Below are 53,426 nucleotides of genomic sequence, written 5' to 3' on the forward strand. Positions count from 1 at the left end.
CGGGTGGAAAAGTAGGACACCGCCGAACACAACATAAAGCCCTGTGCCCCCCAAGAAATTGGGGGGCACAGGCATTTATGCATTCGGGCGTATTTACGCGCATCTGCGGGCTTGCGCACCGCGGGAGAATTGTCTGCCGAAAATGGACCGCGCCGTCCGACTGGACGGGCATCGCCGGCGCCGGCAGACGGACCGAACTGCTGTTGCTGGATACGTCGCGAGGCGATACCTTTAAGCGTTGGCTGAGAAACGTTCCAGGAGGACCTGCGTGCGCGTTAATACTTGTCTGCCGCTTGTCGCGACCCTCGCTGCGGCCAGCGTATTCGCCGGCGCACCGGTGGTGGCGCCGACCGCCGGCGCCCAGTCCACCGCGGTTTCGCTGACCGGCAACGGCACAGCCCTCGGCGACGGCATCGCCTACATCATGGGCGGCACCGGCATGCCGCAGCCGTCGGACCGCTACCTCGACGCGGTGGACACCCTGTACCTGCAACCGCACGGGTTCGGGGGCGAGCTGGTCTCGCTGTGGACGCCGGAGAACGTCAGCTCCACCTCCCAGGCGGTCGGCGGCCAGATTCTCTACAACGCGGTGATGGGCCAGATCAACGGCGGCGAGGTCGACGCCGACAACCCGGTGGTGGTGTTCGGGTACTCGCAGAGCGCATCCATCTCGGTAGCCCTGATGGAAAGGCTCGCCGAGGAGGGCGTGTCCAACGACCTGGTGCGGTTCGTGCTGATCGGCGCGCCGGGAACCAGCGGTGTTCCCACGGATCTGTATTCCACCGACGTCTACAACTACGAATACGACCCGGTGTCCTTCCGCCCGACGTATTTCAACCCGCTGGCGGACCTGAACTCGGCGCTGGGCTTCATCTACGGGCATTCGGTGTTGTTGAGCGCCACACCCGAGCAGGTTGCCTCGGCAATCGAACTTCCGACCTCGGACCCGGATTCGCTGGCCAGCATCTACATGATCACCTCAGATCTGCTGCCGGTGCTGGCCCCGCTGCAGTTGATCCCGTTCATCGGCCAACCGCTGTATGAGCTCTGGGAGCCGGTCACCCGGATCCTGGTGAACCTCGGCTACGGCAACATCGAGCACGGCTGGCCGCCCGGCGATGTCGATGCGGCAGCGGGATCGGGACTGTTCCCCAATGTCGACCTCGGTGAACTGGTCACCGCGCTGGGCAACGGGGTGCAGCAGGGCATCAGCAACGCCATCGCGACGCTGCTGGACCCGGACAACTACCAGATCATCCCGTTGATCGAACACCCGTCGCTGGCCGGACTCATCCAAGAGGGCTACATCGTGGGCGCCATCGACACGCCCACCCCGACCCTGAGCGAAGCGCTGACCGGTCTGGTCGAGTTCTTCCAGGGCTTCACCGACACGACCGAATACCCCATGCCGGATTAGCCTGTTCGCCACCGAGGCGCAGCGGCCGCAGCGGTGCGATCAGTCGAACAGCGTGGCGTGGGTGTGCCGTCGCTCCAGATCCAACAGGATCCTTTTCCGGTCGATGCCGCCGCCGTATCCGGTCAGGCTGCCGGTGCTGCCGATGACACGGTGGCACGGGACGATGATCGAGAGCGGATTGCGGCCATTGGCCAACCCCACGGCGCGCGACGCGGTGGGGGCCCCGATCTGCAGGGCCAACTGGCCGTAGGAGCGGGTCTGGCCGTACGGGATGGTCAGCAGGGCGGTCCAGACGCGGCGCTGAAACTCGGTGCCGACCATCTCATAGTCCAGGTCGAACTGCGTGCGCTCGCCGGCGAAGTATGCACTGAGCTGCTCAACGGCGGCGGCGAACGCGCTGTCGTCGCGGACCCAGTCCAGCCGGTTGGGCGCGTGCGCGTGATCGAGCATCAGCACATGGCGCAGTGTGCCGCCGCGCCCTGCCAGCGTCAGCGGGCCCAGCGGGCTGTCGATGATGCGGTAGGTGCTCATGCGATCTCCTTCGCGGCCGGCGGCCAGACGTTCACGGCATGATCCAGGCTGGCCCATAGGTGCTGGGTGGCATAGGCGCGCCAGGGCCGCCAGCGTGCACTGTGCCCGATCAGGGCCTGCGGACTCTCCGGCAGGCCGTGGTGGCGCGCAGCCGCCTGCACCCCGAGGTCGGTGGCGGGAAATGCATCCGGGTCGCCGAGTGCCCGCATGGCGATCACCTCGGCGGTCCACGCCCCGATTCCCGGCAACGTCAGCAGATCGTGGCGGGCGCGCTGCCAGTCGCAGCCCGCACTCAGGCTCAGCGTGCCGTCGGCCAGTTGGGTGACCAAGGCCAGCAGCGCCCGCCGACGGGAGCGGGGGAGGCCCAGCCGCTCCGGGTCCAGTTCGGCGAGGCGCTGCGCCGACGGAAAGACGTGGGTCAGTCCACCGTCGGGATCGTCGACGAGCTCGCCGTGCGCCACCACCAGCCGATGGGCGTGGGTGCGTGCCGCCGTGGTCGAGACCTGCTGACCGAGCACCGCGCGCACCGCGAGCTCGGCTTCATCGACGGTCCGCGGGATGCGCTGGCCCGGTGCCTTGGCCACCAGGGGCGCCAGATCGGGGTCGGTCGTCAGGATGTCGACAACGGCCTGCGGGTCGGCGTCGAGGTCCAGCAACCGTCGGCAGCGGGTGATCGCGGCCGTCAGATCCCGGAAGTCGTCGAGCGCCAGCCGGCATAGGACGTGGTCGCTGCCGGGCCGCAGGCTGGCGACGGCGTTGCCGTGCGGCAACCGCAGGGTGCGCCGGTAGGCCCCGTCGCGCACCTCCTCGCAGCCGGGAATCGCACAGGCCGCCAGGTGCGCGAACACTCCCGCGTAGGCGAACGGGGTGCGTACCGGCAGTCGTAGCGACAGCACCCCGGGTCCGGGTGCCTCGCGGCGGCCGTGGGCGGACGAACGTGCCGCGGCGTTGCTGCGCAGCACCGACGGCGTGGTGGCGCACACGGCGCGGATGGTGTCGTTGAACTGCCGGATGCTGGCGAAACCCGCGGCGAAGGCGACGTCGCCGAACGGCAGGTCGGTGGTTTCGATCAGGATGCGGGCGGTCTGGGCGCGCTGCGCCCGGGCCAGCGCCAGGGGCCCGGCGCCCACCTCCGTCTGCAACAGCCGCTGCAGCTGGCGAGCGGAGTAACCGAGGCGACCGGCAAGCCCGCCGACGCCCTCCCGGTCGATCGTGCCGTCGGCGATCAACCGCATGGCCCGCCCCACGACGTCGCCGCGAACGTTCCATTCCGGCGATCCCGGCGCCGCGTCCGGCCGGCAGCGCTTGCAGGCGCGAAAACCGGCCCGCTGGGCCGCGGCGGCGGTGGGGTAGAACCGCACATTCCGGGACAGCGGTCGCCGCGCCGGACAGCTGGGCCGGCAGTAGATCCCGGTGGAGCGCACCGCGGTGACGAACCAGCCGTCGAAGCGGGCGTCTTTGGACTTCACAGCGCGGTAGCAGCGGTCGAAGTCGTCGTGCACAGTTCAACCATGACACGTGGCCGGCGCCCGCACGAGCGGGAAAACGACACGGCAGTGTCGGGCCGGGGTGCGTCCGTGCGGGCTAGCATCGGTGGGTGGCGGCACTGGTACAGCGGTACGTGGACGGGATTCTCGCCGAGCATGCCGGGGTGAACCACGGGGACCTGGCGAGCTACATTCCCGAACTCGCGCAGGTCGATCCCACCAGGTTCGGGCTGGCGTTGTCCTCCTCCGACGGCTACGTCTACGAATCCGGCGACGCCGGGACGCCATTCACCATGCAGTCGATCTCCAAACCGTTCACCTACGCCCTGGCCCTCGATCAGCTCGGCCACGCCGCCGTCGACGCCAGGATCGGTGTGGAACCGTCCGGTGAGGGCTTCAACAAGATCAGTGTCGATCAGGTCACCAACGTGCCTAAGAACCCGATGATCAACGCCGGCGCGATCGTGGCGTGCTCGCTGATCCCCGGCAAGACCGTCGCCGACCGTTTCGCCCTGATCCGGGAGTTCTTCAGCGCATGCGCCGGACGCAACCTGGACTTCGACGACGCCGTCTACGCCTCCGAGCGGGCCAGTGGGAGCCGCAATCGCGGGATCGCTTATCTGCTGGACAGTTTCGGCGCCCTGGGCTCGGACCCCGATGATGCCCTGGACCTCTACATCCGCCAGTGTTCGCTGAAAGTCACCAGCACGGACCTGGCCCGGATGGCGGCGACGCTGGCGCGTGGCGGCCTCAACCCGCTGACGGGGCGCCAGGTCACCGGTGCGGCGGTGGTGCGCCGCACCCTGTCGGTCATGGTCACCTGCGGCATGTACGACGCGGCGGGCGAGTGGGTCAGCGCAGTCGGCATGCCGGCCAAGAGCGGGGTGGCGGGCGGCATCGTGGCGGTGCTGCCCGGCCAGCTCGGCATCGGCGTCTATTCGCCGCGGATCGATGCCAAGGGCAACAGCGTTCGGGGGATGCTGGTGTGCCGTAGCCTTTCTCGCCAGCTCGGCCTGCACTTTCTGACCGTGAGCAGCGACGCGCATGCCGCCATCCGCGGAGTGTATTCACCGCGCCCGGGAATCCGGGTCTACGAGGTGCACGGCGATCTGTTGTTCGCCGGCGCCGAGCAGGTGGCCCGCACCGCGACCCGCGAGTGCGCCGAGTTCGACGTCGCGATCCTGGATGTCTCGCGGCTGCATGCGATCAGCGAACCCTCGCGGGCACTGCTTGCGGGACTGGCCGAGGAGCTGCGGGCGCTGGGCAAGCAGGGCCTGCTGGTCGATCCGTCCGGTTCGGTGACGCCCGACCCGGCGGCTTACTCCGGGCTGGTGTTCGCCTCGGTGGAGGAGGCGCTGGCCGAGACGGCGCAGTGGGAGAAACCGGTTCCCGGTTAGAGCGGGTTGGCCAGCACGGTGGGCGCTTCGTAGCCGCGCAGCACGATCGATTCGCCCAGCACCCAGTGGGCCTGCTCGCTGATGCTGGCCGCGAGAACGGTCTTCGCGGAGGACAGAAGTGGCACCGGATAGGTCTTGGCCAACTCGCAGAGCCGGGCGGCCTCGTTGACCGGTTCGCCGATCACGGTGTACTCGAAACGCTCCTTGGCTCCGACGTTGCCGGCGACCACCTGGCCGGCCGCCACACCGATTCCGGCCCGTATCTCGGGCACCTCGTCGGCCAGCCGGTACAGAATTCCCCGCGCCGCGGCCAATGCCTCGTCCTCGGGTTGCTCGAGGTGGTTCGGTGCGCCGAAGATCGCCAGCGTCGCGTCACCCTCGAACTTGTTGATCAGCCCGTGGTGGCGGTCGACCTCGTCGACCACCACCGCGAAAAAGCGGTTCAGCAATGTGACCACCTCAGTGGCGCGGCAGGCGGTCACAATCTGGGTCGAACCGACGATGTCGACGAAAAGCACTGCGACATGGCGTTCTTCGCCGCCCAGTTGGATCTGGTCGCGCTCCGCGGCCGCGGCGACGTCGCGCCCGACGTGGCGGCCGAACAGGTCGCGCACCCGTTCACGCTCGCGCAATCCGTGCACCATCGCATTGAAGCCGCTCTGCAGTTCGCCGAGTTCGGTTCCGTCGAACACCACCAGGTCGCCTTGCAGGTCGCCCCTTTCGACGCGCCGCAGCGCCGCGCGCACCACCCGCACCGGAGTGGCGGTGAGCCAGGCCAGGATCAGCATCAGCAGGAAGCCGAATGTGAGGGTGGCCACCGAGGCGATCAGCACGGCGACGCCCAACTGCTCCAAGGTCAGATTCTTGAGCACCACGGCAAAAAGTGCCGCCAGGGCGATGCCCAGGATCGGAACGCCCGAGGTGAGCAGCCAGACCATCATGGTTCGGCCCATGATCCCCGACACCATGCGCCGCGGGGGAGGGCCGGCGGCCAGGGCCTGGGCGGCCACCGGCCGCAACGCGAATTCGGTGAACAGATAGCTGGCGGTGGACACCAGCGAGCCGCAGACGCACAGCGAGAACCCGATGATGGGGATGAAGATCTTGTCTGACATCCCGTAGAGCACGGTGAACAACACCGTCGCCACACCCCACAGACCCAGCACGACCTGTGCCACCCTAAACGGCGTGAGGAAGGCGTTGCGTTCGTCCTCGGGAGTCGGCGGCTGTTCCTCGATGGCCCAGCGCAGCTTCTTGATGGTGCGCCGGGTGACCCCGAAGGTCCCGCCGATCAACGCGGTGACCACATAGGCCGGCACCAACCCGTAGGTCAGCCAGCCCGGGGCGTCGCTGAACACGCTGGGCACCGGAAAAGCCACTGTCACCAGGAGAATTTCCACCGCGACACCGGTCAGATTCGTCCCCACCACCACGATGGTCAAGATGAACTGAATGCGAATGCGGCGCAGGTATTGACTTTCCGACACCCGGCCCAGCAGCCACGATCCGTACTCGGGTGTCTCGGGCAGCCGACCGCTCTGACGGGTGAGCAACTCCAGCACTCGACCCAGCCGTTGCGCGATCGTCTTCGGCGGCTTCATCGTGGCGTAAGAATAGTTGCTCGGCTGGGCCTTTAAGGTGGTTCGGATGCGACTCGTGATCGCCCAGTGCACCGTCGACTACGTCGGCCGCCTCACCGCACACCTGCCATCCGCCCGGCGACTGCTGCTGCTCAAGGCCGACGGGTCGGTCAGCGTGCACGCCGACGACCGTGCCTATAAGCCGCTGAACTGGATGAGCCCACCATGCCGGCTCACCGAGGAGACCGACGGGCAGTGCCCGGTCTGGGTGGTCGCGAACAAGACCGGTGACCAGCTGCGGATCACCATCGAGGAGATCGAGCACGACTCCAGCCACGAACTGGGCGTGGACCCCGGCCTGGTGAAGGACGGCGTCGAGGCGCAGTTGCAGGCGTTGCTGGCAGAACATGTCGAGCTGCTCGGCGAGGGCTACTCCCTGGTGCGGCGCGAGTACATGACCGCGATCGGCCCGGTGGACCTGCTGTGCCGCGACGAGAACGGACGGGCGGTCGCCGTGGAGATCAAGCGCCGCGGCGAGATCGACGGAGTCGAACAGCTCACCCGGTACCTGGAACTGCTCAACCGCGACAGCCTGCTGGCCCCGGTCAGCGGGGTGTTCGCCGCCCAGCAGATCAAGCCGCAGGCGCGCACGCTGGCCACCGACCGCGGCATCCGCTGCCTGACACTGGATTACGACGCCATGCGCGGCCTGGACAGCGACGAGTACCGGCTGTTTTGACGGCTCGCCGGAATAGTCCGGCCCGGCCCGACGTTGGAGCCCACCGTGGCATTAGACGATCTCTTCCAGCCGCTGACCGTGCGCTCGCTGACGGTGCCCAACCGGTTCGCGATGGCCCCGATGACCCGCCAGGCCTCGCCGGAGGGCGTCCCGGGCGCCGACGTGGCCGAGTACTACCGGCGGCGGGCTGCTGGCGGTGTCGGGCTGATCATCACCGAGGGCATACGGCTCCCCGATCCCGCTGCGGGCTACCCCGCCAGCGTGCCGACGCTGGCGGGCGACGACGTGCTCGCCGGATGGGCGCGAGTGATCGAGCAAGTGCACGCCCAAGGCGCCACGATCGCGGCGCAGCTGTGGCACCAGGGCGTCGAGCGCCGCGATGACGACGGTGTGCAACCGGTCGGCCCGTCGGGCGTCAACGGGCTCGGCCAGCCCCGCGGCCGCGCGCTGGGGACCGACGAACTCGCCGGTATCGCCCAGCTGTACGCAACCAGTGCCGCCACCGCACGCGACCTCGGCTTCGATGCGGTCGAGATCCACGGCGCCCACGGCTATCTGCTGGATCAATTCCTGTGGGAGTGCACCAATCGGCGCACCGACGGCTACGGCGGCTCGCCGGCGGCCCGGACGCGCTTTCCGGCCGAAGTGGTCGCGGCAATCCGCGCGGCGGTGGGCCCGGACTATCCGATCATCTACCGCTTCTCCCAGTGGAAGGGAACCGATTACGCGGCGTCGATTGCCGCGCGCCCAGCCGAGCTCCAGGAGCTGCTCATGCCCTTGGTCGCCGCCGGCGTCGACGTCCTGCATCCCTCGACCCGGCGACACTACGAACCCGGGTTCCCCGAACACGACCCCCACATGAGCCTGGCCGGCTGGACCAGGAAGCTCACCGGAAAACCGGTGATCGCGGTGGGATCGGTGGGACTGGAGACGCAGTTCCGCGCGGAGAAGCGCGGCCAGGTGATCGCGCCGGCTCCCATCGACCGGGTGGTCGAACAGTTCGAGGCCGGCGAGTTCGATGTGGTGGCGATCGGACGAGCCCTGCTGACCGAACCGAACTGGGTGAACATGCTGCGCGACGGCCAGCTGGGCGGGTTCGCCGGCTACGACGCCGCAGCCGCCCTCTCAGCACTGGCCTGAGGGCGGGCGCCTGGTCCTAGGCTGGTGGTCATGGCTCGTCGTCGCGGATCGTCGCGTGCGCAACCGCTTCCGGCGTTGCGCATGCCACCGCGCATCCAGACCGGGCCGGACGGGTACGACTACGTGGTCCAGTCCATCGCCGGCGCCCGGGCGGTCAAGGTCTATCGATGCCCGGGATGTGACCACGAGATCCGTTGCGGTGTCGCGCATGTGGTGACATGGCGGGCCGACTCAACAGATTCCGCCGGCGAGGATCGCCGGCATTGGCATACGCCGTGCTGGGCGAACCGGGACAACCGGCGCCCGACCCGCAAGTGGTCTTAAGGCGTCAGTGCGACGCCGGGGCCTCGCCCGCCGGCTCGACCAGCTCGACCAGCACGCCGCCGGCGTCCTTGGGGTGGATGAAGTTGATGCGCGAGTTCGACGTGCCGCGCCGCGGGACCTCATAGAGCAGGCGAACGCCCTGCTCGCGGAGCCGCTCGGAGAGGGCGTCGATGTCGCTGGTGCGGTAGGCCAGCTGCTGCAGGCCGGGGCCGCGCTTGTCCAGGAATTTCGCGATGGTCGACGACTCGTCGATGGGGGCCATCAGCTGAATCTGCGCGCTGCCGACCGGGGCGCCGCGCACCGTCAGCATCGCCTCGACGATGCCCTGCTCCTCGTTGACCTCTTCGTGCAGCACGATCATGCCGAGCTTGTCGTGGTACCACTTCTTGGCAGCTTCGAGGTCCGGGACCGCGATACCGACGTGGTCGACAGCGGTCACCAGGGCCGAGGCCAGGGCGGGGCGTACCTCGCAGGAGTCAGCGACGGATTCGGTCGTCATAACGCAACGGTAACCTGGGCGGAAACATCGTGCTGAGCCGACCGGAAGATCGGCCCCACAAGACCTGCCCGGGAGGTAGTAATGACGACATCGGTGATCGTTGCTGGGGCTCGGACCCCCATCGGCCGCTTGATGGGTTCGTTGAAGGATTTCTCCGCCAGTGACCTCGGTGCCGTTGCCATCGCCGGGGCGCTGGAGAAGGCTCAGGTCCCGCCGTCGCTGGTGGAATACGTCATCATGGGCCAGGTTCTCACCGCCGGGGCGGGGCAGATGCCGGCCCGGCAGGCGGCGGTGGCCGCCGGCATCGGCTGGGACGTGCCGACGCTGACCATCAACAAGATGTGCCTGTCGGGAATCAACGCCATCGCCATGGCCGACCAGCTGATCCGCGCCGGCGAATTCGACGTGGTGGTGGCCGGCGGCCAGGAGTCGATGAGCAAGGCCCCGCACCTGCTGCTCGACAGCCGGTCGGGCTACAAGTACGGCGACGTGACGGTGCGCGACCACCTCGCCTACGACGGCCTGCATGACGTCTTCACCGACCAGCCGATGGGCGCTCTGACCGAGCAGCGCAACGACGTGGACAAGTTCACCCGTGCCGAGCAGGACGAGTTCGCCGCCGAATCGCACCGCAAGGCCGCCGCGGCCTGGAAAGACGGCGTGTTCGAAGACGAGGTGGTGCCGGTGAAGATCCCGCAGCGCAAGGGCGATCCGCTGGAGTTCACCGAAGACGAGGGCATCCGCGCCAACACCACCGCCGAGTCGCTCGCCGGGCTCAAGCCGGCGTTCCGTCCCGACGGCACCATCACCGCCGGTTCGTCGTCGCAGATCTCCGACGGCGCCGCCGCGGTGGTGGTGATGAGCAAAGCCAAGGCGCAGGAACTGGGCCTGGAGTGGCTGTGTGAGATCGGGGCGCACGGTGTGGTCGCCGGGCCGGACTCGACCCTGCAGTCGCAGCCGGCCAACGCCATCAAGAAGGCCATCGCCCGGGAGGGCATCTCGGTCGACCAGCTCGACGTGGTGGAGATCAACGAGGCGTTCGCTGCGGTGTCGCTGGCCTCGACCCGCGAGCTGGGCGTGGACCCCGCCGTGGTCAATGTGCACGGTGGTGCGATCGCCGTGGGACACCCGATCGGCATGTCGGGGGCACGCATCACCCTGCACGCCGCCCTGGAGCTCAAGCGGCGCGGTTCGGGCTACGCGGTGGCCGCGCTGTGCGGCGCCGGCGGCCAGGGGGACGCGCTGATCCTGCGCGCCGGGTAGCGGCTGTCCTGCGCTTCGGTGTTGCTGGGGCGAGGGCAGTGCCCCGCTCGCCCGTCTCGTGTGATTTTCGTCATAGCGGGGCGGGAGGGCGGGAAAACGGCCCTCGGCGGTGTCGCCCGGGCGGCGTGACAGACTTGACGGCGTGACGCGTCCTCGACCCCCGATCGGTCCGGCCCTGGCCGGAGCAGTGGACCTGTCCGGCCTCAAGAAGCCGGCCCAATCCGGCGGTGCCGCCGGCGGCACCGCCGCCGCCCCGCCGGGCGCCACCGAGATCACCGAGGCCAACTTCGAAGACGAGGTGCTGGTCCGGTCCAACCAGGTGCCGGTGGTGGTGTTGCTGTGGTCGCCGCGCAGCGAGGCCTGCATCCAGCTGGCCGACACGCTGGCCGCGCTGGCGCAGGCCGACAACGCCGGCGGTCCGGCCAAGTGGTCGCTGGCCACCGTCAACGTCGACGTCGCCCCCCGGGTGGCGCAGGTGTTCGGCGTGGACGCGGTGCCCACGGTGGTGGCCCTGGCCGCCGGCCAGCCGATCACCAGTTTCCAGGGCCCCCAGCCTCCCGACCAGCTGCGCCGCTGGGTGGACTCGCTGGTGTCGGCCACCGCTGGCAAGCTTGCCGGCGACGCCGAGCAGCCCGAGCAGGTGGATCCGAAGCTGGCGCAGGCCCGCGACCACCTCGACGCCGGCGACTTCTCCGCCGCGCGAGCCGCCTACCAGGATCTGCTGGATGCCGACCCCAACCACACCGAGGCCAAGGGTGCGCTGCGCCAGCTCGCCTTCCTGGAGCGGGCGACCAGCCGGCAGCCCGATGCGCCGGCCCGCGCCGACGCCGACCCCGACGACATCGAGGCCGCTTTCGCCGCCGCCGATGTGCAGATCCTCAACCAGGACGTCACCGCGGCCTTCGACCGGTTGATCGCCCTGGTGCGACGTACCTCCGGTGACGAGCGCGCCCAGGTCCGGACCCGTTTGGTGGAGCTGTTCGAGCTGTTCGACCCGGCCGACCCCGAGGTCATCGCCGGACGGCGCAACCTGGCCAACGCCCTGTACTGACACCGGTTGCCCGGCGGACTACTCCGGCGCGAGCCAGACCGCCGATAAGGCCGGCAGGACCAGCACCGCCGAGGCGGGCCGGCCGTGCCACGGGCTGGCGGTGGCCTCGACGCCGCCCAGGTTGCCCTGGCCCGAGCCGCGGTAGCCGGCCGCATCGGTGTTGAGCACCTCGCGCCAGCGCCCCGACTGCGGCAGTCCCAGGTGGTAGTCGGTGTGGGCGACGCCGGCGAAGTTGAACACGCAGGCCAGCACCGAGCCGTCGGTGCCGTAGCGCAGGAAGCTCAGCACGTTGTTGGCCGAGTCGTTGGCGTCGATCCACGAGTAGCCGCGGGGGTCGGCGTCCTGGGTCCACAGGGCGGGCAGGGCCCGGTAGTGGGCGTTGAGGTCACCGACCAGACGCAGGATGCCGGGGGAGTAGCCGTCGGGCTCGACGGCGGGGTCGAGCTGAAACCAGTCGACGCCGCGTTCGTTGCACCACTCGCTGCGCTGACCGAACTCCTGGCCCATGAACAGCAACTGCTTGCCCGGGTGGGCCCACTGGTAGGCCAACAGGGCCCGCAGGCCCGCGGCTTTGTGGTGGTCGTCGCCCGGCATCCTCGACCACAACGTGCCCTTGCCGTGCACCACCTCGTCATGGCTGATGGGCAACACGTAGTTCTCGCTGAACGCGTAGAGCATCGAGAACGTCATGTTGTGGTGGTGGTAGCTGCGGTGCACCGGATCATGGCCCAGATAGGCCAGGGTGTCGTGCATCCAGCCCATGTTCCATTTCATCGAAAAGCCGAGGCCGCCGAGGCCGGTGTCTCGGGTGACCCCGGGCCAGGAGGTGGACTCCTCGGCGATGGTCACAATGCCCGGCGCGACCCGGTGGGTGGTCGCGTTGAGCTCCTGCAGGAACTGCACCGCCTCCAGGTTCTCCCGGCCCCCGTGGATGTTGGGGGTCCACCCGTCGTGCGGCCGTGAGTAGTCGAGGTAGAGCATCGATGCGACGGCGTCCACCCGTAGCCCGTCCACGTGGAACTCGGTCAGCCAGTACAGGGCGTTGGCGACCAGGAAGTTGCGCACCTCCGGGCGGCCGAAGTCGAACACGTAGGTGCCCCAGTCGAGTTGTTCACCGCGGCGGGGATCGGAGTGCTCATACAGGGGGGTCCCGTCGAACCGGCCCAGAGCCCAGTCGTCTTTGGGGAAGTGTGCCGGCACCCAGTCCACGATCACGCCGATGCCGGCACCGTGCAGCGCGTCGACCAGCGCCCGGAAGTCGTCGGGGGAGCCGAAGCGGGCCGTCGGGGCGTAGTACGACGTCACCTGATAGCCCCAGGACCCGCCGAAGGGGTGTTCGGCCACGGGCAGCAGTTCCACATGCGTGAAGCCCCGGTGCGCGACGTACTCGGTCAGTTCCACCGCGAGCTGGCGGTAGCTCAGACCGGGCCGCCAGGAGCCCAGGTGGACCTCGTAGGTGCTCATCGGTTCGTTCACCGGGTCACGCCTGGCGCGTTGCGCCATCCACTCGGTGTCGTTCCAGGTGTAGTCGCTCGAGGTCACCACCGAGGCGGTGCGCGGCGGCACCTCGGTGGCGAAGGCAAAGGGGTCGGCGCGCTCGGTGACCGCGCCGTCGGCTCCGTGCACGCGGAACTTGTAGAGACCGTCGACGGGGAAGTCCGGCCAGAACAGCTCCCAGACACCGGAGAACCCCAACGACCGCAGCGGCGCGTCGTCCCCGGACCACCCGTTGAAGTCGCCGATCAGACTCACGCCGGTGGCGTTGGGGGCCCACACCGCGAAGGACACGCCGGATACCTCGCCGTCCGGTGTGGTGAAGGTGCGCCGATGCGCGCCCATCACCTCCCAGAGGCGTTCATGGCGCCCCTCGGCGAACAGGTACAGGTCCAGTTCCCCCAGGGTCGGGGCAAACCGGTAGCCGTCGGCGACGGCGCACACACCTGTCGGTTCGGCGAACTTCGCGGATTCGGGGTAGTGCACCTCCAGCCGGTAATCGGCCAGACCGGTGCACGGCAGGGCCGCCGCGAACAGCCCGGATCCGAGATCACGCATGACGAATCGCTGCCCGCCGGCGATCACCACCACCCGGTGTGCCCGCGGACGCAGGGTCCGGATAATCGTGTTCCTGCCAACCTCGTGTGCACCCAGAATGGCGTGCGGATCGTGGTGTTCACCGGCAAGCAGCCGCGCCAGCTCGGCAGCCGGGGGCGCCAGATGTCGGGTGGTGGCGGCCATCAACGGCGCAGCAGTTCGGTGCGGCTGCCGGCGTTGATCGCCGGCATCGTCACGATGTGGGCGACCGCGCGCGCCGGGTCCAGCCGCACGTAGTTGTCCTGACCCCAGTTGTAGTCCTCTCCGCTGATCTGGTCGCGCACCCAGAACCGCTGGTAGTCCGGCATTCCCAGCGCCCACATATCCAGGTGCAGGGTCGCCTCCTCGGCGCTGAACGGGTTCAGGGTGACGACCACCAGCACGGTGTCGCCGGTGGCCGGGTCGAACTTGCTGTAGGCCAGCAGCGCGTCGTTGTCCACATGGTGGAAGCGGATGGTGCGCAGCTGGTCCAACGCCGGGTGCAGCCGGCGAATCTCGTTGAGCCGGGCGATGAACGGCTCCAGCGAACGGCCCGCCGCCAGGGCGCCGGCGAAGTCGCGGGGCCGGAGTTCGTACTTTTCGGAGTCGAGATACTCCTCGCTGCCTTCGTGCAGTGCGCGGTCTTCGAACAACTCGAAGCCGGAGTACACGCCCCAGGCGGGGCTCAGCGTCGCGGCCAGCACCGCGCGGATCGCGAACATTCCCGGACCGCCGTGCTGCAGGCTGGCGTGCAGGATGTCGGGGGTGTTGACGAACAGGTTCGGCCGGCGGAAGTCGGCGAATTCCGCGATCTCCATCCCGAACTCGGTGATCTCGGATTTGGTCGTGCGCCAGGTGAAGTAGGTGTAGGACTGGGTGAAGCCCAGCTTGGCCAAGCCGTACTGGCGGGCCGGTGGGGTGAACGCCTCGGACAGGAACAGGACGTCCGGGTCGATGTTCTTGACGGCGGCGATCAGCCAGAGCCAGAAATCGGGTGGCTTGGTGTGCGGGTTGTCCACCCGAAAGATCTTGACGCCGTGCTCCATCCAGAACTGCACCACCCGCAGCACCTCGGCATACAGACCGGCCGGATCGTTGTCGAAGTTCAGCGGATAGATGTCCTGGTACTTCTTCGGCGGGTTCTCGGCGTAGGCGATGGTCCCGTCGGGCAGTTCGGTGAACCACTCCCGGTGCTCGGTGGCCCAGGGGTGATCCGGTGCGCATTGCAGCGCCAGGTCGAGTGCGACTTCCAGATTCAGCCGCTGTGCTGCGGCGACGAACGCGTCGAAATCGTCGATGTCACCCAGCTGCGGATGCACCGCGTCGTGGCCGCCCTCGGCGCTGCCGATGGCCCACGGCGAGCCGACGTCGCCGGGTTCGGCGGTCGCGGAGTTGTTGCGGCCCTTGCGATGGACCCGGCCGATGGGATGGACCGGAGGCAGGTACACCACGTCGAACCCCATCTCGGCGATCCGGGGCAGGGCCGCCGCCGCGGTGGCGAATGTGCCGTGAACCGGTCGGCCGTGGGAATCCCAGCCGCCGGTGGAGCGGGGGAACATCTCGTACCACGCACCGCTGCGGGCCTGCGGCCGGTCCACCCACACCTGGTGCTCGGCGCTGGGGGTGACCAGCTCCCGCAGCGGGTGGTGGGCCAGCAGCTCGTCCAGATCTGCCGACAGCGCCGGGGCGGCTCTGCTCAGCGGATCACCCGGCGCGCGCAGTGCCGCGGCGGCCGCCAGCACAGGTTTGCGCAGGGCCGCCGGAACGCCGGTCGCGGCCCGGTCCAGCAGCTCGGCGCCGATCACCAGGTCATTGGCCAGCTCGGCCGCCCCCTGGCCGGCGTCCAGTTTGGCCGTCACCGCCTCGCGCCAGCTCTGCAGCGGATTGCCCCAGCCTTCGACCCGGAACGCCCACAGGCCGACGGCGTCGGGGCAGAACGCACCGTGGAACACATAGGCGTCGAAGCCGGTGTGCATGGGCAGGCGCAGCGCGGAGCCGGGCGACGCGGCGGACGCGACGTCCCCGGGCAGCGGATAGCGCCGCCCCAGGAAGCGCACCACCAATGTCGCCGCGACGGCTTCATGGCCTTCTCGCCAGACCGTGGCTTTGACCGGCACGGTCTCTCCGACCACGGCCTTGGCCGGATAGCGGCCGCACGAGACGACCGGTGCGACATCGTCGACCTCGACTCGGCCAGCCACCGCACTCCGTTCGTCGTCATTCGCCGTCGGGCATACTCCGCCCACGGTAGCCGCCGCCCGGGGGCCCGGCATCACGCAACATGTTCGCAACCGAATTGTCAGATCTAGGGGGCAGTCCCAGATTCGTGTCGCCGGTAGTGTGGTCAACCGTGAAGGCCCTCCGCCGGTTCACCGTTCGCGCCCACCTGCCCGAGAGGCTGCTGGCGCTTGAGCAGCTGTCGATGAACCTGCGCTGGTCCTGGGAGCAACCCACCCAGGAGCTGTTCGCCGCCATCGATCCCGAACTGTGGGACGGGTGCGGGCGTGACCCGGTGGCGCTGCTGGGCGCGGTGAGTCCGGGGCGCCTGGAGGCGCTGGCCGGCGATCACGGATTCACCTCCCGGCTCGACGCGCTGTCTGCCGACCTCACCGCGTACCTGACGAAGCCGCGCTGGTACCAGCACCGCCAGGACGACGGCGCCGCGCTGCCGACGGCGATCGCCTACTTCTCCATGGAGTTCGGCGTTGCCGAGGCGCTGCCGAACTACTCGGGCGGGCTGGGAATCCTGGCCGGCGACCACCTGAAGTCGGCATCGGATCTGGGTGTGCCGTTGATCGCGGTCGGGCTCTACTACCGCTCCGGCTATTTCCGCCAGGCGCTGACCGCCGACGGCTGGCAGCGGGAGACCTATCCCGCGCTGGACCCGCAGGGACTGCCGTTGCGGCTGCTGGTCGAGGCCGACGGCACACCGGTGCTGATCGGGGTGGCCCTGCCCGGTGCCGGCCGGCTACGGGCCAGGGTGTGGGTGGCCCAGGTCGGCCGAGTGCCGTTGTTGCTGCTGGATTCCGATATCGGGGAGAACCCGCACCAGCTGCGGGGCATCACCGATCGGTTGTACGGCGGCGACCAGGAGCACCGGATCCGCCAGGAGATCCTGGCCGGGGTCGGCGGGGTGCGGGCGATCCGGGAGTTCACCCGGCTGCAGGGCACGCCCGCCCCCGAGGTGTTCCACATGAACGAGGGCCATGCCGGCTTCCTGGGCGTGGAGCGCATCCGCGAGCTGATCGCCGAGCAGGGCCTGGATTTCGACACCGCTCTGGCCGTGGTGCGCTCGGCGACGGTGTTCACCACCCACACACCGGTTCCGGCCGGCATCGACCGGTTCCCCACGGAGATGGTGCGCCGCTACTTCGACGACGGCGGTCAGGCTCTGGTCCCTGGGGTGCCCACCGAGCGGGTCATGGAACTGGGCGTCGAACACGATCCGGACACGTTCAACATGGCCCATATGGGCCTGCGCCTGGCGCAGCGGGCCAACGGTGTCTCCCGGCTGCACGGCCGGGTGAGCCGGACCATGTTCAATGACCTGTGGCCGGGTTTCGACGCCGACGAGGTGCCGATCGGCTCGATCACCAACGGGGTGCACGCGCCGAGTTGGGCGGCGCCGCCGTGGCTGCAGCTGAGCCGCGACGTGGGCGCCGCCGACTCCAGCGCCTCGCCCGCGGCGTGGCAGCGCATTGCGCAGGTCGACCCGGTGGCGTTGTGGGCGATCCGCTCGCAACTGCGCGCCCTGCTGGTCGACGAAGTCCGGTTGCGGCTGTTGCAGTCCGGGCTGCAGCGCGGCTCCTCGGAGGCCGAACTGGGCTGGATCGCCACGGCGTTCGACCCCGACGTGCTGACCATCGGGTTCGCCCGCCGGGTGCCGACCTACAAGCGGTTGACGCTGATGTTGCGCGATCCGGAGCGGTTGGAGCGCCTGCTGCTCGACGAGCAGCACCCGGTCCAGTTGATCGTCGCCGGTAAATCCCATCCGGCCGACGAAGGCGGCAAGGCGCTGATTCAGCAGGTGGTGCGGTTCGCCGACCGGCCGGAGGTGCGGCACCGGATCGCCTTTTTGCCCGACTACGACATGTCGATGGCCCGGCGGCTGTACTCCGGATGTGATGTCTGGCTGAACAATCCGCTGCGGCCGCTGGAGGCCTGCGGCACCTCGGGGATGAAGAGCGCGCTCAACGGCGGCCTGAACCTGTCGATCCGGGACGGCTGGTGGGACGAGTGGTTCGACGGGGAGAACGGCTGGGCGATCCCCACCGCCGACGGTGTCGCCGACGAGAATCGTCGGGACGATCTGGAAGCCGCGGCGCTCTACGACCTGCTGGCCACCTCGGTGGTGCCCAAGTTCTACGACCGCGATGAGCGTGGCGTGCCGCCGCGCTGGATCGAGATGGTGCACCACACCCTGCAGACGCTGGGCCCCAAGGTGTTGGCAACGCGCATGGTGCACGACTATGTGGAGCAGTGTTATGCGCCGGCGGCGCTGTCGTTGCGGCGCACCTGCGAGCCGATTGACGGCGTGCCCTACGGTGCGGCACGTCAACTGGCCGACTACCGGCGCCGGGTGGAGGCGGCCTGGCCGCACATCGAGATCACCGACGTCGACAGCACCGGCTTACCCGATGCGCCCTGGCTCGGTTCGGAATTGACACTGACGGCCTCGGTGCGCCTGGCCGGCCTGCGGCCCGACGAGGTGGTGGTGCAGGCGGTGCTGGGCCGGGTGGATTCCGGTGACACCCTGCTGGATCCGGTCAAAGTGGCGATGTCGCACTCGCATACCGACGCCGACGGAACCGAGGTGTTCTCCACCACCAGTCGGCTGCCGGTGGCCGGGTCGGTGGGCTACACCGTACGGGTGCTGCCCAGCCATCCGCTGCTGTCCGGCGATGCCGAGCTGGGGCTGGTCACGCTGGCCTGAGGGAGGGGCGGCGGCATTCTCCGCGAGCAGACGCGAAAGCCCCCAAAAGCGAGTGTTCTAGGGGGCTTTGACGTCTGCTCGCCATGGTGAGATTAGGGGAAGCGGGCCAAGCAGTGATCGAAATCGCCGAGCACCCCGGTGCGGTAGGCGTCGATACGGGAGAAACCGGCCGGTACCGACTCGCCGTTGACGTCGCCGGCCGCCAGCCCGTTGGTCAACAGCCCGGCGACCGCTTCGTCGAGATCGCCCGCGGTCAACGCGATCCGGCCCCCGTTGGAGGTGGTGACGCCCTGGGACAGCAGGGTGGTGGCCACTCCCGTGAGGCACGCGGTGCGCAGCGCGGCGGCGGCATTGTCGAGCACCAGCCCGCCGTGTTCGATCTGAACCCGCTGCAGGTAGCGCGAGATCAGCACCGAATAGGCGGTGTTGTCGCCGGACAGCGTCGCCAGCTTCTGGTCATTGCTGGGGGTGCCCATGGCCTGCAGCGCCGGCAGGTCGATCGAGATGGTGTTGCTCGCCGGACAGTACGAGGCCGGCTGGCTCGGGCGGGCATCGGGGCACAACGATGCGTCCGCGGCGTCGAAGGTCAGCTTGGGCGGCTGGGCCGGCGTGAAGGCGATGTTCATCGCGTCGAGGACCAGTCGCACCGAGTCCTCGCTGACCGGTACTTCACCGGTTTCGTTCTGTTGCAGCTGAACAGGCAGTTCGCCGCGCCGCTGCTCGATCTCCTTGGCGTCGATGCCCGCACACGATCCGGCGCCGTCGGTGAACCCGAACTGGAAGGCCGAGATCCGCTCGAAAGCCGAGCCGTGCTCGTTGTTGCCGATCGTCTCGCCGGGATTCAGCAACGGATCGCGCAGTGCCAGCATCGCGGCCAACACGCTGTTGAGCCCGTCGCCGGTGCTCAGCGTGAAGCGGGGGGAGTCGCCCTGGGCCACCCAGCGCAGATAGACCCCGGCCAGGCAATCGGCCTGCTGCTCTGCCACCAGGGTGGGGGTCTGGCGCCGTTTGGTGATCCCGGCCGTGCGGGCGATCGCGTGGCCGTACTCGTGGGCCAGCACCATGGTGATGGCCATGTCGCCATAGGCGCTGCGCAGCGCGGGCAGCAGCAGCCGGCGGTCCCAGCCGATGGTGTTGTCCAGGTAGCAGTAGGCGGCGTTGACCAGCAGGAAAGTCCGGTTACCGCAGAACTTTCCGCGGGGTTGGCTGGGATCCCATGACTTGAGCTCGTTGGCGGGCCGGAAATCGCCGTCGAAGGTGTTGGGGTAGGTGGTGGTCCAGAAAGTCTCGAGGTCGCTGACCGACTGGGCGGCCAGCGAATCGATGCGGCCGCCGTCGGTGCCCTGGACCTCCCGGGTGGGCGGTGGGGCGTCGGGGCGCAGACCGGTGGGGCCGTCGACTGCCTGCAGTCCCCCCACCCGGAACGGGTCGGCGAAGATCGACACCGGTGTCCCGTCGATCATCCGGGCGCAGCCGCTCAGCAGCAGGACCATCGTGCAGGCGGTGACGAGAACCCGGCGGTTCAGCGAGCCTCGACGACGGAGAGGCGAAGCTGGGGCCGGCGCATAGTCACAGCGGTTCAGCGAGCCTCGACGACGGAGAGGCGAAACTGGGGCCGCCGCATCATCACGGTGCCGTCGGGGGGCTTGGCGCATGGGGTATCACGATAGTGCGCTTAATCGCCGCGCAGCCGCTGCAGCGCCAGTCGCACCTTGCCGGCGTCGGTGGTGGCCCAGAACGGCGGCAGCGAGGCTCGCAGGTATCCGGCGTAGCGGGCGGTGGCCATCCGGGAGTCCAGCACCGCCACCACGCCGCGGTCGTCGATCCCGCGCAGCAGCCGGCCGGCGCCCTGGGCCAGCAGCAGTGCGGCGTGGTTGGCGGCCACCGCCATGAAACCGTTGCCGCCGTGCGCGGTGATCGCGCGCTGGCGGGCTGTCAGCAGTGGGTCATCGGGTCGCGGGAACGGGATGCGGTCGATGAGCACCAGCGACAGCGACGGTCCGGGCACGTCGACGCCCTGCCACAGTGACAGCGTGCCGAACAGCGACGTCTCGGCATCCTCGGCGAACTGTTCGACCAGCGCGCCGGTGGTGTCGTCGCCCTGGCACAGCACCGGGGTGTCCAGCCGCTCGCGCATGGCCTCGGCAGCGGCCCGCGCCGCCCGCATCGAGGAGAACAATCCCAGGGTCCGGCCGCCGGCCGCGGTGATCAGCGCGGTGATCTCCTCCAGCTGTTGGTCGGTTCCGGTGCCGTCGCGCCCGGGTGGCGGCAGATGGGCGGCGACGTAGAGGATGCCCGCCTTGGCGTGGTCGAACGGGGAGCCCACATCCAGGCCGCGCCAGCGCGCCGCCTGAGCCTCGGCGCCGCGCCGCAGACCCCAGTCCCCGGCCATCGCGTCGAAGGAGCCCCCGACCGTCAGCGTCGCCGAGGTCAGCACCGTCGTCGCCCGGGCGAACAACCGCTCACGCAGCAGGCCCGCCACCGACAGCGGCGCGACCCGCAACACCGCGCGCACCGAGCCGCGGTTGTCCTCATGGCTGAGCCAGACCACGTCGTAGCGGTCGGGGATGGCCGGCTCGAACGAGGTCAGGATCCGGGCCGCGGTATCGGAGATCTCGGTCAATGCCGCGACGGATTCCTTGCGTGCGGCGGCGGCCTTGGGGTCGGCGGGGGCGGTGTCGATAGCCGCGCGGGCCGCACCGGCCGCATCCCGCAGCGCGGCCAGATAGGTGGCCAGCTCGTCGTCGAGATGATCCATCCGCCCGGGTGTGGCGTCGTGGATCGCCGAGCCGAACGTCAGCGACGCGGCGTCGAGGCGCTGGACCAGTTCGGGGGAGACCAGCCGCGCCACCCGGCGCACGGCGACGCTGAGCAGGGTGGCGCTGAGCTCGGCGGTGGCCACCGACGTCACCCGGTCGGCGAGTTCGTGTGCCTCGTCGATCACCAGGAGGTGGTGCTCGGGCAGCACGGTGTTCTCCGAGACGGCGTCGATGGCCAACAGCGCGTGGTTGGTGACGACGACGTCGGCCTGTGCGGCCACCGCCCGGGCCCGCTCGGCGAAGCAGTCGGTGCCGTATTGGCAGCGCACCGCACCGACGCACTCGCGCGCCGAGACGCTGACCTGCGACCAGGACCGTTCCGGTACACCGGGTTTGAGGTCGTCGCGGTCACCGGTGTCGGTGTCTTCGGCCCACGCGGTCAGTCGTTGCACGTCGCGGCCCAGGGCACTGGCCGCGAAGGGATCGAACAGTTCGGCCTGTGGACCCTCGTCCTGCTCATCGGCTGCGCCGGTATGGATTTTGTTCAGGCACAGGTAATTCCGTCGGCCTTTGAGCAGCGCGAAGGTGGGCCGCCGGGGCAACACCTTCTCCAGGGCGCCGGCCAGTCGCGGCAGGTCCCGATCGACGAGCTGGCGCTGCAGCGCGATGGTCGCGGTCGACACCACGACCGGGCTTTCGTCGGCCAGGGCCCGGGCGATCGCCGGAACCAGGTAGGCCAGCGATTTGCCGGTGCCGGTGCCGGCCTGGACAGCCAGGTGCTCGCCGGTCTCGAAGGCGCGCGCCACCGCCTCGGCCATCTGAACCTGGCCCTGGCGTTCACTGCCGCCGAGTGCGGCCACCGCGGCGGCGAGCAGCTCGGGTACGGACGGGTCAGCCATGGTGTGCACACGGTAGCCCGCGGCCGATCGGCATGCGCAACGCCTCAGGCGCACTACCCTGAGGGTCATGAGCGGCCAATTGCCGGGCGGCGCGGTGCACCAACTTCCCGCAGACCTGCGGGAGGGCCTGCTGGAGTGCCCCGCCGCGGTGACCGCCTGGCTCGACATCACCCCCTTGGCGCGCAACGAGTTCATCTGCTGGGTCGAAGACGCCAAGCAGCAGGCGACCCGGGAGCACCGCATCCGCCGCACCCGGGAGGAACTCGAGGAAGGCAAGCGGCGTCCGTGCTGCTGGCCCGGGTGCAAGCATCGGGAGCGCAACGGCAGGTAGCACCGCCGGTGCTCAGCCGTCGCCGGACACCACCCGCGTCGGGATGGCCGGCTCACCACGGCCGAGCTTCAGGCCCTCCCACGGCAGGCTGTGCAGCCCGGAGACCACGCGCTCGCGCGCCGCGGCCAGCGCCGCCGGACCGGTCTCGGCCACCACCTCGCCGCGGCGGAGCAGCGGAACCGTCAAACCCCGGGCCGGTGCATCCGCGGCGGGCGGGCGCCCGGCCGGGTAGACGACCTCCTCGACGGCGGTGCCGTTGCGCGCCAGGCGCATCGCGTGTTTGCATCCGCCCTGCGACTGCTTACCGGCACTGAGTTTGCCCACGGGTCTGCCGTCGACCTCGACCAGTTTGTAGACGAACCCGGCGGTCGGCACGCCCGAACCGGTCACCAGGGCGGTGCCGACGCCGTAGCTGTCCACCGGCGCGGCCCGCAGCGCCGCGATGGCGTACTCGTCGAGGTCGCCGGAGACGACGATCTTGGTTGCGGTGGCGCCCAATCGGTCCAGCTGGTCGCGCACCCGGTGGGCCAGCACCGCCAGCTCTCCGGAGTCGATCCGTACCGCACCGAGGTCCGGTCCGGCCGCCGCCACGGCGTTGGCGACCCCGGTGGCGACGTCATAGGTGTCCACCAGCAGTGTGGTGCCGACGCCCTGCACGGCCACCTGGGACCGGAACGCTTCAAGCTCGCCGTCGGCTCCGGTGTGCAGCAGGGTGAAGGCGTGGGCGCTGGTGCCCAGCACCGGCAACCCGAAGCGGCGGTGCGCCTCCAGATTGGAGGTCCCGGCGAAACCCGCCAGGTAGGCGGCGCGTGCCGCGGCCACGGCGGCCTGCTCGTGGGTGCGACGCGAACCCATCTCGATCAGCGGCCGCCCGGCGGCGGCGTGCACCATGCGGGCCGCCGCCGAGGCGATCGCGGTGTCGTGGTTGAAGATCGACAGGGCCAGTGTCTCCAGCACGACGCACTCGGCGAAACTGCCCTGCACGGTGAGCACCGGCGAGCCGGCGAAGTGCAGCTCACCTTCGGGATAGCCGTCGATGTCGCCGCGGAAGCGGAAATCGGCCAGGAACTGCAGCGTCGGGGGATCCAGGAACTCCGAGAGCAGGTGCAGCGCGGCATCGTCGAAAGAGAAGTCCAGCACAGCCTGCACAAACCGGTCGGTGCCGGCAACCACCCCGTAGCGACGCGTCTCGGGCAGCCGGCGGGTGAACATCTCGAAGGCGGCCCGCCGGGTGGCGGTGCCGTCGCGCAGCGCCGCGGCGAGCATGGTCAGCTCGTACTTGTCGGTGAGCAGCCCGCTGCACCGGGCCGAGGAGTCCACCTGCCAACCGTATCGACTGGACCGCACCCCGGCTCGGCTCGGTATCCTGACCGGTATGGCCACGTCAGCACCGACGTCTGCCCCGGTGAAACCACAGGGCACCGGGGAGCGGCGCGCCGACCCGGTCGAGGGGACGGCGTCCCCGTGGGTGACCATCGTCTGGGACGACCCGGTCAACCTGATGACGTATGTGACCTACATCTTCCAAAAGCTGTTCGGTTACAGCGAGCAGCATGCGACCAAGCTGATGTTGCAGGTGCACAACGAGGGCAAGGCCGTCGTGTCGGCCGGCAGCCGGGAGTCGATGGAGGTCGACGTGTCCAAACTGCATGCCGCCGGGTTGTGGGCGACCATGCAGCAGGACCGCTGAGACTCGATCGGAAGGGAACCGGGACGTCACCGTGCGAAATTGGAAGCGGGTCGAAACCGCCGACGGGCCCCGCTTCCGTTCTGCGCTGGCCCTGCACGAGGCCGGGCTGCTGCGCAACCTGATCGGCTCGGTTCTGGGCATGCTCGAGGCACGGGAGTCCGGCTCCCCGCCAGACGAACTCGAGCAGATCACCGGGATGCGAACCGGCAACACCCGCCCACCGGCAGACGACACCACGCGCCGGCTGCTGCCGGACTTCTACCGCCCGCAAGGCCCCGGGCAGGACCCCGCGGTCGACGCCGACAGCCTGAACGCGGCGCTGCGCAGCCTGCACGAGCCGCAGATCATCGACGCCAAACGCGCGGCGGCACAACAGGTGCTGGACACCATTCCCGAACAGGGCGGCCGTTTGGAGTTGACCGAAGACCAGGCGAACGCATGGATCGCCGCCGTCAACGACGTGCGGCTCGCGCTGGGCACGGTGCTCAAGATCGGGCCCGACGGCCCCGAGCAGTTGCCTGCCGGCGACGTGGCGGCCGCGCAGCTCAACGTCTACCAGTGGCTCACGGTGCTGCAAGAATTCCTGGTAGTCGCACTGATGGGAAGGCCCAGACGATGACGCGCATGGGTTCGATCACCGATGTCGCCGGCATCCGGGTGGGCCACCACCAGCGGATCGATGACGATGCGACGCTCGGAAGCGGCTGGGCCACCGGTGTCACCGTGGTCCTGGCGCCGCCCGGAACCGTTGGCGCGGTCGACGGCCGGGGTGGGGCACCCGGTACCCGCGAGACCGATTTGCTGGACCCGGCCAACAGTGTGCGCTGGGTGGATGCCGTCGTGCTCTCCGGGGGCAGCGCCTACGGGCTGGCAGCCGCTGACGGCGTGATGACCTGGCTGGAAGAACAGGGCCGTGGCGTGGCGCTGGACGGCGGTGTGGTGCCGATCGTGCCGGCCGCGGTCATCTTCGACCTCCCGGTCGGCGGCTGGGATCGGCGTCCCACCGCGGAGTTCGGCTACGCCGCCGTGGCGGCGGCCGCCGGCCCCGAGGGCGCTCTGCCGGCGGTGGGCAGTGTCGGCGCCGGAGCCGGTGCGCGTGCCGGGGTCTTCAAAGGTGGTGTGGGGACCGCCTCGACGACGCTGGAGCTCGGCGACCGGGTGGTCACCGTGGGCGCGATCGTGGTGGTGAACCCCACCGGTGAAGTCATCGACGCGACCACCGGGCTGCCCTGGTCGGCGCTGCTCATCGAGGAGTTCGGGCTGACGGCGCCGCCGTCCGAGCAGCTGGCGATCCTGGCGGGTCTGGAGCCCAAATCCCTGACGCTCAACACCACCATCGCCGTGGTGGCCACCGATGCCGCGCTGAGTCCGGCCGGTTGCCGCCGGATGGCCGTCGCCGCTCAAGACGGGCTGGCCCGCACCATCCGGCCCTCGCACACCCCGGTGGACGGGGACACCGTGTTCGCGCTGTCGACCGGGACCGTGGAGGTGGCGCCGCTGCCGGGGACGCCGGCCGCCCTGTCTCCGGAGACCGGACTGATCACCGAGGTCGGCGCCGCCGCGGCGGACTGTCTGGCCCGAGCGGTGCTCGGTGGGCTGCTGTCGGCCGATCCGGTGGCCGGTATCCCGACCTACCGCGCCACGGTGCCGGGCGCCTTCGCCGAGCGGCCCGGCGACCGCCTGGACAGCGCGCGGGTGGGTGAGCAGTGAGCTCCCGCGGTAAGACGGCACCCGCGCCGCAGCCGGCCGACAAGCCCGTCTGGCGCACCGGCGGGGCCACCATTCTCGCGTTCGTCGGCCTGCTCTACCTTGTCGAAGCCGTCGATCAGGTGGGCGGTCACCAGCTGGACCGCAACGGCATCCGTCCGCTGGAGACCGACGGCCTGTGGGGGGTGCTGTTCGCCCCGCTGCTGCACGCGAACTGGGCGCACCTGCTGGCCAACACCGGTCCGGCGCTGGTGTTGGGTTTCCTGCTGACGCTGACCGGGCTGTCCCGGTTTGTGCTTGCCACCGCGATCATATGGATCGTCGGCGGTCTGGGCACCTGGCTGATCGGCAACGTCGGATCCTCCTGCGGGCCCACCGACCACATCGGCGCCTCCGGACTGATCTTCGGCTGGCTGGCCTTCCTGCTGGTGTTCGGCTGGTTCACCCGCCGGATCTGGCAGATCCTGGTCGGCCTGGTGGTGCTGTTCCTCTACGGCGGAATTCTGTGGGGAGCGGTGCCGGTGCTCAACGTCTGCGGTGGGGTGTCCTGGCAGGGCCACTTGTGTGGGGCGCTCGCCGGTGTGCTGGCCGCCTACCTGCTGGCGCGCCCGGAACGCAAAGCCCGCGAACGGCGCCGGGGGACGGCGGCGTGAGCCCGATCGGAATCTTCGACTCCGGTGTCGGTGGGCTGACCGTCGCCCGCTCGATCATCGACCAGCTGCCCGACGAGGACATCATCTATGTCGGCGACACCGGCAACGGCCCGTACGGCCCGCTGACCATCCCCGAGGTCCGGGCGCATGCCCTGGCCATCGGGGACGATCTGGTCGAGCGGGGCATCAAGGCGTTGGTGATCGCCTGCAACACCGCCTCGGCGGCGTGCCTGCGCGATGCGCGGGAACGCTATGACGTGCCGGTCGTGGAGGTGATCCTGCCGGCGGTGCGCCGGGCGGTGGCAACCACCCGCAACGGCCGCATCGGGGTGATCGGGACACAGGCGACCATCGCCAGTCACGCCTACCAGGATGCGTTCGCCGCTGCCCGCGACACCGAGATCACCGCGGTGGCCTGCCCCCGCTTCGTCGACTTCGTCGAGCGCGGCATCACCAGCGGCCGGCAGGTGCTGGGACTCGCCGAGGGATATCTGGAGCCGCTGCAACGCGCGGGCGTCGACACGCTGGTGCTCGGCTGCACGCACTACCCGCTGCTGTCGGGGTTGATCCAGCTGGTGATGGGCGATCAGGTGACGCTGGTCTCCAGCGCCGAGGAGACCGCCAAAGAACTGCTGCGGGTGCTCACCGAGCAGGACCTCCTGCGCCCCCACGAGGCCAGCCCGGCCACGCGGGTCTTCGAGGCCACCGGCGACCCGGAGGCGTTCGCACACCTGGCCACCCGATTTCTGGGGCCGGCCATCAGCGGTGTCGGAGCGGTCCACCGCCGTGCGCCTTCGCGCTAGGCGGTGATTTCGATGACGAATCGTGGGTAAAGCACCGGTGTCTTCGTCATGGCCGCAGCGAACATGGCACAGTAGGGAACGTGCGACTGACCGTGCTCGGCTGCTCCGGCAGTGTGGTGGGTCCGGACTCGCCGGCATCGGGTTACCTGTTGCAGGCGCCGGACACGCCGCCGCTGGTGATCGACTTCGGCGGCGGGGTGCTGGGCGCCCTGCAGCGCCATGTCGACCCCGGGTCGGTGCACGTGCTGTTGTCGCATCTGCATGCCGACCACTGCCTGGATCTGCCGGGCCTGTTCGTCTGGCGCCGGTACCACCCCTCGGTGGCGGCCAAGCCGTTCGACAAGGGTTTGCTCTACGGCCCCAGTGACACCTGGTCGCGGATGGGTGCCGCGTCCTCGCCCTATGGCGGTGAGATCGACGACATCACCGACATCTTCGACGTGCGCGCCTGGGCGGACGGCGAGCCCGTCACCTTCGGCGCGCTGACCGTGGTGCCCGGCCTGGTCTCGCATCCCACCGAGTCCTACGGCATGCGGATCACCGACCCCTCCGGCGCGACCCTGGTCTACAGCGCCGACACCGGTTTCTGCGACGAGGTGATCGAGTTGGCGCGCGGCGCCGATGTGTTCTTGTGCGAGGCGTCGTGGACCCATGAGGCCAACCGCCCGCCCAACCTGCACCTGTCGGGAACCGATGCCGGGCGTACCGCGGCGGCCGCCGGAGTGGGGCAGCTGCTGCTGACCCACATCCCGCCCTGGACCGCGCGCGAGGACGTGATCCGGGAGGCGAAGGCCGAATTCGACGGCCCGGTGCACGCCGTGGTGTGCGACGAGTCGTTCGACATCACCAAGGGCTGATCCCGCCCAGAGTCCCGCGCCGACCCGCTGCGCCCGGCTCCGCCGCGCTGGCGGTCCCCGCGGTGTTCGACTGCGGTGACCCGCTGCGCCCGGCTCCGCCGCGCTGGCGGTCCCCGCTAGGGTTGTTCGCGTGTCCAAACGAGAAGACGGTCGCCTCGACGACGAGCTGCGCCCGGTCGTCATCACCCGTGGATTCACCAGCAACCCGGCCGGTTCGGTACTGGTCGAATTCGGCAACACCCGGGTCATGTGCACCGCCAGCGTCACCGAAGGCGTTCCGCGCTGGCGGAAAGGCTCCGGCCAGGGCTGGCTGACCGCCGAGTACGCCATGCTGCCCGCCGCCACCCACACCCGCTCGGACCGCGAGTCGGTCCGGGGCAAGGTCGGCGGCCGCACCCAGGAGATCAGCCGGCTGGTGGGCCGCTCGCTGCGTGCCTGCATCGACCTGGCGGCGCTGGGCGAGAACACCATCGCGATCGACTGTGATGTGTTGCAGGCCGACGGGGGCACCCGCACCGCGGCCATCACGGGGGCCTACGTGGCCCTGGCCGACGCGGTCACCTACCTGTCGGCCGCCGGCAAACTGTCCGACCCTCGTCCGCTGTCCTGCGCCATCTCAGCGGTCAGCGTCGGCGTGGTCGACGGCCGGGTGCGCGTCGATCTGCCCTACGAGGAGGACTCGCGCGCCGAGGTCGACATGAACGTCGTCGCCACCGACACCGGAACCCTGGTGGAGGTTCAGGGCACCGGTGAGGGCGCGACCTTCCCGCGTTCGACGCTGGACAAGATGCTCGACGCGGCGCTGGCCGCCTGCGAGAAGCTGTTCGTGGTGCAGCGCGAGGCGCTGGAGCTGCCCTACCCGGGGGTGCTGCCGGAGGGGCCGGCGCCGAAGAAGGCGTTCGGCAGCTGACCGCATGAGGCGACTGCTGGTGGCCAGCCGCAACCGCAAGAAGCTGGCCGAGCTGAGTCGGGTGCTCGAGCACGCCGGTCTGTCGGGGCTGCAACCGGTCTCGCTCGACGATGTCGCGCCGTACCCGGAAGCCCCGGAAACCGCCGCGACGTTCGAGGGCAACGCCCTGGCCAAAGCCCGCGACGGCTATAACGCCACAGGATTGCCTTGCGTCGCAGACGATTCCGGTCTGACCGTCGAAGCGCTCAACGGGATGCCGGGAGTGCTGTCGGCACGCTGGTCGGGTAGCCACGGCGACGACGCGGCCAACACCGCGTTGCTGCTGGCGCAGCTGCGCGACGTGCCCGACGAGCGGCGCGGCGCGGCGTTCGTGTCCGCGTGCGCACTGGTCTGGGGCGACGGCCCTGAGCACGAGCTGGTGGTGCGCGGGCAGTGGGCGGGCAGCATCGCTCGGGAACCGCACGGCCAGGGTGGATTCGGCTACGACCCGGTGTTCATCCCGGCGGGCGGCGACCGCACCGCCGCGCAGTTGAGCCCAGCCGAAAAAGACGCGGAGTCACATCGCGGCCGGGCTCTGGAGCTGCTGTTGCCGGCGTTGCGTTCGCTGGCCTAGTTGTACTGACCACGGACGTTAGGTACGGCGTGGTGTCGTGACATGACGAAGACCTCCGAGTGGAGTGCGAGCTGTCTAGGAACGCTCCCCACCCTCGGAGGTCTTCGTGTCCCACCGTAATGCCCCATTGTCAGAAACCGGCCGCCTGCGACTGGCTCGTTGTGTTGTCGAGGAAGGGTGGTCGCTGCGTCGGGCCGCTGAGCGGTTTCAGGTCGCCGTCACCACGGCCCAGCGGTGGGCCTCTCGGTATCGCGAACTTGGACCGGCCGGCATGACTGACCGCAGCTCACGGCCGCATCACAGCCCCAATCAGACGCCCACCCGTACCGAACGACGGATCATCAAGGTGCGGGTCATCCGTCGCTGGGGCCCCGCCCAAATCGGCTATCTGCTGGGTATTCACCCCTCGACGGTGCACCGGGTGCTGACCCGCTACGGGGTTGCCCGACTGCGTTGGCTCGACCGTGCCACCGGCCGGGTCATTCGCCGCATCGAATCCGCAGCGCCCGGCGATCTGGTCCATGTCGATGTCAAGAAGCTCGGCAAGGTCCCCGCCGGCGGCGGCTGGCGGATGCTCGGCCGTACCACAGGCGGCCACAACGCCAGCATGGACAAGAGCAGCGGAGTCTTCAACAAGTACCGCCAGCCGCTGCGCGGTTACCACTTTCTGCATACCGCGATCGACGGTCACTCTCGACTGGTCTACAGCGAGATCCTCGCCGATGAACGCAAAGAGACTGCGGCGGCGTTCTGGGCACGCGCCAACACCTGGTTCAAGCAGTGCGGGATCACGGTCCAAAAAGTATTGACCGACAACGGCTCTTGCTACCGGTCTCACACCTTTCGCGACGCGCTCGGCGATATCGAACACCGCCGCACCAGGCCCTATCGACCTCAGACCAACGGCAAGGTGGAACGCTTCCACCGCACCCTGGCCGATGAATGGGCCTATGCGCGCCTCTACACCAGCGACGCCGAGCGCTGCGTCGAATACCCCCGCTGGCTACACACCTACAATCACCATCGCGGCCACACCGCGCTCGGAGGCCAGCCACCCGCCACCCGCGTACCTAACCTCTCAGGTCAGTACACCTAGTACCGCGGGCCCTCAGAGGCCGAACTGCGCCTTGACGTTACGGGTCTGGAAATGCTCGACGATGACGCCCAGCAACGGAATGGTGCCGGCCAGCAGCACACCCACGGTCTTGCCCAGCGGCCAGCGAACCTTGACCGCCAGGTTGAAAGTGGCCAGCAGGTAGGCGAAATACACCCAGCCGTGCACCACACCGATCCAGATGGGCGGGTTGTCGACCTTGACCACGTAGCGGACCACGATCTCGTAGCACAGCGCGATCAGCCAGATGCCCGTTGTCCACGCCAGCACCCGGTAGGGCAACAGTGCGCTGCGGACCTTCTCGGCAGGGGCGGCCTTGGCGGGTGTGCCGGTCATGCGGTGTTCCTGTTCTCTTGTTTCGTCGTGCTGAGTTCGGCCAGATATGCGTTGTACTCGCGAAGCTCGGGATCATCGGTCGGGGTGGCGGCGGGCGCCGGACGCTCGGGCAGCAACCCGGCCGGAATCTCGGTCACCGCGTCGGCCGGGTGCAGCTCCGGCGGTTCTTCCTCGTAGCGGACGAACTTGCGGTAGGCGTACACGCAGAACCAGGCGAACAGCGGCCACTGCAGCGCATAGCCGAGATTCTGGAAGTTCCCGTTGACCTCTTGGAAACGGGTCCACTGCCACCAGCCCAGCGCCAGACACGCGCAGGCGGCGACGATCACCAGCACGACCAGTGCCGGTCTCCGACGCCGTGTAGTGGACACCCCTTGACCGTACCGCCTGCGTCGGCGGGTGCAGGCGGCCCCAAGGCGGTTCGCGTTGGGGGAAGCTCCGCGGGCGACGTACGATGACGTGCGCTTGCGGGCGTGGTGGAATTGGCAGACACCCGGGTTTTAGGTGCCCGTGCTCGAAAGAGCGTGAGGGTTCGAGTCCCTCCGCCCGCACCAGTAAATCGGCGACAACACCCCTGTGCTCTCGGCCACATCGGTGCCACACTGGTTTTCTGGTCCCTGCATGGATTGGTGCGGCGTCATGGGCAAAGGGTTGATTCCAGCCGTGTTCCTCGCGGTGCTCTCGTGCGCGGTGGCCTGGGCGCCCGCCGTATCGGCCGACCCTGAAGAGGATCAGGTCTTCTTCGACGAGCTGGTGCGCCAGGGGCTGAATTCCGACTACGACCGGCCGGTCTGCGGTCCCGTGTGCGAGCCGCTGCGCAACGTGTTGGTGCGGGAGGCCCACGAGGTCTGTGTGGGGCTCAGCGAAGCGCCCAAGCTGGTACCGGTGTCGGTCATCGCACACCTGAAAATGTCGCCGGGCTCCGCGCATCTGGTCATCAACGCGGCTCGGCAGGCGTACTGCCCGCAGTCGCCGGACCCGTACACGACACCGGCGTGATCCCCCGCTAGGGTGCGGCCGCCACGGGTATGTGAGCTTCGCCCAGGGGTTCGCTGTCGCGGACTTTGCGTGCGTAGATCACCACGGCCGCCGCCGACACCGCCCAGATGACGTACTGCACGGTCCAGGCCATCCGGAACGCCGTGAAGGAATAGCCGCCGGACATCGCGATCACCAGGCCCATCGCCTGCATGACCAGCAGCGTCGCGATGAAGCCGCCGGTGTTGACCATGCCCTGGGCGGTGCCCATGGCAGCCGGCGGGTTGTAGGTGCGGGCGAAGTCGAATGCCAGCATCGACACCGGCTGGCCGGCCGAGATCACCAGGATCAGCACCACCAGCAACCAGTGCGGCGCGGGGTGCGGCAGCGCCAGTACCACCGTCCAGATCAACGCGATCAAGGCGATCGTCGCCAGCGCCACGCTGGACCGACGGTCGGGCCGGCGCGCCGACATGGTCCCCACCAACAGTCCGACCACCACGAAGGCCGCCACCGACAGCGTCAGCGCCGCCCCCGCCACGTCGCGCGAGAGGCCCTGCGCGGTGGTCAGGTAGGGCACGCCCCACATCAGAGCGAACACGCCGGGCGAGGACGAGTTGCCCATGTGGGTGAACAGGCCCAACTTGGTTCCCGGCCGCGACCAGACCGTCTTGACGTCGCTGAATGCCGACCGCAGCGGTCGCGCCTGCACGGCGGGCGGGGCCCCCGGCGGGGCGTCGCGGGCGACGGCGAGCGTCAGGGCCATGGCGAACAGGCCCAGGCCGGCCGCTGAGAGGTAGGCGGCGGTCCAGCCACCGTGCAGCAGGATTGCCAGGAACGGCACCGCCGACAGGAACTGGCCGAACTGACCGCAGATGCCGGTCAACTGAGTCAGCATCGGAACGCGCTCCGGTGCGAACCAGTTGGGCAGCAGCCGGATGACCGAGATGAAGATGAACGAGTCGCCCAGGCCCACGACCCCGTATGCGCCGACCGCGATGGGCAGTGAATGGGTGAGCGACAAGGTGACCTGGGCGGCGGAGAGCACGGCCACGCCCGTGGCGATCATGGCTCGCGCGCCGAAGCGGTCGAGCAGCACGCCGGCCGGAATCTGCATGGCGGCGTAGACGATCAGCTGCACGATCACGAACGACGACAAGGTGGACGGCCCGGCGTGGAACCGTTCGGCGGCGTCGAGACCCGATACCCCGAAGGTGGTGCGGTCCAGCACGGCGACCAGATAGGACAGCAGGCCGGTGCCCCACACGATCCAGGGACGCAATCTGGGCCTGCCTTGTCTGTTAAGCGCTGGGACTCCGCAATGGTCGCACACGGTTTGGGTGCCGAAGCCGTCGGCGGACTCCGGCCGGCGACGGCATCCGGAGAACCGGTTCGGGTGTCGGGGGTCACCGGCGGCGCGACGCCGGCAGTCCAGCAAACTGGCCCCGCCCGCCGCCGCGGGGGGCCCGGGATTGCCGCGCCGGTTGTGGGCCTGAGCTGCAGCCGAGCCCGAAGCCGGTTGGCCTCGCTGATTCAAACATAACGATTAGATAACAATGCAGCCTTGATCAGCGCCGTTGTGGCTACTCGACCGTAACCCCACACATGCAGGACGTTTGTTCCGGAACGTTCCGGCCGTCACAGCGGGCCGTGATATCCGGGGCCGGGTTACCCGAGCGTAGAACTCGCCAGTAACCAATTTGCTGCGGAAACGGCACAGGTTCTTATGACACTCTTACAGCTGAGCGCGGCCGCGAACATGCGAGGGCCCGCGATTGGGCCGGCTATCCCGGCGGGCGTCGACGAAGACGCGACGTTAACCAGGGCAGGGGAGATATATAACGTGACGATCCACGAACACGACCGGGTGTCCGCCGACGGATCGGGCTCTGGGCGGTTCCCCAGCGCCTCGTCCGCTCTGGTGGACCGGCTGACGGCCGGCGAGCCGTACGCGGTCGCTTTCGGTGGGCAGGGCAGCGCCTGGCTGGAGTCGCTCGAAGAGCTGGTCTCCTCCGCCGGGATCGAGACGGAGCTGGCCACCCTGGCCGGTGAGGCCGACCTGCTGCTCGAGCCGATCGCCAACGAACTCGTCGTGGTCCGGCCCATCGGCTTCGAGCCGCTGCAGTGGGTGCGGGCGCTGGCCGCCGAGGACCCGATCCCGTCGGCCAAGCAGCTGACCTCGGCTGCGGTGTCGGTGCCGGGCGTCCTGCTGACCCAGATCGCCGCCATGCGCGCGCTGGAGCGCCAGGGTCTGGATCTGGCGGCAACCCCGCCGGTGGCCGCGGCCGGGCACTCGCAGGGCATCCTGGCCGTCGAGTCGCTGAAGGCCGGCGGCGCCAACGACGTGCAGCTGCTGGCGATCGCCCAACTGGTGGGCGCGGCCGGAACCCTGGTGGCCCGGCGTCGTGGCATCTCGGTGCTCGGTGACCGTCCGCCCATGGTGTCGATCACCAATGTCGACCCCGAGCGCATCAGCCAACTGCTCGACGAGTTCGCCCAGGATGTGCGCACGGTGCTGCCGCCGGTGCTGTCCATCCGCAACGGCCGGCGCGCGGTGGTCATCACCGGAACTCCCGAACAGCTCTCCCGTTTCGAGCTGTACTGCGAGCAGATCGCCGACAAGGAGGCCGCCGAGCGTAAGAACAAACTGCGCGGCGGTGCGGTCTTCGCCCCGGTGTTCGAGCCGGTGCAGGTCGAAGTCGGATTCCACTCGCCGCGGCTGTCCGACGGCGTCGAGATCGTCGGTCAGTGGGCCGCCAGGGTGGGCCTCGACGTCGAGCTGACCCGTCAGCTGGCCAGTTCGATCCTGGTGGGCCAGGTCGACTGGGTCGACGAGGTCACCGCGCTGCACGAGGCGGGCGCCCGCTGGATCCTGGATCTGGGCCCCGGCGACATCCTGACCCGGCTGACCGCACCGGTGATCCGCGGCCTGGGCATCGGCATCGTGCCGGTCGCCACCCGCGGGGGACAGCGCAACCTGTTCACCATCGGCGCCGTGCCCGAGGTCGCCCGGCCCTGGACCAGTTACGCACCCACCGTGGTCGCGCTTCCCGACGGCCGGGTCAAGCTCGAGACCAAGTTCACCCGGCTCACCGGCCGCTCGCCGATCCTGCTGGCCGGCATGACGCCGACCACCGTCGACGCCAAGATCGTCGCCGCGGCCGCCAACGCCGGGCACTGGGCGGAGTTGGCCGGCGGCGGGCAGGTCACCGAAGAGATCTTCGACGACCGCGTTGCGCAGCTGACCGAGCTGCTCGAACCGGGCCGCACCGTGCAGTTCAACTCGCTGTTCCTGGACCCCTACCTGTGGAAGCTGCAGGTCGGCGGCAAGCGGCTGGTGCAGAAGGCGCGGCAGTCCGGCGCCCCGTTCGACGGCCTGGTGATCAGTGCCGGTATCCCCGAACTGGAAGAGGCCGTCGAGCTGATCGCCGAGCTCAACGACGCCGGCATCAGCCATGTCGTCTTCAAGCCCGGCACCGTCGAACAGATCCGGTCGGTGATTCGCATCGCCGCGGAGGCGCCCACCGCGCCGGTGATCGTGCACGTCGAGGGCGGCCGCGCCGGCGGTCACCACTCGTGGGAGGACCTCGACGACCTGCTGCTGGCGACCTACTCCGAGCTGCGTTCGCAGCCCAACATCACGCTGTGCGTCGGCGGCGGCATCGGCACCCCCGAGCAGGCCGCCGAGTACCTGTCCGGCCGGTGGTCGCAGCAGCACGGCTTCCCGCTGATGCCCGTCGACGGCATCCTGGTGGGCACCGCGGCGATGGCCACCAAGGAGGCCACCACCTCGCCGGCGGTCAAGCAGATGCTCGTCGACACCGTGGGCACCGACCAGTGGATCGGCGCCGGCAAGGCCCAGGGCGGCATGGCTTCGTCGCGAAGCCAGCTCGGTGCCGACATTCACGAGATCGACAACGTCGCCTCGCGTTGCGGCCGGCTGCTCGACGAAGTCGCCGGTGACGGCGAGGCCGTCGCCGCGCGCCGCGACGAGATCATCGCCGCGATGGCCGACACCGCCAAGCCCTACTTCGGCGATGTCGCCGAGATGACCTATGCGCAATGGCTGCGCCGGTATGTCGAGTTGGCAATCGGCGCAGGCGACTCCACCGCCGACACCGCCTCGCCGGACAGCCCGTGGCTGGCCGACACCTGGCGCGAGCGGTTCGGCTCGATGTTGCAGCGCGCCGAAGCGCGGCTGCACGAGCTGGAGTCCGGGCCGATCGAGACCCTGTTCGCCGACACCCCGCAGGGTCAGGCGATCCTGGACCGCCCGGCCGAGGCCATCGAGGCGCTGGTGGCCCGCTACCCCGATGCCGAGACGGTCCGGCTGCACCCGGCCGACGCGCCGTTCTTCACCCAGCTGTGCAAGACCCCGGGCAAGCCGGTCAACTTCGTGCCGGTGATCGACAAGGACGTGCGCCGCTGGTGGCGCAGCGACTCGCTGTGGCAGGCGCATGACGCCCGCTACACCGCCGAGCAGGTCTGCATCATTCCGGGCACCGCGGCCGTCGCCGGGATCACCCGCATCGACGAGCCGGTCGGTGAGCTGCTGGACCGCTTCGAGCAGGCCGCGGTCGACCAGGTGCTGGCCGCCGGCACGGAGCCGGTACCGGTCAGCGCGCGCCGGCGGGGGCGCACCGATGTCACCGGTGCGCTGGCCGTCGTGCTCGACGCTCCCGACGTGCTGTGGGCCGGACGCACCGCCACCAACCCGGTGCACCGGATCGCCGACCCCCACGAGTGGCAGGTGCACGAGAACCGCACCGCCAGCCACCCGTCCACCGGGGCGCGTCTGGAGGCCGTGTCGGAGTCCACCGTCGAACTCAAGGTGCCGCTGTCGGGTGTGTGGATCAGCATCCGCTTCACCGTGCCGGCCGCCGTCGTCGACGGCGCTGCCCCGCTGGTGTCCACCGAAGACGCCGCCGCCGCGATGCGCTCGGTGCTGGCCATCGCCGCCGGTGTCGAGGGCCCGGAGGCCCTGCCCGCGGTGCACGAGGGCACGGCCACCGTGACCGTGGCGTGGGACCCCGAGCAGGTCGCCGACCACACCGGGGTGACCGCGACCTTCGGTGCGCCGCTGGCGCCGGGACTGTCCACCGTGCCCGACGCGCTCGTCGGCCGATGCTGGCCGGCGGTGTTCGCCGCCATCGGCTCGGCCACCACCGACACCGGTTTCCCGGTGGTCGAGGGCCTGCTGTCGCTGGTGCACCTGGATCACGCGGCGCAGCTGCTCGGCGCGCTGCCGGCCGAGCCGGCCGAATTGACCGTCACCGCAACCGCTTCGGCGGCCACCGATACCGAGGTCGGGCGGGTCGTCCCGGTGTCGGTCACGGTCCGCGCGGCCGATGGAACCGAATTGGCCACCTTGGAGGAGCGGTTCGCCATCCGCGGGCGCACCGGCGCCGCGGAACTGACCGACCCGGTCCGGGCCGGCGGCGCGGTCTCCGACAACGCCACCGACACCCCGCGCCGCCGCCGGCGTGACGTCACCGTCACCGCACCGGTGGACATGCGGCCGTTCGCGGCGGTCTCCGGCGACTACAACCCGATCCACACCGATCGGGCCGCGGCACTGCTGGCCGGCCTGGAATCGCCCATCGTGCACGGCATGTGGCTCTCGGCCGCGGCCCAGCACGTGGTGACCGCCACCGACGGCCAGGCCCGCCCGCCGGCGCGGCTGGTCGGCTGGACGGCGCGTTTCCTCGGCATGGTCAAGCCCGGCGACGAGGTCGACTTCCGGGTGGATCGGGTCGGAATCGACCTGGGCGCAGAGGTTTTGGAGATCAGCGCCCGGATCGGGTCGGATCTGGTGATGTCGGCGACCGCGCGGCTGAGCGCCCCCAAGACCGTCTACGCGTTCCCGGGCCAGGGCATCCAGCACAAGGGCATGGGCATGGAGGTCCGGGCCCGGTCCAAGGCCGCCCGCACGGTGTGGGATTCGGCGGACAAGTTCACCCGCGAAACCCTGGGTTTCTCGGTGCTGCACGTGGTGCGCGACAACCCGACGTCCCTGATCGCATCCGGCGTGCACTACCAGCACCCCGACGGCGTGTTGAACCTGACGCAGTTCACCCAGGTGGCCATGGCCACGGTTGCCGCTGCGCAGGTCGCCGAGATGCGCGAGCAGGGCGCCTTCGTCGAAGGCGCGATCGCCTGCGGTCACTCCGTCGGTGAGTACACCGCCCTGGCCTGCGTCAGCGGTGTCTACGAGCTCGAAGCACTGCTGGAGGTGGTGTTCCACCGCGGTTCGAAGATGCACGACATCGTGCCGCGCGACGCCATGGGCCGGTCCAACTACCGGCTGGCCGCCATCCGGCCGTCGCAGATCGACCTCGACGACGCCGACGTCACCGCTTTCGTCGCCGAGATCGCCGAGCGCACCGGGGAATTCCTGCAGATCGTCAACTTCAACCTGCGCGGCTCGCAGTACGCGATCGCCGGCACGGTGGCCGGTCTGGAGGCTCTGGAGGCCGAGGTCGAGCGCCGCCGCGAGATCAGCGGCGGCAAGCGCTCGTTCATCCTGGTGCCGGGCATCGACGTGCCGTTCCACTCGAGCGTGCTGCGCATCGGCGTGGACGACTTCCGCCGTTCGCTGGAGCGGGTGATGCCGCGTGACGCCGACCCCGGGTTGCTCATCGGCCGCTACATCCCCAACCTGGTGCCCAGGCCGTTCACCCTGGACCGGGATTTCGTCCAGGAGATCCGCGACCTGGTGCCGGCCGAGCCCCTCGACGAGGTGCTGGCCGACTACGACACCTGGCGCAACGAGAAGCCGGCCGAACTGTGCCGCAAGATCGTCATCGAGTTGCTGGCCTGGCAGTTCGCCAGCCCGGTGCGCTGGATCGAGACCCAGGACCTGCTGTTCATCGAGCAGGCGGCCGGTGGGCTGGGCGTGGAGCGGTTCGTCGAGATCGGTGTGAAGACCGCACCGACCGTCGCCGGGCTGGCCACCAACACCCTCAAACTGCCCGAGTACGCCCACAGCACTGTGGAAGTGCTCAACGCCGAGCGGGACGCCGCGGTGCTGTTCGCCACCGACACCGACCCCGAGCCGGAGCCCGAGGAGGAGTCGGCGCCGGCGGAGGCGTCGGCAGAAGCCGCCCCCGCCGAGGCCGCCGCCCCGGCACCGGCCGCGCCGGCCGCGCCGTCCGGGGGCCCGCGCCCCGAGGACATCGCGTTCGACGCCGCCGACGCCACCTGCGCGCTGATCGCGTTGAGCGCCAAGATGCGCATCGACCAGATCGAGGCCCTGGACTCCATCGAGTCCATCACCGACGGGGCGTCCTCGCGGCGCAACCAGCTGCTGGTGGACCTGGGCTCCGAGCTGAACCTGGGCGCCATCGACGGCGCCGCCGAGGCCGACCTGGCCGGGCTGAAGTCGCAGGTGACCAAGCTGGCGCGCACCTACAAGCCGTACGGCCCGGTGCTGACCGACGCGATCAACGACCAGCTCCGCACCATTCTGGGGCCCTCGGGCAAGCGGCCCGGCGCCATCGCCGAGCGGGTCAAGAAGACCTGGGAGCTCGGTGACGGCTGGGCCAAGCACGTCACCGTCGAGGTGGCGTTGGGGACGCGCGAAGGCTCCAGCGTCCGGGGCGGACCGTTGGGCGGCCTGCACGAAGGTGCGCTCGCCGACGCTGCGGCTGTCGACAAGGTGATCGACGCGGCCGTGCAGGCTGTTGCCGCGCGGCGCGGTGTCGCGGTGAGCCTGCCGTCGGCAGGCGGTGGCGGCGGTGCGACCGTGGACGCTGCCGCGCTGGGCGAGTTCACCGCCCAGATCACCGGCCGCGACGGCGTGCTCGCTTCTGCTGCCCGGCTGGTGCTGGGCCAGCTCGGATTCGACGACGCCGTGAGTGCGCCGGCGGGTGTCACCGACAGCGAGCTGATCGATTTGGTGACCGCCGAACTGGGGTCGGACTGGCCGCGCCTGGTGGCGCCGGCGTTCGACGGCCGCAAAGCGGTGCTGCTCGACGACCGCTGGGCCAGTGCCCGCGAGGACCTGGTCAAGCTGTGGCTGACCGACGAAGGCGAGATCGACGCCGACTGGACCCGTCTCGCCGAGCGTTTCGAGGGCACCGGCCATGTCGTGGCCACCCAGGCCACCTGGTGGCAGGGCCGGGCGCTGGCGTCGGGCCGGCAGATTCACGCCTCGCTCTACGCCCGGATCGCCGCCGGCGCGGAGAACCCCGGCCGGGGCCGCTACAGCGACGAGATCGCGGTGGTGACCGGGGCCTCCAAGGGCTCGATCGCGGCGTCGGTGGTCGGGCAGCTGCTCGACGGCGGTGCGACCGTGATCGCGACCACCTCCCGGCTCGATGACGAGCGGCTGGGCTTCTACCGCAGCCTCTACCGCGAGCACGCCCGGTTCGGTGCCGCGCTGTGGGTGGTGCCCGCCAACATGGCCTCCTACACCGATATCGACGCACTCGTGGAGTGGGTCGGTACCGAGCAGGCCGAAAACCTTGGGCCGCAGTCGATTCATCTCAAGGATGCGCAGACCCCGACGCTGCTGTTCCCATTCGCAGCACCGCGGGTCGCCGGCGACCTGTCCGAGGCCGGTCCGCGTGCCGAGATGGAGATGAAGGTGCTGCTGTGGGCCGTGCAGCGGCTCATCGGCGGATTGTCGAAGATCGGTGCCGAACGTGACATCGCCTCGCGGCTGCACGTGGTGTTGCCGGGTTCGCCCAACCGCGGCATGTTCGGCGGTGACGGCGCCTACGGCGAGGCCAAGGCATCGCTGGACGCCTTGGTGGCGCGGTGGAAGGCCGAGTCGTCGTGGGCCTCGCGGGTCAGCCTCGCGCACGCCCTGATCGGCTGGACCCGAGGCACCGGGCTGATGGGCCACAACGACGTCATCGTCGATGCGGTCGAGGAAGCCGGTGTCACCACCTACTCGACCGAGCAGATGGCCGCCATGCTGCTGGAGCTGTGCAGCGTCGAGTCCAAGGTGGCCGCGGCCAACGCGCCGATCGAGGCCGACCTGACCGGCGGCCTGGCCGAGGCGAACCTGGACATGGCAGAGCTGGCCGCCCGGGCGCGTGAGGAGATGACCGCCGAAGCGGCAGCCGAGGACGACTCCGCGGACGCCGACACCATTGCGGCACTGCCGAGCCCGCCGCGCGGGCACACCGCGGCACCCGCGCCGGCCTGGGCCGACCTCGACGTCGACCTGGCCGACATGGTGGTCATCGTCGGTGGCGCCGAACTCGGCCCGCTGGGCTCCTCTCGGACCCGCTTCGAGATGGAGGTCTCCGGCGAGCTGTCGGCCGCCGGTGTGCTGGAGCTGGCGTGGACCACCGGGCTGGTCACGTGGGAAGACGACCCGACACCCGGTTGGTACGACACCGCCACCGGCGAGCTGGTCGACGAGGCCGAGCTGGTCGAGCGGTACCACGACACCGTGGTCGAACGAGTCGGCATCCGCGAGTTCGTCGACGACGGAGCGATCGACCCGGACCACGCCTCGCCGCTGCTGGTCAGCGTGTTCCTGGACAAGGACTTCTCGTTCGTGGTCTCCAGCGAGGCCGACGCGCGCGCGTTCGTCGAGTTCGACCCCGAGCACACCGTGGTGCGCCCGGTGCCGGACTCCTCGGACTGGCAGGTGATCCGCAAGGCGGGCACCGAGATCCGGGTCCCGCGCAAGAGCAAGCTGTCGCGCACGGTGGGTGCTCAGATCCCGACCGGGTTCGACCCCACGGTGTGGGGCATCAGCCAGGACATGGCCACGTCCATCGACCGGGTGGCGCTGTGGAACATCGTCGCCACCGTGGATGCGTTCCTGTCGGCGGGCTTCACCCCGACCGAGCTGATGCGCTGGGTGCATCCGTCGCTGGTGGCCAGCACCCAGGGCACCGGCATGGGCGGCATGACCTCGATGCAGACCATGTATCACGGCAACCTGCTCGGGCGCGCCAAGCCCAACGACATCCTGCAGGAAGTCCTGCCGAACGTGGTTGCGGCGCATGTGGTCCAGAGCTACATCGGCTCCTACGGCGCGATGATCCACCCGGTGGCCGCCTGTGCCACCGCGGCGGTTTCGGTCGAAGAGGGCGTCGACAAGATCCGGCTGGGCAAGGCGGAGCTGGTGGTCACCGGCGGGTACGACGACCTGACGCTGGAGGCCATCATCGGATTCGGTGACATGGCGGCCACCGCCGACACCGAGATGATGCGCGCCAAGGGCATCAGCGACTCGAAGTTCTCCCGCGCCAACGACCGGCGCCGGCTGGGCTTCGTCGAGGCCCAGGGCGGCGGAACCATTCTGCTGGCCCGCGGCGACCTGGCCGCCAAGATGGGCCTGCCGGTGCTGGCCGTGGTGGCCTACGCACAGAGCTTCGCCGACGGCGTGCACACCTCGATCCCGGCGCCGGGCCTGGGCGCGCTGGGCGCGGGCCGCGGCGGCAAGGACTCGGTGCTGGCCCGCTCGCTGGCCAAACTGGGCGTGGGCGCCGATGACATCGCGGTGGTGTCCAAACACGACACCTCCACGTTGGCCAACGACCCCAACGAGACCGAGCTGCATGAGCGGCTGGCCGACTCGCTGGGCCGCTCGGAGGGTGCACCGCTGTTCGTGATCAGCCAGAAGAGCCTCACCGGGCACGCCAAGGGCGGCGCGGCGGTGTTCCAGATCATGGGCCTGTGCCAGGTGCTGGCCAACGGGGTCATTCCGCCGAACCGGAGCCTGGACTGCGTCGACGACGAGCTGGCGACCGCCGGGCACCTGGTGTGGGCGCGCGAGACCCTGGAGCTGGGGGAGAAGTTCCCGCTCAAGGCCGGGCTGGTCACCAGCCTCGGATTCGGTCACGTCTCGGGGCTGGTCGCCCTGGTGCACCCGGCGGCGTTCCTGGCGGCGCTGGACCCGACTCAGCGCGCGACCTACCAGGAGCAGGCAGCTGCCCGGGTGCTGGCCGGCCAGCGGCGTCTCGCCTCGGCGATCGCCGGCGGCAAGCCGATGTACGAGCGGCCCGCGGACCGGCGGTTCGACCACTCCACGCCGGAGAAGCGTCAGGAGTCGGCGATGCTGCTCAACCCGGCGGCACGGCTCGGCGACGACGACGTCTATATCGGCTAACGTCACCGGCTATGGGCCGCGCCGCGACGATGCACAGCGAACCGACGACGAGGAGCGGTGCATGAGCATCGTTGGTGTGGGGATCGACCTCGTTTCGATTCCCGATTTCGCCGAGCAGGTCGACCAACCCGGGACGGTGTTCACCGAGACGTTCACCCCCGGTGAGCGGCGGGATGCCTCCGACAAGAGTTCTTCGGCGGCACGGCACCTGGCGGCCCGCTGGGCGGCCAAGGAGGCGGTGATCAAGGCGTGGTCGGGGTCGCGGTTCGCGCAGAAGCCGGTGTTGCCGGAGGCGATTCACCGCGACATCGAGGTGGTGACCGACACCTGGGGACGCCCGAAGGTGCGACTCTCCGGGGAGATCGCACAGCATCTGGCTGAGGTGACGATCCATGTGTCGCTGACCCACGACGGCGACACCGCCGCCGCGGTCGCCATCCTGGAGGCTTAGCGAGATGGCAGGTCGGTGATGAGTGATCTGGTTGCGCGGGTCCGCGACGTCTTGCCGTCGGTGCGGGCCGACTTGGAGGATCTGGTGCGTATCGAGTCGGTGTGGGCCGATCCGGCCCGCCGCCCCGAGGTGCACCGCAGTGCACAGCGCGTCGCGGATCTGTTGAGCCAGGCGGGTTTCCCGCAGGTGCGCATCGTCGCCGAAGGGGGAGCGCCGGCGGTCATCGCCCACTACCCGCCACCGCCTGCAGCGCCCACCGTGCTGCTCTACGCCCACCACGACGTGCAGCCCGAGGGGGACGCGCAGCAGTGGGACTCGCCGCCGTTCGAGCCCACCGAACGCGACGGGCGCCTCTACGGCCGGGGCACCGCCGACGACAAGGCGGGGATCGCCACACATCTGGCGGCCTTCCGGGCGCACGGCGGCCGCCCGCCGGTCGGGGTGACGGTCTTCGTCGAAGGCGAGGAGGAGTCCGGGTCACCGTCGCTGGGCGCGTTGCTGGCCGCGCACCGCGAAGCGCTGCGCGCCGACGTGATCGTCATCGCCGACTCGGACAATTGGAGCACCGAGATCCCCTCGCTGACAGTGTCGCTGCGCGGGCTGGCGGACTGCGTGGTGGAAGTCGCCACGCTCGACCACGGCCTGCACTCGGGCCTGTGGGGCGGAGTGGTGCCCGACGCGCTGACCGTGCTGGTACGCCTGCTGGCGAGCCTGCACGACGACGACGGCAACGTGGCAGTCGCCGGCCTTCACGAAAGCGTGGCCGCGCCGGTCGATTACCCGCCCGAGCGCGTGCGGGCCGACACCGGGCTGCTGGACGGGGTGGCCGAGATCGGTTCCGGCTCGGTACCGCAACGGATGTGGGCCAAGCCGGCGATCACCGTCATCGGAATCGACACGACCAGCATTGCGGCATCGTCGAATACGCTGATTCCCCGGGCGCGGGCGAAGGTGAGCATGCGGGTAGCCCCCGGCGGCGACGCCGCCGCCCACCTGGATGCGCTGGCCGCGCACCTGCGGCAGCATGCGCCGTGGGGGGCCCAGGTGACGGTCACCCCGGGCGATGTCGGTCAGCCCTACGCGATCGACGCCACCGGCCCGGTGTACGACGCCGCCCGGGCCGCGTTCGCCCAGGCATGGGGCGTGCAGCCGATCGACATGGGCATGGGCGGTTCCATCCCGTTCATCGCCGAGTTCGCCGCGGCCTATCCGGACGCGACCATTCTGGTGACCGGCGTGGAGGATCCCGCAACCCAGGCGCACAGCGTCAACGAGAGCCTGCATCTGGGCGTGCTGGAACGCGCCGCCACCGCCGAGGCGCTGTTACTGGAGAAGCTGGGCAGATGCCGCTGAGCCCCCGCATGCCCGATCTGCCGGCGTTTGAGATGTTGCTCGCCATCGCCAAGACCGGCAGCCTGGGTGCGGCCGGCCGGGAACTGGGGCTGACACAGCAGGCCGTCTCGGCGCGCCTGTCGGCCATGGAGGCCCAGACCGGAGTACGGCTGGTGACCCGCAGTGCCCGGGGCTCGCAACTGACCTCGGCCGGTGCCGTCGTCACGGAGTGGGCGGACCAGCTGCTGGAGGTAGCCGCCCACGTCGATGCCGGGCTGGCTTCGTTGCGGTCGGCCAGCCGCAAGAAGGTGACCGTGGCCGCCAGCCTGACCGTCGCCGAACATCTGATGCCCCGGTGGATCGTGTCACTGCAGGCCTCCGCGGCTCGAGCGGGACACCCCGCCCCGGACGTCATTCTGGCCGCCGGCAACAGCGAGCAGGCGATCGCCAACGTCCGCGACGGCTCGGCAGACCTCGGCTTCATCGAGAGTCCGGGGGCACTGGCGGGCATCCGCAGCCGGGTCGTCGCCCAGGACAGCCTCGTGGTGGTCGTCCCGCCCGACCACAAATGGGTGCGTCGCTCCAAGCCGGTGAGCGCCGCGGAGCTGAGCCAGACCCCGCTGGTCGTCCGGGAACAGGGGTCGGGCACGCGGGACACGCTGACGGCGGCGTTACGCGCCGTCTTGGGTCCCGGCGTCCAGCAGGCAGCTCCGGCGCTGGAACTGTCGTCGTCGGTGGCCGTGCGCGGTGCCGTGCTGGCTGGCGCCGGGCCGGCGGTGATGAGCAGATTGGCCGTCGCCGACGACCTTGCGATCGGCAGGCTGCGCTGCGTCGACGTGCCCGAAGTGGACCTGCGCCGGACGCTGCGGGCGATCTGGACAGGTGGACGCAATCCACCGGCCGGTGCGGTCCGGGAGCTGTTGAGCCACATCGGCAGCACCGCCGCCCAGCACTGACCGGCCGCAGCGGCTAGGTGCCGTATTGCAGCCACAGCGGCAGCGCAGTGGTGATCCGCTGCATGAACTTGATGAGCCCGATCCGATACTGACCGGAGCCGGATGCGTCGATCCCGTACTCGGGGAAGGCGATCCCCGCCCCGAACAGTCCGGGGGCCAGGATGCCGTTGGCCGCATCGTATTCCAGCTCACCCCACTGCGGGGTGGCGGGCAGTTGCCGCCGGGCGAAACCGACGGTGTAGACGACGTGAGTGCAGGCGCGCAGCTGCTCGTCGAACGCCGGGTCGTTCACGTGGCACCGTTGCAGCCGATCCGGATACGTGCCGTCGATGTTCTCCCGGGCCCACACGGCCGCGTTGCCCTTCAATCCGGTGTCGTCGAACAGGATTCGGTCGTCGAGGTAGATCGCGTACTTGTTGGGGCTGCGGTAGAAGTTGACGATGTTGCGGACCCGGGTGTCGAGCAGGTTGGGCAGCGCCACCATGGAGGAGTGGGAAGAACCGAAGACGGCCACCGTGGCGTCATCGAGGTCCCGCTGCGCGAGCTTGCGCGGGTCCAGCGCCACCTCCAGCGGAATCTCCTCCAGGTGGGGGTGATGCAGCTTCTTGGGGACGGAACCCACGGCCAGGATCACATTCTTCGCCTCGATCTCGGCGGCCTCGGTGCCCACCAGCCACCGGCGGTTGCGCAAGGTGAGTTCGGTGGCCATGGCGCGAACCGGTGTCACCCGTTCGCAGAGGTGTTCGGTGATCCACACCAGCGGTTCGGCGACCAGGCCGAGCAGACAGGTCTGAGTCGGATCGACCTCGGTCAGCTCACAGGGCGGGGCTGCGGCGAAGCGGAAGGCCGGTGAGGCGTTCAGATAGTCGAGGAACAGGGCCACATGGGTGTTGCCCGGCACCGCACGCCATTTGGTGCCGAGGTCGCCGGCGGCGAAGTCGGGATCGATCCAGACGATCTCGGCTGCCGGGACGCCATGGTCGAGCAGTCGGCCCACCGCCGCTATGCCCGCAGGGCCCGCCCCAATCACTGCCCAGCTGTACCCAGTCATGTTCCTGCCTTCCATCGAGTGGAGATCATCGAGCGATGGAATTAATGCTGCGCCGGGCGGCGGTCGGCGACTAGGGGGCTTGTTCTTGTTAGGTCACAAGGATCTTTTGTGGGTCGGTCAGCGCCCATCGGCTGCGGCCTCCAGCGCGGCGATGTCGAGTTTGACCATCGTCTGCATGGCCTTTCTGGCCCGCAGCACCCGCTCGGGGTCCGGGTCGGTCATCAACTCCGCCAACCGGTTCGGGATCACCTGCCAGGACAATCCGTAGCGATCGGTGAGCCAGCCGCACTGGACCTGCCGGCCGCCGGCACTCAACGCGTCCCAGTAGCGATCCACCTCGGCTTGGTCGGCGCAGTACACCTGAATCGAAACGGCCTCATCGAAGGTGAAGCTCGGTCCGCCGTTGATCGCCGAGAACTGCCGGCCGTCGAGATCGAACAGCACCTCCAGCGGGCTGCCCTCCCGCTCGGGGTTCTCCGCGCCCCAGTACGAGACCTCGGTGATCTTTGAATTGGGGAAGATCGACACGTAGTACTCGGCGGCCTCCAGCGCCGCGGTGTCGAACCACAGGCTCGTCCGGATGACTGGCATGAGCTGCTCCTCGTCGGCCGGCGGCAAGCTCAGGGCGATCAGACCGACAGATCCCGCCGCAGTTTCGCCACGTGCCCGGTGGCGCGCACGTTGTACTGAGCCTCGGCGATCTTGCCCTGCTCGTCAACGACGAACGTCGACCGAATGACACCCTGCACCGTCTTGCCGTACATCTTCTTCTCGCCGTAGGCGCCCCACGCCGCCAGCACCGACCGCTCCGGGTCGGACAGCAGCGGGAAGGTCAGCCCCTCGGCGTCGCGGAATTTGGCCAGCTTGGCGGGCTTGTCGGGGGAGATGCCGATGACGTCGAGGCCGGCGTCGTTGAGGTCACGCAAGTTGTCCCGGAAGTCGCAGGCCTGCTTGGTGCAGCCGGGCGTCGAGGCCGCCGGGTAGAAGTAGACGATGACTCGTCGTCCCCGGTAGTCCGAGAGCGACACGGTGTTGCCGTCGGCGTCGGGAAGGCTGAACTCCGGCGCTTGATCTCCGGGCGCCAGGCGTGCGGTGTCGGTCAACAACTGCCCCTTTCTGCTCGCCGGAGGGTGCGGCCAACCCCGGCTGCTCTAGGGTAGTTCGACAGGGTCAGCATCGGACAGGGAGGACGATAGTGGCGGAACGCGATCCCGACGCGATCATGAAGGACATCGACCAGGCCCGCGAGCAGTTGGCGTCGACGGTCGACATTCTCGCGGACCGAGCCAACCCCCGTCGGCTGGCCGACCGGGCAAAGGCCCGCGCGATCGAGACATTGAAACAACCCGCGGTGATGGCGTCGCTCGCCGGTGTCGGGGGACTGGTTCTGATTCTGGCGATTCGCCGCATCCGCAACCGCTGAGGGCCCCGGGGGTCTGCCAGGCCAGTCGGCCATCGGTTCGGCGATCCGTCCGCGGGACCTGACAGCGTGCGTCGGTGTCGGCGCCAAAGCACAACGGCCGGGAAGGGACCCAGAGGTCCCTCCCCGGCCGCGGTACTGACGTGGTTATCCGGCGAAGGCGTCCCAGATGCTGCCGTCGAACAGGCTCGACAGGAAGTCCGCCCCGAACAGGTCGAAGTCGGCACTGGCGGGCAGGATCTCCACGGCGTTGACCGGCAGGTCCGCGGTGCCCACGGTGAGGGCTTCGGCGGCGCGGGCGGGCCAGTCCACCAGCAACAGATCGAAGATGCTGTCGTTGTTGATCAGGCCGACGAACACCGCCTCGGTCACGGGAACCTCGTACCCGTTGACCAAGGTGTTCACCAGGTCCGCAGGCGCGCTCAGCAGCGCCTCGAAGTCGCCACCGAGGACATTGGTGAGAGTCTCGGCGAACTGGTAGAACACGCCGATCATCGGCGCCATCATGGTCTGGCTCACCGCCTTGATGAACGCCCATGCGTCGAGCGGGCCGATGAACTCGTTGAACAGCGTGGAGATGTTCTCCATCTCGCGGGCCGGGATGGACAGCACCGGGCCCAGAGCCTTGCCGATGTCCTCGATGCCGTACAGCGTCCAGATGTTCAGTTCGTTGAACGCCTCGAAGGGGTTCCCGTTGGCCAGAGCCTCGCCGATGCGCTCCAGCAGCACCTCCAGGCCGGGGTACTTCACGTCTTGGCCCTCGACCCCGAAGATCATCTTCTCGAACGCCTCACCGATGCCGGCGAAGCCCGAAGTGACAAACCGCGGCTCCATGCCCTCGCGGGCGTCCAGCGGAACGTCCTCCATGCCGATGATCAACTGGGCGTAGTCGCCCCAGTTGCTGGCGGCCTGGCCGATCACGTCAAAGACGTTGGCGTTGCTGAACAGGGTGCTCAGGTTCTCCGCCGTCCGCTCGAACACCGAAGACCAGCCGAAGAAGCCCTCAATGCCGGAAGTCAACTGGACTGCCTGGTGCCGGATGTCGAGCTGACTGGGCGCGACGGGGTGAACAGCCACCAGGCCGGCTCCTGCCAGGGCGATCCCGGCGGCGGCAAGTCGGGTCGCGTGACCGGCGCGGCGCGGGGCCGCGTCGGGGTGTAGGGCGAACTCCACGGTTACTCCTTTGACGTTTTATGAGCTGCGCCCTTGATTTAGGGAGCAGGATCCTGCGCGCCCGATAATAGCAATTAATCAAAGGAAACCCTTACCTAAGTACCCCTTGCCTAACTTCCGGGTGATGGGGACGTGTTCTCAGGTGCGTGCCGGCATGGCGCTGAGGGCGCTGCGCCGGCGTCGCCGGGGCGCAGATGGGGCCCCAAGTACGGGCAGCTGCGTGCCGGGCGAAAGGGGAGAGTAGCGGCCTACAACGGCCTGCCAGAACAATCGCATCGTCTGCGACAACTGTGCGCCGTCAGGGTTTCGAACCCCGGACCCGCTGATTAAGAGTCAGCTGCTCTACCAACTGAGCTAACGGCGCTGGGCGGTCATAACCGCGAGACAGACAATAACAGGCGCCGTGCCATGAGACGAAATCAGCGGGTTCTTACCTGGTGACCGCAGCCACGGCGACACTGCCGATTAACCACTAGACTGCCTGCGGAGCAGCACGGAGCACGATCAGGTGGGAAAAGTATGGGGCAGGTTGGTTGGGTGCAACGCTGCCGGGGGTTCGGGTCCCGGGTGGCGGCATTGGTGATGGTTTCGGCCGCGGTGGGGAGCCTGAGTGCCTGCGGCGGTGACGCCGACGCCGAGGCGGCAAGGATCATCACCGACAAGGGCACGCCGTATGCCGACCTGCTGGTTCCCAAGGTCACCGCATCCGTCACCGACAAGGCGGTCGGCGTCGCGGTAGACGCGCCGGTGACCGTCACCGCCGAGGACGGCGTGCTCGACTCGGTCACCATGGTCAACGAATACGGCGCGGTCGTCGACGGCAAGCTCAGTGCAGATGGCTTGACCTGGGCGACATCTGAGCAGCTCGGCTACAACAAGCGCTACACGGTGGACGCGAGGGCGCTGGGTCTTGGCGGCGTGACCAGCCGGCAGATGACGTTTCAGACGCACTCGCCGCAGAACCTGACCATGCCCTACGTCATGCCGCGCGACGGCGAGGTCGTCGGCGTCGGTCAGCCGGTGGCCATCCGGTTCGACGAGAACATCGTCGACCGTGAGGCGGCCGAAAAGGCGATCACCATCACCACCCAACCCCCCGTGGAGGGTGCCTTCTACTGGCTGAACAATCGTGAGGTGCGTTGGCGGCCACAGGCTTTCTGGAAGCCTGGCACGGTGGTCGACGTTCAGGTCAACACCTACGGGGTGGACCTGGGCAACGGGGTCTACGGGCAGGACAACGCCGCCAGTCACTTCGTCATCGGCGACGAGGTGATCGCCACGGTCGACGACAACACCAAGTCGATGGTGGTCCGGGTCAACGGTGAAGTGGTCAAGACCATGCCGGTGTCGATGGGCAAGGAGAGCACCCCGACCAACAACGGCACCTACATCGTCGGTGAGCGCTTCGCGCACATCGTCATGGACTCCTCGACCTACGGCGTTCCGGTCAACTCGCCCAACGGGTACCGCACCGACGTCGACTGGGCCACCCAGATCTCCTACAGCGGGATCTTCGTGCACTCGGCCCCGTGGTCAGTGGGAGCTCAAGGCTATTCCAACACCAGCCACGGCTGTATCAACGTCAGTCCCAGCAATGCGCTGTGGTTCTACGACCACGTCAAACGCGGTGATGTGGTGCAGATCACCAACACCATCGGCTCCCTGCTGCCGGGCACCGAGGGGCTCGGGGACTGGAACATCCCGTGGCCGGAGTGGCAGGCCGGCAACGCGAAGACGGAACCGGTGCGCTGACACCGGCTGCGGGCCCGTCAGCCCTCCTCGCGCAGGTATTCCTCGCCGCCGTTGGGGTAACCGCCGCCGAACGTGGTGATGTGCACGTGGTCGTAGTGCCCGTTGCCGCTGCCGCTGGGTCCCCCCGGCGTGTAGTAGGTGCCCCGCCAGATCGCGTCCTGCAGGGCGAACCGCCCGGAGTTGCGTAGCGCGTAGGCCACGATCTCGTCGCCCAGCGCGATGCCCTCAGGGCTGCCGGGGTTGGGGATCATCACATCGATGGCCAGGCCGGAGGGGTGCCAGCGCTGGCCGTCGGGGCGCACGCCGATCATGTCGTGAATCTGCGGGAACGCCTCGCTGATGCTGCGGGCCACCAGGATTGTCTTGACCTGCATGCCGTGCTCGTTGACCACGCTGGGAGGCAGCGCCTGCGGCGCCGGCATGGCCCAGTTGCTCAGCAGGTCCGGCACCGGTAGCCCCCAGTCGGGGGGCGGCGGTGCGTCTTCGGGCGGTGGCGCGTCCGCGGCGGCCGGGGGTGGCAGCTCGTCGGTGTTACCCGGCTCGGCACCCACTGCACCGGCCAGGAACACGGCTGCCGGCAACACAGTCGTCGCGGCCAGCACCGAGGATTTCATGCGCAGATCTACTAGTCCTTGCGTGAGCACGCAGGGAACCGTAACCAAAACGTTATATCGACTTCAAACCGGCACGCCCGGAGCAGCTACTTCAGCGTGATGTGTTGGACCACGAAGGTCGGCATCGGGCCCTTGGCGAACGACGGCACCTCGATCGTCTGATAGTCGGCCACGACATGGATTTTGTCGCCGCTTTTCACGGTGGTGCAGCCCGCGACATCGTGGGGGCAGAAGACATGGATGTCGGGTGGTTCGCCGGACTCGACTGAGAACAGGGCGTAACCCTTCGGTTGGATCGGCCAGAAGTAGCTGGCGGTTCCGTCGGTGTCCAGCCGGTCGCCCAGGGGAGCTGCGACGGTGCCCGAGGTCTCGGTCTGCGTTGGTTCCGGCGTGGTGTTCCCGGTATCGGTGCCGCAGGCGGCCAGGCCGACGCTTGCCAAGGCTGCCCACAAGGTCGCCGTGATGCGCATCATGCCGCTGATCCCTTTCGCCGAAACAAAACCCGTACCCGCAACACCGTTCATTCCGCTTCGTCCCCCGCGCAGACTATCTCGGCGGGCCACCTGCCCCGGTTGGTACGGCAAGGCTTCGCAGGCGCGGGGAGTCGCATGCTTGCGCTGGGTGCCGGCCCGGAAACGAACGTCGCCCCACCCGCGTGTGCGGGTGGGGCGATAACTCACGTTTGGGGTGGCTGACGGGACTTGAACCCGCGACACCCGAGATGAGAGCGGCCAAATTTGCGGCAAATCATTTTGAGGCCCGTCTGACACAGTTCGTCGTGGAACTTTGCGACAGCAGTGGTGCCCGGAGGTGGCATCTCAACCCTTTAGCTCTGAGAAGCATTAGCGGCGGCGGTTACGTAAGTCGTGCGCCGCCGAGATTTGCCATGTACGGCGCGCCGCGGACCGAATACTGCGAATATTGACCACATGGACCTGGAAAGCCTCGCTTCGCTCATAGACGCGCTGGCATGGCCCGTTATCGTCATAGTGGGTTTGCTCCTTTTCCAGAAGCCGTTGAGGTTATGGCTAAAGGAGCGCCCGCAGAGGCTGAAGGTGGGGCCATTCGAGGCTGAATGGGCTTCCGCTGCGGCAAGAACCCAAGTCGCGCTCGAGTCCGAATCCGAGCTGGTAGGTCCGCCAAGCTCCGCGTCGAACGCTAGCTGGGGATCGGTTGACTCGCCAGCAGCGGCCATCATTCACGAATCGACAAGCCTTGAGGTCACGCTTCGACGGGCCTTGCAAGAAGCAGGCGTCGAGGATGAAAGTCTAGGCTTGGCCGCGTTGGCTAAGCAGGCCGCCGATGCATCGCTAATTGACGTGCGAACGGCGACTGCTCTAGAAGGAATTGCGACGATGCGAAACCTTGCCGTCCACTCTCCCGGAAGAATAACCGCCGAACAGGCGGCCCAGTTCGCCGAATTGGCGCAAAGCACCGCCTCTGTCGGGTAAGTCCCCTGGGGTGGTGGGGTTTCGGGCCTGCGGCTGACCGGGGCGGTTGGGCTCTGGTGTGTCGTTGAGGA

General features: G+C 69.1%; 44 protein-coding genes and 2 tRNA genes. 27 read left to right on the forward strand and 19 right to left on the reverse strand.

Annotated elements, in window-relative coordinates:
* The first annotated feature begins 268 nt into the window (after positions 1-268).
* Complete coding sequence (locus AWC02_RS09475; protein ID WP_237160407.1) at positions 269-1,417, forward strand: PE-PPE domain-containing protein; 1,149 nt, start codon at positions 269-271, stop codon at positions 1,415-1,417.
* A 39-nt stretch (positions 1,418-1,456) separates the two neighbouring features.
* Here AWC02_RS09475 and AWC02_RS09480 read toward each other — a convergent pair whose 3' ends face one another.
* Positions 1,457-1,948: a methylated-DNA--[protein]-cysteine S-methyltransferase gene (locus tag AWC02_RS09480; protein WP_085128536.1), complete on the reverse strand. Its 492-nt coding sequence runs from the start codon at positions 1,946-1,948 to the stop codon at positions 1,457-1,459.
* Positions 1,945-3,450 (reverse strand): DNA-3-methyladenine glycosylase 2 family protein, encoded by a 1,506-nt coding sequence (locus AWC02_RS09485; protein ID WP_085128537.1) that lies wholly within the window; start codon positions 3,448-3,450, stop codon positions 1,945-1,947. The genes AWC02_RS09480 and AWC02_RS09485 overlap by 4 nt, the downstream gene beginning before the upstream one ends.
* 95 nt (positions 3,451-3,545) lie before the next feature.
* On the opposite strand from AWC02_RS09485, the gene glsA reads away from it, so the two are divergent.
* Positions 3,546-4,832: a glutaminase A gene (glsA, locus tag AWC02_RS09490; protein WP_085128538.1), complete on the forward strand. Its 1,287-nt coding sequence runs from the start codon at positions 3,546-3,548 to the stop codon at positions 4,830-4,832.
* On the opposite strand, the gene AWC02_RS09495 is transcribed toward glsA, so the two are convergent.
* Positions 4,829-6,433, reverse strand: coding sequence for an adenylate/guanylate cyclase domain-containing protein (locus tag AWC02_RS09495; RefSeq protein ID WP_085128539.1), 1,605 nt, complete (start codon positions 6,431-6,433; stop codon positions 4,829-4,831). The genes glsA and AWC02_RS09495 overlap by 4 nt on opposite strands.
* Positions 6,434-6,479: 46 nt before the next feature.
* Here AWC02_RS09495 and nucS point away from each other — a divergent pair, with 46 nt between their 5' ends.
* Genes nucS through AWC02_RS09510 form a run of 3 tightly spaced genes read left to right on the forward strand, consistent with a single transcriptional unit; the run spans position 6,480 to position 8,615 of the window.
* Positions 6,480-7,151 (forward strand): endonuclease NucS, encoded by a 672-nt coding sequence (gene nucS, locus AWC02_RS09500; RefSeq protein ID WP_046321236.1) that lies wholly within the window; start codon positions 6,480-6,482, stop codon positions 7,149-7,151.
* Between the two features lie 45 nt (positions 7,152-7,196).
* Positions 7,197-8,291, forward strand: coding sequence for an NADH:flavin oxidoreductase (locus AWC02_RS09505; RefSeq protein WP_085128572.1), 1,095 nt, complete (start codon positions 7,197-7,199; stop codon positions 8,289-8,291).
* A 30-nt stretch (positions 8,292-8,321) separates the two neighbouring features.
* Positions 8,322-8,615: a hypothetical protein gene (locus tag AWC02_RS09510; protein ID WP_085128573.1), complete on the forward strand. Its 294-nt coding sequence runs from the start codon at positions 8,322-8,324 to the stop codon at positions 8,613-8,615.
* 4 nt (positions 8,616-8,619) lie between these two features.
* On the opposite strand, the gene mce is transcribed toward AWC02_RS09510, so the two are convergent.
* Positions 8,620-9,114 (reverse strand): methylmalonyl-CoA epimerase, encoded by a 495-nt coding sequence (mce, locus tag AWC02_RS09515; protein WP_085128540.1) that lies wholly within the window; start codon positions 9,112-9,114, stop codon positions 8,620-8,622.
* A gap of 81 nt (positions 9,115-9,195) precedes the next feature.
* Here mce and AWC02_RS09520 point away from each other — a divergent pair, with 81 nt between their 5' ends.
* A complete protein-coding gene (locus AWC02_RS09520) occupies positions 9,196-10,377 on the forward strand; it encodes an acetyl-CoA C-acetyltransferase (protein WP_085128541.1) in 1,182 nt (393 codons plus the stop codon).
* 142 nt (positions 10,378-10,519) lie between these two features.
* Entirely contained in the window at positions 10,520-11,428 is a 909-nt protein-coding gene (locus AWC02_RS09525; protein WP_085128542.1) for a tetratricopeptide repeat protein, read from the forward strand.
* Positions 11,429-11,446: 18 nt separating this feature from the next.
* Here the strand turns inward: AWC02_RS09525 and glgB are convergent, their stop codons facing one another.
* Both glgB and AWC02_RS09535 read right to left on the reverse strand, forming a co-directional pair.
* A complete protein-coding gene (glgB, locus tag AWC02_RS09530; RefSeq protein WP_085128543.1) occupies positions 11,447-13,663 on the reverse strand; it encodes a 1,4-alpha-glucan branching protein GlgB in 2,217 nt (738 codons plus the stop codon).
* Entirely contained in the window at positions 13,663-15,699 is a 2,037-nt protein-coding gene (locus AWC02_RS09535; protein WP_085128544.1) for an alpha-1,4-glucan--maltose-1-phosphate maltosyltransferase, read from the reverse strand. Before AWC02_RS09535 ends, glgB begins: the two co-directional genes overlap by 1 nt.
* 149 nt (positions 15,700-15,848) lie before the next feature.
* Between AWC02_RS09535 and glgP the strand changes: the two genes are divergently transcribed.
* Positions 15,849-18,431, forward strand: a complete 2,583-nt coding sequence (gene glgP, locus AWC02_RS09540) for an alpha-glucan family phosphorylase (RefSeq protein WP_085128545.1) — start codon at positions 15,849-15,851, stop codon at positions 18,429-18,431.
* A gap of 92 nt (positions 18,432-18,523) precedes the next feature.
* Here the strand turns inward: glgP and AWC02_RS09545 are convergent, their stop codons facing one another.
* Positions 18,524-19,924 carry a neutral zinc metallopeptidase gene (locus AWC02_RS09545; RefSeq protein ID WP_109560950.1) on the reverse strand — a complete coding sequence of 467 codons (1,401 nt, stop codon included), beginning with the start codon at positions 19,922-19,924 and terminating at the stop codon, positions 18,524-18,526.
* Positions 19,925-20,106: 182 nt separating this feature from the next.
* Positions 20,107-22,089 carry an ATP-dependent DNA helicase gene (locus AWC02_RS09550; protein ID WP_085128574.1) on the reverse strand — a complete coding sequence of 661 codons (1,983 nt, stop codon included), beginning with the start codon at positions 22,087-22,089 and terminating at the stop codon, positions 20,107-20,109.
* 67 nt (positions 22,090-22,156) lie between these two features.
* Here AWC02_RS09550 and AWC02_RS09555 point away from each other — a divergent pair, with 67 nt between their 5' ends.
* Entirely contained in the window at positions 22,157-22,420 is a 264-nt protein-coding gene (locus AWC02_RS09555; protein ID WP_085128547.1) for a YdeI/OmpD-associated family protein, read from the forward strand.
* Between the two features lie 12 nt (positions 22,421-22,432).
* Here the strand turns inward: AWC02_RS09555 and AWC02_RS09560 are convergent, their stop codons facing one another.
* Positions 22,433-23,740 (reverse strand): nicotinate phosphoribosyltransferase, encoded by a 1,308-nt coding sequence (locus AWC02_RS09560; protein ID WP_272818984.1) that lies wholly within the window; start codon positions 23,738-23,740, stop codon positions 22,433-22,435.
* 55 nt (positions 23,741-23,795) lie between these two features.
* Here AWC02_RS09560 and clpS point away from each other — a divergent pair, with 55 nt between their 5' ends.
* The 9 genes from clpS (at position 23,796) to AWC02_RS09605 (ending at position 30,749) form a co-directional block, all read left to right on the forward strand.
* On the forward strand, positions 23,796-24,110 hold the full coding sequence (gene clpS / locus AWC02_RS09565) for an ATP-dependent Clp protease adapter ClpS (protein ID WP_046320562.1): 315 nt from the start codon (positions 23,796-23,798) through the stop codon (positions 24,108-24,110).
* A 31-nt stretch (positions 24,111-24,141) separates the two neighbouring features.
* Positions 24,142-24,729 carry an oxidative stress transcriptional regulator AosR gene (aosR, locus tag AWC02_RS09570; protein ID WP_085128549.1) on the forward strand — a complete coding sequence of 196 codons (588 nt, stop codon included), beginning with the start codon at positions 24,142-24,144 and terminating at the stop codon, positions 24,727-24,729.
* 5 nt (positions 24,730-24,734) lie between these two features.
* Complete coding sequence (locus AWC02_RS09575; RefSeq protein ID WP_085128550.1) at positions 24,735-25,820, forward strand: P1 family peptidase; 1,086 nt, start codon at positions 24,735-24,737, stop codon at positions 25,818-25,820.
* Positions 25,817-26,470 carry a rhomboid family intramembrane serine protease gene (locus AWC02_RS09580; RefSeq protein ID WP_085128551.1) on the forward strand — a complete coding sequence of 218 codons (654 nt, stop codon included), beginning with the start codon at positions 25,817-25,819 and terminating at the stop codon, positions 26,468-26,470. The genes AWC02_RS09575 and AWC02_RS09580 overlap by 4 nt, the downstream gene beginning before the upstream one ends.
* Complete coding sequence (gene murI, locus AWC02_RS09585) at positions 26,467-27,273, forward strand: glutamate racemase (RefSeq protein ID WP_085128552.1); 807 nt, start codon at positions 26,467-26,469, stop codon at positions 27,271-27,273. Before AWC02_RS09580 ends, murI begins: the two co-directional genes overlap by 4 nt.
* Before the next feature lie 80 nt (positions 27,274-27,353).
* The gene (locus AWC02_RS09590) at positions 27,354-28,130 is read left to right on the forward strand and encodes a cyclic nucleotide-degrading phosphodiesterase (RefSeq protein ID WP_085128553.1); all 777 of its coding nucleotides are present in this window, start codon (positions 27,354-27,356) and stop codon (positions 28,128-28,130) included.
* A gap of 130 nt (positions 28,131-28,260) precedes the next feature.
* A complete protein-coding gene (rph, locus tag AWC02_RS09595; RefSeq protein WP_085128554.1) occupies positions 28,261-29,040 on the forward strand; it encodes a ribonuclease PH in 780 nt (259 codons plus the stop codon).
* A gap of 4 nt (positions 29,041-29,044) precedes the next feature.
* Positions 29,045-29,653 carry a non-canonical purine NTP pyrophosphatase gene (locus tag AWC02_RS09600; protein ID WP_085128555.1) on the forward strand — a complete coding sequence of 203 codons (609 nt, stop codon included), beginning with the start codon at positions 29,045-29,047 and terminating at the stop codon, positions 29,651-29,653.
* Positions 29,654-29,759: 106 nt separating this feature from the next.
* Entirely contained in the window at positions 29,760-30,749 is a 990-nt protein-coding gene (locus AWC02_RS09605; RefSeq protein ID WP_085128556.1) for an IS481 family transposase, read from the forward strand.
* 12 nt (positions 30,750-30,761) lie between these two features.
* Here AWC02_RS09605 and AWC02_RS09610 read toward each other — a convergent pair whose 3' ends face one another.
* Together AWC02_RS09610 and AWC02_RS09615 are read right to left on the reverse strand one after the other, a co-directional pair.
* Complete coding sequence (locus AWC02_RS09610; protein ID WP_085128557.1) at positions 30,762-31,103, reverse strand: DUF3817 domain-containing protein; 342 nt, start codon at positions 31,101-31,103, stop codon at positions 30,762-30,764.
* A complete protein-coding gene (locus tag AWC02_RS09615) occupies positions 31,100-31,474 on the reverse strand; it encodes a hypothetical protein (protein WP_207568029.1) in 375 nt (124 codons plus the stop codon). Before AWC02_RS09615 ends, AWC02_RS09610 begins: the two co-directional genes overlap by 4 nt.
* A 96-nt stretch (positions 31,475-31,570) precedes the next feature.
* Between AWC02_RS09615 and AWC02_RS09620 the strand changes: the two genes are divergently transcribed.
* A tRNA-Leu gene (locus tag AWC02_RS09620) sits at positions 31,571-31,657 on the forward strand.
* A gap of 85 nt (positions 31,658-31,742) precedes the next feature.
* Positions 31,743-32,102, forward strand: coding sequence for a DUF732 domain-containing protein (locus tag AWC02_RS09625; protein ID WP_085128559.1), 360 nt, complete (start codon positions 31,743-31,745; stop codon positions 32,100-32,102).
* Between the two features lie 7 nt (positions 32,103-32,109).
* On the opposite strand, the gene AWC02_RS09630 is transcribed toward AWC02_RS09625, so the two are convergent.
* Positions 32,110-33,363: an MFS transporter gene (locus tag AWC02_RS09630; protein ID WP_085128560.1), complete on the reverse strand. Its 1,254-nt coding sequence runs from the start codon at positions 33,361-33,363 to the stop codon at positions 32,110-32,112.
* A 561-nt stretch (positions 33,364-33,924) separates the two neighbouring features.
* Here AWC02_RS09630 and AWC02_RS09635 point away from each other — a divergent pair.
* From AWC02_RS09635 to AWC02_RS09650, 4 genes are all read left to right on the forward strand, one after another.
* Positions 33,925-43,155: a type I polyketide synthase gene (locus AWC02_RS09635; RefSeq protein ID WP_085128561.1), complete on the forward strand. Its 9,231-nt coding sequence runs from the start codon at positions 33,925-33,927 to the stop codon at positions 43,153-43,155.
* A 61-nt stretch (positions 43,156-43,216) separates the two neighbouring features.
* Positions 43,217-43,606, forward strand: coding sequence for a holo-ACP synthase AcpS (gene acpS / locus AWC02_RS09640; protein ID WP_085128562.1), 390 nt, complete (start codon positions 43,217-43,219; stop codon positions 43,604-43,606).
* An 18-nt stretch (positions 43,607-43,624) separates the two neighbouring features.
* Positions 43,625-44,959, forward strand: a complete 1,335-nt coding sequence (locus AWC02_RS09645; RefSeq protein ID WP_085128563.1) for a dipeptidase — start codon at positions 43,625-43,627, stop codon at positions 44,957-44,959.
* The gene (locus AWC02_RS09650) at positions 44,950-45,894 is read left to right on the forward strand and encodes a LysR family transcriptional regulator (protein WP_085128564.1); all 945 of its coding nucleotides are present in this window, start codon (positions 44,950-44,952) and stop codon (positions 45,892-45,894) included. The genes AWC02_RS09645 and AWC02_RS09650 overlap by 10 nt, the downstream gene beginning before the upstream one ends.
* Before the next feature lie 13 nt (positions 45,895-45,907).
* On the opposite strand, the gene AWC02_RS09655 is transcribed toward AWC02_RS09650, so the two are convergent.
* From AWC02_RS09655 to bcp, 3 genes are all read right to left on the reverse strand, one after another.
* A complete protein-coding gene (locus AWC02_RS09655; RefSeq protein ID WP_085128565.1) occupies positions 45,908-46,945 on the reverse strand; it encodes an FAD/NAD(P)-binding protein in 1,038 nt (345 codons plus the stop codon).
* A gap of 117 nt (positions 46,946-47,062) precedes the next feature.
* Entirely contained in the window at positions 47,063-47,536 is a 474-nt protein-coding gene (locus AWC02_RS09660) for a VOC family protein (RefSeq protein WP_085128575.1), read from the reverse strand.
* A 38-nt stretch (positions 47,537-47,574) separates the two neighbouring features.
* Entirely contained in the window at positions 47,575-48,048 is a 474-nt protein-coding gene (bcp, locus tag AWC02_RS09665) for a thioredoxin-dependent thiol peroxidase (RefSeq protein ID WP_085128566.1), read from the reverse strand.
* Positions 48,049-48,140: 92 nt separating this feature from the next.
* Between bcp and AWC02_RS09670 the strand changes: the two genes are divergently transcribed.
* Positions 48,141-48,368 carry a DUF3618 domain-containing protein gene (locus AWC02_RS09670; RefSeq protein ID WP_085128567.1) on the forward strand — a complete coding sequence of 76 codons (228 nt, stop codon included), beginning with the start codon at positions 48,141-48,143 and terminating at the stop codon, positions 48,366-48,368.
* Between the two features lie 144 nt (positions 48,369-48,512).
* On the opposite strand, the gene AWC02_RS09675 is transcribed toward AWC02_RS09670, so the two are convergent.
* Both AWC02_RS09675 and AWC02_RS09680 read right to left on the reverse strand, forming a co-directional pair.
* Complete coding sequence (locus AWC02_RS09675) at positions 48,513-49,538, reverse strand: hypothetical protein (protein WP_085128568.1); 1,026 nt, start codon at positions 49,536-49,538, stop codon at positions 48,513-48,515.
* A 291-nt stretch (positions 49,539-49,829) separates the two neighbouring features.
* Positions 49,830-49,902 (reverse strand) — tRNA-Lys (locus AWC02_RS09680).
* Positions 49,903-50,057: 155 nt separating this feature from the next.
* Here AWC02_RS09680 and AWC02_RS09685 point away from each other — a divergent pair.
* Entirely contained in the window at positions 50,058-51,290 is a 1,233-nt protein-coding gene (locus tag AWC02_RS09685) for a L,D-transpeptidase (RefSeq protein WP_085128569.1), read from the forward strand.
* A gap of 17 nt (positions 51,291-51,307) precedes the next feature.
* Here AWC02_RS09685 and AWC02_RS09690 read toward each other — a convergent pair whose 3' ends face one another.
* Both AWC02_RS09690 and AWC02_RS09695 read right to left on the reverse strand, forming a co-directional pair.
* Entirely contained in the window at positions 51,308-51,904 is a 597-nt protein-coding gene (locus tag AWC02_RS09690) for a VldE C-terminal domain-containing protein (protein ID WP_207568030.1), read from the reverse strand.
* A gap of 86 nt (positions 51,905-51,990) precedes the next feature.
* Entirely contained in the window at positions 51,991-52,428 is a 438-nt protein-coding gene (locus tag AWC02_RS09695; protein ID WP_133055618.1) for a hypothetical protein, read from the reverse strand.
* Between the two features lie 405 nt (positions 52,429-52,833).
* On the opposite strand from AWC02_RS09695, the gene AWC02_RS21895 reads away from it, so the two are divergent.
* On the forward strand, positions 52,834-53,355 hold the full coding sequence (locus tag AWC02_RS21895; protein ID WP_165757879.1) for a hypothetical protein: 522 nt from the start codon (positions 52,834-52,836) through the stop codon (positions 53,353-53,355).
* The last annotated feature ends 71 nt before the right edge of the window (positions 53,356-53,426 follow it).

It is taken from the genome of Mycolicibacter engbaekii, from assembly GCF_002101585.1.
Taxonomy (GTDB): domain Bacteria; phylum Actinomycetota; class Actinomycetes; order Mycobacteriales; family Mycobacteriaceae; genus Mycobacterium; species Mycobacterium engbaekii.

Coding starts and splice junctions, on each gene's coding strand:
- AWC02_RS09480 (WP_085128536.1), bottom strand. CDS start 1,948: ATGAGCACCTACCGCATCATCGACAGCCCGCTGGGCCCGCTGACGCTG.
- AWC02_RS09495 (WP_085128539.1), bottom strand. CDS start 6,433: ATGAAGCCGCCGAAGACGATCGCGCAACGGCTGGGTCGAGTGCTGGAG.
- nucS (WP_046321236.1), top strand. CDS start 6,480: ATGCGACTCGTGATCGCCCAGTGCACCGTCGACTACGTCGGCCGCCTC.
- AWC02_RS09510 (WP_085128573.1), top strand. CDS start 8,322: ATGGCTCGTCGTCGCGGATCGTCGCGTGCGCAACCGCTTCCGGCGTTG.
- mce (WP_085128540.1), bottom strand. CDS start 9,114: ATGACGACCGAATCCGTCGCTGACTCCTGCGAGGTACGCCCCGCCCTG.
- AWC02_RS09520 (WP_085128541.1), top strand. CDS start 9,196: ATGACGACATCGGTGATCGTTGCTGGGGCTCGGACCCCCATCGGCCGC.
- glgB (WP_085128543.1), bottom strand. CDS start 13,663: ATGGCCGCCACCACCCGACATCTGGCGCCCCCGGCTGCCGAGCTGGCG.
- AWC02_RS09545 (WP_109560950.1), bottom strand. CDS start 19,924: ATGGTCCTGCTGCTGAGCGGCTGCGCCCGGATGATCGACGGGACACCG.
- AWC02_RS09550 (WP_085128574.1), bottom strand. CDS start 22,089: ATGGCTGACCCGTCCGTACCCGAGCTGCTCGCCGCCGCGGTGGCCGCA.
- AWC02_RS09555 (WP_085128547.1), top strand. CDS start 22,157: ATGAGCGGCCAATTGCCGGGCGGCGCGGTGCACCAACTTCCCGCAGAC.
- clpS (WP_046320562.1), top strand. CDS start 23,796: ATGGCCACGTCAGCACCGACGTCTGCCCCGGTGAAACCACAGGGCACC.
- AWC02_RS09575 (WP_085128550.1), top strand. CDS start 24,735: ATGGGTTCGATCACCGATGTCGCCGGCATCCGGGTGGGCCACCACCAG.
- AWC02_RS09600 (WP_085128555.1), top strand. CDS start 29,045: ATGAGGCGACTGCTGGTGGCCAGCCGCAACCGCAAGAAGCTGGCCGAG.
- AWC02_RS09610 (WP_085128557.1), bottom strand. CDS start 31,103: ATGACCGGCACACCCGCCAAGGCCGCCCCTGCCGAGAAGGTCCGCAGC.
- AWC02_RS09625 (WP_085128559.1), top strand. CDS start 31,743: ATGGGCAAAGGGTTGATTCCAGCCGTGTTCCTCGCGGTGCTCTCGTGC.
- acpS (WP_085128562.1), top strand. CDS start 43,217: ATGAGCATCGTTGGTGTGGGGATCGACCTCGTTTCGATTCCCGATTTC.
- AWC02_RS09645 (WP_085128563.1), top strand. CDS start 43,625: ATGAGTGATCTGGTTGCGCGGGTCCGCGACGTCTTGCCGTCGGTGCGG.
- AWC02_RS09650 (WP_085128564.1), top strand. CDS start 44,950: ATGCCGCTGAGCCCCCGCATGCCCGATCTGCCGGCGTTTGAGATGTTG.
- AWC02_RS09655 (WP_085128565.1), bottom strand. CDS start 46,945: ATGACTGGGTACAGCTGGGCAGTGATTGGGGCGGGCCCTGCGGGCATA.
- AWC02_RS09660 (WP_085128575.1), bottom strand. CDS start 47,536: ATGCCAGTCATCCGGACGAGCCTGTGGTTCGACACCGCGGCGCTGGAG.
- AWC02_RS09685 (WP_085128569.1), top strand. CDS start 50,058: ATGGGGCAGGTTGGTTGGGTGCAACGCTGCCGGGGGTTCGGGTCCCGG.
- AWC02_RS09690 (WP_207568030.1), bottom strand. CDS start 51,904: ATGAAATCCTCGGTGCTGGCCGCGACGACTGTGTTGCCGGCAGCCGTG.
- AWC02_RS09695 (WP_133055618.1), bottom strand. CDS start 52,428: ATGAACGGTGTTGCGGGTACGGGTTTTGTTTCGGCGAAAGGGATCAGC.
- AWC02_RS21895 (WP_165757879.1), top strand. CDS start 52,834: ATGGACCTGGAAAGCCTCGCTTCGCTCATAGACGCGCTGGCATGGCCC.